The sequence below is a fragment of the Embleya sp. AB8 genome, assembly GCF_049739465.1.
Classification (GTDB): Bacteria; Actinomycetota; Actinomycetes; order Streptomycetales; family Streptomycetaceae; genus Embleya.
Window position 1 is genome coordinate 56219 of record NZ_JBMHHY010000032.1, and the last position, 57671, is coordinate 113889.

General features: G+C 72.4%; 37 protein-coding genes (2 of these 37 running past the window's edge). 18 read left to right on the top strand and 19 right to left on the bottom strand.

Annotation, left to right across the window (positions count from 1 at the left end):
- Positions 1-7260, bottom strand: the 5' portion of a protein-coding gene (locus ABIA38_RS37065) for a hypothetical protein (protein WP_424643367.1). It extends 669 nt beyond the left edge of the window; only the first 7260 of its 7929 coding nucleotides appear in the window; the start codon lies at positions 7258-7260; its stop codon lies beyond the left edge, outside the window.
- 203 nt (positions 7261-7463) lie between these two features.
- Here ABIA38_RS37065 and ABIA38_RS37070 point away from each other — a divergent pair, with 203 nt between their 5' ends.
- Entirely contained in the window at positions 7464-8309 is an 846-nt protein-coding gene (locus ABIA38_RS37070) for a hypothetical protein (RefSeq protein ID WP_424643368.1), read from the top strand.
- Positions 8310-8415: 106 nt separating this feature from the next.
- On the top strand, positions 8416-8715 hold the full coding sequence (locus tag ABIA38_RS37075; protein ID WP_424643369.1) for a hypothetical protein: 300 nt from the start codon (positions 8416-8418) through the stop codon (positions 8713-8715).
- Between the two features lie 82 nt (positions 8716-8797).
- Here the strand turns inward: ABIA38_RS37075 and ABIA38_RS37080 are convergent, their stop codons facing one another.
- The 4 genes from ABIA38_RS37080 to ABIA38_RS37095 form a co-directional block, all read right to left on the bottom strand.
- Positions 8798-13498, bottom strand: coding sequence for an FtsK/SpoIIIE domain-containing protein (locus ABIA38_RS37080; protein WP_424643370.1), 4701 nt, complete (start codon positions 13496-13498; stop codon positions 8798-8800).
- A gap of 132 nt (positions 13499-13630) precedes the next feature.
- Entirely contained in the window at positions 13631-14761 is a 1131-nt protein-coding gene (locus tag ABIA38_RS37085) for a hypothetical protein (RefSeq protein WP_424643371.1), read from the bottom strand.
- Complete coding sequence (locus ABIA38_RS37090; RefSeq protein WP_424643372.1) at positions 14758-15285, bottom strand: sigma-70 family RNA polymerase sigma factor; 528 nt, start codon at positions 15283-15285, stop codon at positions 14758-14760. Before ABIA38_RS37090 ends, ABIA38_RS37085 begins: the two co-directional genes overlap by 4 nt.
- Before the next feature lie 183 nt (positions 15286-15468).
- On the bottom strand, positions 15469-15885 hold the full coding sequence (locus ABIA38_RS37095; RefSeq protein ID WP_424643373.1) for a winged helix-turn-helix transcriptional regulator: 417 nt from the start codon (positions 15883-15885) through the stop codon (positions 15469-15471).
- 126 nt (positions 15886-16011) lie between these two features.
- On the opposite strand from ABIA38_RS37095, the gene ABIA38_RS37100 reads away from it, so the two are divergent.
- Positions 16012-16941 carry a zinc-binding dehydrogenase gene (locus tag ABIA38_RS37100; RefSeq protein ID WP_424643374.1) on the top strand — a complete coding sequence of 310 codons (930 nt, stop codon included), beginning with the start codon at positions 16012-16014 and terminating at the stop codon, positions 16939-16941.
- Positions 16942-17058: 117 nt separating this feature from the next.
- Here the strand turns inward: ABIA38_RS37100 and ABIA38_RS37105 are convergent, their stop codons facing one another.
- Together ABIA38_RS37105 and ABIA38_RS37110 are read right to left on the bottom strand one after the other, a co-directional pair.
- A complete protein-coding gene (locus tag ABIA38_RS37105) occupies positions 17059-17877 on the bottom strand; it encodes a DUF2127 domain-containing protein (RefSeq protein WP_424643375.1) in 819 nt (272 codons plus the stop codon).
- Positions 17878-17979: 102 nt separating this feature from the next.
- Positions 17980-18597: a TetR/AcrR family transcriptional regulator gene (locus tag ABIA38_RS37110; protein ID WP_424643376.1), complete on the bottom strand. Its 618-nt coding sequence runs from the start codon at positions 18595-18597 to the stop codon at positions 17980-17982.
- Positions 18598-18864: 267 nt separating this feature from the next.
- Between ABIA38_RS37110 and ABIA38_RS37115 the strand changes: the two genes are divergently transcribed.
- On the top strand, positions 18865-20043 hold the full coding sequence (locus ABIA38_RS37115; RefSeq protein ID WP_424643377.1) for a thiolase family protein: 1179 nt from the start codon (positions 18865-18867) through the stop codon (positions 20041-20043).
- 58 nt (positions 20044-20101) lie between these two features.
- Positions 20102-20863 carry a 3-hydroxyacyl-CoA dehydrogenase gene (locus ABIA38_RS37120; protein WP_424643378.1) on the top strand — a complete coding sequence of 254 codons (762 nt, stop codon included), beginning with the start codon at positions 20102-20104 and terminating at the stop codon, positions 20861-20863.
- Positions 20864-20957: 94 nt separating this feature from the next.
- Here the strand turns inward: ABIA38_RS37120 and ABIA38_RS37125 are convergent, their stop codons facing one another.
- Together ABIA38_RS37125 and ABIA38_RS37130 are read right to left on the bottom strand one after the other, a co-directional pair.
- Positions 20958-21599: a TetR/AcrR family transcriptional regulator gene (locus tag ABIA38_RS37125; RefSeq protein ID WP_424643379.1), complete on the bottom strand. Its 642-nt coding sequence runs from the start codon at positions 21597-21599 to the stop codon at positions 20958-20960.
- Positions 21600-21719: 120 nt separating this feature from the next.
- Positions 21720-23678: a hypothetical protein gene (locus ABIA38_RS37130; protein WP_424643380.1), complete on the bottom strand. Its 1959-nt coding sequence runs from the start codon at positions 23676-23678 to the stop codon at positions 21720-21722.
- Between the two features lie 465 nt (positions 23679-24143).
- On the opposite strand from ABIA38_RS37130, the gene ABIA38_RS37135 reads away from it, so the two are divergent.
- Positions 24144-24968, top strand: coding sequence for a GntR family transcriptional regulator (locus ABIA38_RS37135; RefSeq protein WP_424643381.1), 825 nt, complete (start codon positions 24144-24146; stop codon positions 24966-24968).
- A gap of 27 nt (positions 24969-24995) precedes the next feature.
- Here ABIA38_RS37135 and ABIA38_RS37140 read toward each other — a convergent pair whose 3' ends face one another.
- Together ABIA38_RS37140 and ABIA38_RS37145 are read right to left on the bottom strand one after the other, a co-directional pair.
- Complete coding sequence (locus tag ABIA38_RS37140) at positions 24996-25727, bottom strand: GntR family transcriptional regulator (protein WP_424643382.1); 732 nt, start codon at positions 25725-25727, stop codon at positions 24996-24998.
- A 70-nt stretch (positions 25728-25797) separates the two neighbouring features.
- The gene (locus ABIA38_RS37145) at positions 25798-27330 is read right to left on the bottom strand and encodes an ArnT family glycosyltransferase (RefSeq protein ID WP_424643383.1); all 1533 of its coding nucleotides are present in this window, start codon (positions 27328-27330) and stop codon (positions 25798-25800) included.
- Between the two features lie 314 nt (positions 27331-27644).
- Between ABIA38_RS37145 and ABIA38_RS37150 the strand changes: the two genes are divergently transcribed.
- The 4 genes from ABIA38_RS37150 (at position 27645) to ABIA38_RS37165 (ending at position 29490) form a co-directional block, all read left to right on the top strand.
- The gene (locus tag ABIA38_RS37150) at positions 27645-28184 is read left to right on the top strand and encodes a TetR/AcrR family transcriptional regulator (protein WP_424643384.1); all 540 of its coding nucleotides are present in this window, start codon (positions 27645-27647) and stop codon (positions 28182-28184) included.
- The gene (locus tag ABIA38_RS37155) at positions 28181-28513 is read left to right on the top strand and encodes a DMT family transporter (RefSeq protein ID WP_424643385.1); all 333 of its coding nucleotides are present in this window, start codon (positions 28181-28183) and stop codon (positions 28511-28513) included. Before ABIA38_RS37150 ends, ABIA38_RS37155 begins: the two co-directional genes overlap by 4 nt.
- Positions 28506-28940, top strand: a complete 435-nt coding sequence (locus ABIA38_RS37160; RefSeq protein ID WP_424643386.1) for a DUF5360 family protein — start codon at positions 28506-28508, stop codon at positions 28938-28940. The genes ABIA38_RS37155 and ABIA38_RS37160 overlap by 8 nt, the downstream gene beginning before the upstream one ends.
- Before the next feature lie 67 nt (positions 28941-29007).
- The gene (locus ABIA38_RS37165) at positions 29008-29490 is read left to right on the top strand and encodes a peroxiredoxin (RefSeq protein WP_424643387.1); all 483 of its coding nucleotides are present in this window, start codon (positions 29008-29010) and stop codon (positions 29488-29490) included.
- Between the two features lie 10 nt (positions 29491-29500).
- Here the strand turns inward: ABIA38_RS37165 and ABIA38_RS37170 are convergent, their stop codons facing one another.
- The gene (locus ABIA38_RS37170) at positions 29501-30430 is read right to left on the bottom strand and encodes a S1 family peptidase (protein ID WP_424643388.1); all 930 of its coding nucleotides are present in this window, start codon (positions 30428-30430) and stop codon (positions 29501-29503) included.
- Between the two features lie 253 nt (positions 30431-30683).
- Between ABIA38_RS37170 and ABIA38_RS37175 the strand changes: the two genes are divergently transcribed.
- Together ABIA38_RS37175 and fes are read left to right on the top strand one after the other, a co-directional pair.
- A complete protein-coding gene (locus ABIA38_RS37175; protein ID WP_424643389.1) occupies positions 30684-31706 on the top strand; it encodes an ABC transporter substrate-binding protein in 1023 nt (340 codons plus the stop codon).
- A 90-nt stretch (positions 31707-31796) separates the two neighbouring features.
- Positions 31797-33014: an enterochelin esterase gene (gene fes / locus ABIA38_RS37180; RefSeq protein ID WP_424643390.1), complete on the top strand. Its 1218-nt coding sequence runs from the start codon at positions 31797-31799 to the stop codon at positions 33012-33014.
- Here fes and ABIA38_RS37185 read toward each other — a convergent pair.
- From ABIA38_RS37185 to ABIA38_RS37195, 3 genes are read right to left on the bottom strand one after another with little or no spacing between them, the layout of a single operon-like run.
- Positions 33000-34490, bottom strand: a complete 1491-nt coding sequence (locus tag ABIA38_RS37185) for a DHA2 family efflux MFS transporter permease subunit (RefSeq protein WP_424643391.1) — start codon at positions 34488-34490, stop codon at positions 33000-33002. The two genes, fes and ABIA38_RS37185, sit on opposite strands and share 15 nt — an antisense overlap.
- Positions 34487-34702, bottom strand: a complete 216-nt coding sequence (locus ABIA38_RS37190) for an MbtH family protein (RefSeq protein ID WP_424643392.1) — start codon at positions 34700-34702, stop codon at positions 34487-34489. The genes ABIA38_RS37185 and ABIA38_RS37190 overlap by 4 nt, the downstream gene beginning before the upstream one ends.
- Complete coding sequence (locus ABIA38_RS37195) at positions 34695-42035, bottom strand: amino acid adenylation domain-containing protein (protein WP_424643393.1); 7341 nt, start codon at positions 42033-42035, stop codon at positions 34695-34697. The genes ABIA38_RS37190 and ABIA38_RS37195 overlap by 8 nt, the downstream gene beginning before the upstream one ends.
- A 146-nt stretch (positions 42036-42181) precedes the next feature.
- Here ABIA38_RS37195 and ABIA38_RS37200 point away from each other — a divergent pair, with 146 nt between their 5' ends.
- Positions 42182-43375 (top strand): M20 family metallopeptidase, encoded by a 1194-nt coding sequence (locus tag ABIA38_RS37200; RefSeq protein WP_424643394.1) that lies wholly within the window; start codon positions 42182-42184, stop codon positions 43373-43375.
- Between the two features lie 559 nt (positions 43376-43934).
- On the opposite strand, the gene ABIA38_RS37205 is transcribed toward ABIA38_RS37200, so the two are convergent.
- The 3 genes from ABIA38_RS37205 to fhuB form a co-directional block, all read right to left on the bottom strand.
- Positions 43935-44381 (bottom strand): PPOX class F420-dependent oxidoreductase, encoded by a 447-nt coding sequence (locus tag ABIA38_RS37205; RefSeq protein ID WP_424643395.1) that lies wholly within the window; start codon positions 44379-44381, stop codon positions 43935-43937.
- A 155-nt stretch (positions 44382-44536) separates the two neighbouring features.
- A complete protein-coding gene (secA2, locus tag ABIA38_RS37210; protein WP_424643396.1) occupies positions 44537-46930 on the bottom strand; it encodes an accessory Sec system translocase SecA2 in 2394 nt (797 codons plus the stop codon).
- A gap of 319 nt (positions 46931-47249) precedes the next feature.
- On the bottom strand, positions 47250-49607 hold the full coding sequence (gene fhuB, locus ABIA38_RS37215) for a Fe(3+)-hydroxamate ABC transporter permease FhuB (protein WP_424643397.1): 2358 nt from the start codon (positions 49605-49607) through the stop codon (positions 47250-47252).
- A gap of 270 nt (positions 49608-49877) precedes the next feature.
- Between fhuB and ABIA38_RS37220 the strand changes: the two genes are divergently transcribed.
- From ABIA38_RS37220 to ABIA38_RS37240, 5 genes are all read left to right on the top strand, one after another.
- Entirely contained in the window at positions 49878-50675 is a 798-nt protein-coding gene (locus tag ABIA38_RS37220; RefSeq protein ID WP_424643398.1) for a 2,3-dihydro-2,3-dihydroxybenzoate dehydrogenase, read from the top strand.
- Positions 50676-50984: 309 nt separating this feature from the next.
- Positions 50985-52241 (top strand): isochorismate synthase, encoded by a 1257-nt coding sequence (locus tag ABIA38_RS37225; protein WP_424643399.1) that lies wholly within the window; start codon positions 50985-50987, stop codon positions 52239-52241.
- Complete coding sequence (locus ABIA38_RS37230; RefSeq protein WP_424643400.1) at positions 52238-53980, top strand: (2,3-dihydroxybenzoyl)adenylate synthase; 1743 nt, start codon at positions 52238-52240, stop codon at positions 53978-53980. Before ABIA38_RS37225 ends, ABIA38_RS37230 begins: the two co-directional genes overlap by 4 nt.
- A gap of 161 nt (positions 53981-54141) precedes the next feature.
- On the top strand, positions 54142-54789 hold the full coding sequence (locus ABIA38_RS37235; protein ID WP_424643401.1) for an isochorismatase family protein: 648 nt from the start codon (positions 54142-54144) through the stop codon (positions 54787-54789).
- Entirely contained in the window at positions 54786-55022 is a 237-nt protein-coding gene (locus tag ABIA38_RS37240) for a phosphopantetheine-binding protein (protein ID WP_424643402.1), read from the top strand. The genes ABIA38_RS37235 and ABIA38_RS37240 overlap by 4 nt, the downstream gene beginning before the upstream one ends.
- A gap of 21 nt (positions 55023-55043) precedes the next feature.
- On the opposite strand, the gene ABIA38_RS37245 is transcribed toward ABIA38_RS37240, so the two are convergent.
- Positions 55044-57671, bottom strand: the 3' portion of a protein-coding gene (locus ABIA38_RS37245; protein ID WP_424643403.1) for a DUF6493 family protein. 72 nt of this gene lie beyond the right edge of the window; the window shows 2628 of its 2700 coding nt (coding positions 73-2700); its start codon lies off the right edge, out of view; the stop codon is at positions 55044-55046.

A 57671-nucleotide genomic window follows, 5' to 3' on the forward strand; every position in this document is an offset into this window, starting at 1 on the left:
GAACTCGATGGCGAACTCCTGGGCGAACTCCACCGCGAGCTTCTTGGCCAGGACCGATGTGCCGTAGCTCTGGTAGGCGGCCTCGGACAGGTGGATCGCGCCGGTGGTCGGGATGCCGGGCAGTCCGGTCAGCGCCGAGCGGAACTGCGTGGCGTCGATCCCGGTCATGCTGCCGGTCCACGGCATCCGCTGTCCCTCGCGGATCCGCCGCACCCAGCCGCGCATCTCGGTCACCTGGCCGCGGAAGTCGTACTCGCTGCCGATCACCCGCCAGCGGCCGAGCGAATCGGTGGTGATCACCGCGCCGCCGTCGGTGCGCCGGGCCACCAGTCGGCCGTCCGCGTCGTACTGCCGCCACTGGCCGCGCCACGCGTCCGTCTCCAGGTAGTGCCCCTCGGGGGTGCGGGCCCGGGTGCGCACCGTGCTGCCGTGGTCGAACTCCTTCCAGGTAAGGGAGTTGGGCCCGGTGGCGTCGGTCCCGTACTCGCGTACCCGGGCGGGTGCCGCGTCGCCGATGTGCGGCGGCGTCTCGCGGACCACCACCGCCTCGCCGGTCGCGGGCACGAACCGGTCGCGGAAGAGCAGGTTCTTCCCGTCCACCGGGTTGGCCTGCCAGGCGCCGGCGCCGTGGTTCTCCCTCGGGTTCCACCAGAGCCGCTCGCGCGTGCCGGCGCCCGGATGCGGCATGATCTGGCCCGCCCGGTCGTACTTCTGCCACGTCCAGGTGTCGGTGCCGGGCACCTTCCAGGAGTCGACGTAGCGGCCGTCGTCGAGCATGCGTCGCTCGCGGACCAGGTCGCCGGCCCGGTCGAAGTCGCGGAAGGAGTCGTCGAACGGCAGCCTGGGGTCGTCGGAGCTGCGGAAGAGCACACGCTTCCCGGACTCCTGGACCTCGCCGGCCGCGTCGACCCGCTCCCACTGCCAGGTCTTCGCGGACGAGGGGCCGGTCGCGATGATCGTCGCCGCCGGATCTTGGCCGGATGTCCAGGTGTCCCGGCGGCCGGTGAGGTAGCCGTGCGCGTCGCGTTCGACCCAGGCGCTGTTCGGGTTGGCGATCAGCTCGCCGTTCGGGCCCGGATGCGCGGGCTGGGGGTGGGCGTACTCACGGACGTTGCCGTTCGGGAAGCCCTCGCGCACCACCTCCCACCGGGTGGTGCCGTCGGCGCCGAGCACCGGGCGCCGGTCCTGCCAGATCGCCCCGCCCGGGCCGTCGGGAGTGTGCGCGCGGTAGCCGATGACATTGCCCTCGCTCCACGGGGTCGACCCCGCCGGGGCGGACGCGTGCGGTGTCACCGAGTCGCCGACCTTGAGCGTCGAACCGCTGTGCAACTTGCTCTGCGCGCGGGCGAAACCGCCGTCGGCCAGGATGTCGACGAAACCGCCGTCGTCGCCGACGAAACGGATGCCGCCGCTGTGCGGGACCAGGTTGCCGTCCGCGTCCAGGACCGACTTCTGCCAGGTGAACACCTGGTAGCGGGTATCCGAGGAGAGGAAGGAGTGCGCGCCGGTGGGTTCGACCCGGTGGTCGCTCAGCCACTTGCGGGCCCACTGCGGGGGACGCTGCTCGGAGATCCGGTTCGTGGTGAACGTCGAACCGTCCGGCCGCACCTCGTGCTTGCCGGTCTCCTTGCCCTGCGGTGACTGCTCGTCCCAGGCCGGCCGCCGGAGACCGGCGTTGTCCAGCGGGTGTTCGAGGTAGTGCCGGGCGTGATCGGTCCGGTGCATCGGCCCCCACTGCTTCTGGACCAACTCCCCGGCCTGCCCACCGGCCGTGGGCCCGTGCCGGTCGGTCCAACCGCCGTCGCGGTGCGGGGTACGCGGACCGCCGGCCAGCTCGTGGCCCGTGTCGTCGTAGCGATGCCAGGTCCACCCGTCGGTGCCCTTGACGCCCAGCGTGTGACCGGCCCGGCCGTCGAACTTCTGTAGCGAGTCCCGGAATTCGCGCACCGGGGTGAAGTGCGCGTCGACGTCCGTCCAGGCGAAGCCGGAGGTGTCGAACCGGCGCGAACCGCTGCCGACCGGGGCACCGTCCACACCCCACTCGACCCACTTGGTGCGGTGGCTGAACGCGCCGAAGCCGCTGAGGTCGGTGCGCCGGAACGCGTCGAGGGTGTGCCCGCCGGGCAGCAGGCGCCGCTCGAAGACGACCACCCTGCCCGGCGTGGCCGACTTGAGTTGCAGCCGCCCGTTGCCGGCGCCGTGTACGTCCGCCGTGCCGTGCTGGAAGCCGTTGCGGGTGAACGCGGTGCCGGGGGAGTCGGGGTGGAACTCCTGCCGCCAGGTCGGCGTCCGGGTGGTGTGGTCGACGACGTACTGATGCGGGGTGCGCCGACCGTCGTCGAGCACGTTGAACCCTTCGCGGGTGAGCGTTCCGTTCGGGCGGTACTCGTGGAACTCGCCGTGGCGCGGGGTGTTCGGGTGTACGACCTCGACCCGGTGGCCGGTGTGCGCACCGTCCGCGGCCAGGATCGGGGTGACCGTGTGGTTGGGGATCGGGGTGCCGTGCACGTCGGTGAGCACGCCGCCCTCCAGGAACCGGGTCCGCGCCGAACCGCCGAGCACGGTGCCGTGTTCGACGGCGCCGGTGCCGGCGTCGTAGCGGACCGAGTGGCCGGAGGCGGGGTCGGTGACCCGGAAGCCGTTTTCGACGGTGGTCAGTTCGCGGTCGGTGACCCGGATGCCGTTGATGTCGGTGAGCGTACGATCGGCGCCGGTGCCGACCACGAAGCGGGCCTCGCCGGGGCCGCCGAGGGCGAGGCCGTGTTCGGCGATCGAGCCGTCGGCGAGGTAGCGGGTGCTGTGGCCGCCGACCGGTTCGGTGACCCGGTAGCCGCCGCCGGCCACGGCGCTCACCTCGACGCCGGCGACGGGGGTGCCGTGTAGGTCGGTGAGGATGTGGCCGGCGTCGCCGCCGACGACGAAGTGCGGCTCGCCCGCGCCGCCGAGCAGCGTGCCGTGTTCGAAGGTGCCGGTGGTGGTGTCGTAGCGGACCGAGTGGCCGGAGGCGGGATCGGTGACCCGGAAGCCGTTTTCGACCGTGGTCAGCGTGTGGTCGCCGACCGGATTGCCGTGCACGTCGGTGAGGTTGCGGTGGGCGCCCTCGCCGACCAGGAAGCGGGCCTCGCCCGGGCCGCCGAGCGCGACGCCGTGTTCGGCCACCCAGCCGGCGGCGGTGTAGCGGGTGCTGTGGCCGGTGATCGGCTCGGTGATCCGGTAGCCGCCGCCGTGCACGACGGTGACCTCGACGCCGGCGACGGGGACGCCGTGTACGTCGGTGACGAGGTGCCCCGTGTCGCCGGCGACGATGAAGCGGGCCTCGCCGAGTTCGTGCAGCGCCAGGCCGCGCTCGACCAGGGCGCCGTTGCCCGCGTAGCGGAGGGAGTGGCCGCCGGCCGGGTCGGTGACCCGGAAGCCGTGGTCGAGGGTGGTGAGGGTGCGGTCGGTGATCGGCTTGCCGTGCACGTCGGTCAGCACCGGGGGGCGGCCGTCGCGGTGCACGACGAAGTGCCCCTCGCCCGGGCCGCCGAGGGCGATGCCGTGTTCCGCGATGGTGCCGTTGCCCCGGTAGCGGGTGGACTCGCCACTGATCGGCTCGGTGACCCGGTAGCCGCCGCCGTTGACCGCGGTGACGTCGACACCGGCGACCGGGGCGCCGTGTGCGTCGGTCAGGGTCGGCACGGTGTCCCGGGTGACCACGAAGTGCGCCTCGCCGGACCCGCCCAGCGCGAGCCCGTGTTCGACCACGGCGCCGTTGCCGGCGTAGCGGATCGAGTGCCCGGTGGCGGGGTCGGTGACCCGGTAGCCGTGGTCGAGGGTGGTGAGGGTGCGGTCGGTGATCGGCTTGCCGTGGGTGTTGGTCAGGAGTGGGGGCCGGACATCGCTGTGTACGACGACTAGCGGTAGGCCGGGTCCGCCGAGGGCGACGCCGTGTTCGGCGATGGCTCCGGTGCCCCGATAGCGGGTGGTCTGGCCGCTGCCCGGTTCGGTGACCCGGTAGCCGCCGCGCACGATGTGCACATCGACCCCGGTGACCGGGTTGCCGTGTACGTCGGTCAGGGTGGGGCCGGTGTCCCGGTCGACGATGAAGTGGGGCTCGCCCGTGCCGCGGAGCGCGATGCCCTGCTCGACGATGTTCCCGTTGCCGTCGTAGCGGATGGAGCGGCCGGTCGCCGGGTCGGTGATCCGGTAGCCGTCGTCGAGCCGGGTGAAGGTGCGGTCGGCGATCGGCGCGGCGTGCGCGTCCAGCAGGGTGTGGGTCGGCGAACCGCTCCCGTGATACTCCGTCAGCACCGTCAGGCCGGCCGACTGGCCGGGCAACGGGACGTAGGACTCCAGGAGTTGGCCGTCCGGACCGAACCCGTGCGTACTGCCGTCGGGGTGGCGCAGGTCGAAACCCTGGTGGCCGCGCGGCTCCACGGTCAGCGTCGGGTGCGGCGTGCCGTCCGCGCGCAACACCACGTGCTGCCGGTGTCCGGTATCGGTCAGCGTGCTGCGGACGGTCAGGCCGTCGAGACCGGTGGTGCCAGGGGCGGCGTGCACGGTGACGTCGGGGATCGGCGCGGTGGTGACGTGCTCGACCAGCGCGACCGGTGCGATCGGGGTGATCGGCGTGCCGGGCAGCCCGTTCGTGCCGTGTGTGCTGCCGCCGATCAGCCTCGGGCGCTCCACCAGGCTCTGCGCCTGGATCTGGGCGATCCCTCGGTCGATCCGGGCCGGATCCACGCCGAGTTGGTCAAGCCGGGTGAGCGCGTTCTCCACCTTGGTCGAGGCGTGGTCCACGGCGAGTCTGGCGTCCCGCTCGAACAGGGACGGCTTGGACGGCCCGCCCGGGCGGATTTCCAGATCGTGCAACACCTGCTGCGCCCGGCCCAGTTCGTTGCGCGCCGAGGCCAGGTCGCGCCACGCCTCGATGCGGCCGGCCCGCAGCGGATCCTCGGCGGTGCCGAACAGTGCGGCGACCCGGTTCGAATCCCGCTGCCACAACTGTTCGATCTGGGTCGGGGTGAGCCGGTTGCCCGGCCCGACCAGCCCCGCACCGGCCGGCGGCGGGGTCGGCGCGACCGCGAGCGGGTTGCCGGCCTGTGTGCCGGGGCGCAACTCGGCGCCGCCACCCGGGCCGTGCGGCGGCGGGACCGGCGGCAGCGCACCGGCGTTGGTCGGCGACTCGGGCAGCCGCAGCGGCGTGCCTCGGCCGTGGTCCAGCAGGTTCAGCGCGTTCCCCGCGTGGTCCGGGACGAGCGCCGTCGGCGCCGGGCCGCCCGCGAGGGCCGCCGGGGTCGGCGCGTGCAGGTTCGACGGCGCGCCGAACTCGGTCGGCCGGAGCGGCACATGCGGGGCGGCGGTCGAGCCGGCGGCGGGCAGGCCGGGCGCGGTGACGCCGTGGTTGGTGAGCCCGGAGGCGGGCAGGCCCGGGCCGGTCAGGCCGTGGTTGGTCAGGCCCGAGGTGGGCAGGGTCGGCGCGGTCAGGCCGTGGTTGGTCGGGGCGGGCCCGGTCAGGTGCCCCAGGCCGGTACCGCCGCCCGGGCCGCCGCCGGTGAGCAGGGACGACGGGGTGTTCGGCCGGTGGGTGACCCCGTTCTGCACCAGGTCGAGCGCGGACAGCGAGGTCAGGCTCGGGGTGTGGGTGACGGACGGCAGCGTGGTGGTGGTCGGCAGTCCGTGCAGCCCGGTCGCCGGTGCGTTGGTGGGCAGGAGTTGGCCGATCGAGCCGGCCCCGGTCAGGTGGTCCGCCCGGCCGGCCAGGGCCGGCGACGGCAGCTTGGCCCAGTCGCCGATCTGCATCAGCTTCATCTCGCGCTGGCCGAGGTCCAACAGCGCGTCCATCCGGCGTACCGCGTCCGGCGCGAAGTGCATCACCTCGCCGAACGAGGTGGGGATGTGCAACCCGGCCGGCGAGGTCACGGTCAGATTGATCGGCGGCGCCAGGTGATCCAGATGTACCCCGCCCGGGCCCGCGCCCGCCCACTCGCCGATGCGGATCCGGGACAGATCGGCCATCGGCATGTCGGTCAGCGCGTTCACGTGCAGCGACGGCGGGTGCGGGATGTGGCTCAGGCCGCGCCCACCCGCGGCCGCCAGCGGTGCGCCGTAGCGGAACCTGCCGAGCACGCCGCGCTCGTAGAAGCCGATCTGCAACGCCCGCTTGAGCCCGAACCGGCTGATCTCGGCCGCGTCCACCGGCAGGATCAGCCGCAGCCACTTGGTGCCGCCGAGTTCGGCCTTGGTGAACTTCCAGGCGCTGCCCGCCCAGCCCTTGACCAGGCCGGGCAGGCCGCGGAACAGCGCGGGCATCGCCTTGAAGCCGTTGACCACCGCGAGGCCGCCCGCGCGCAGCGTGGCACCGGCCCAGGACGGAAACTTGAGCGCGGCGCCGCCCACCCACAGGGCGCCGACCTTGATCCAGTTGCCCGCGAGCCGGGCGAAGTCCTTCATCCCCGGGATGAACGCGAAAGAGCGGAACGCGCCCGCGTTGAACGTGCCCTTGAGGAACTTGAGCGCGTTCTCGCCGAACTTCTTGAGGCCGCCCCAGAGGAACTTCGCGCCGTCCTTGAACAGTTTGAGCAGATTGAGGCCCTTGGTGGTGGGCGCGATCATGCCCAGGCCGGCCAGGAACAGGTCGAGCAGCCCGGCCTTGCCCTGCGCGACGTCCACCGCGGTCTTGACGAACAGGACCAGGTTGATTCCGATCGCGAGGAGCGCGAGCGGGCCGCCCAGGAGCAGCGCGGGCAGGATCAGGATGATCGCCAGCCAGTTGAACGCCTCCCAGAACAGGTCGCAGTTGCTCACCGGCTGCTTGATCCCGGCCGCCGCGGTATTGACCACCTTCGCGGTGGTCTCCGCCTGGGTGCGCTGCGCCGTACCCGCGTTGCGCGCGGTCGAGGCGAATTCGGCGCGGTGCGGATCCTCGGCGGTCAGTCCTCGGCCGTTGGTCAGCGCGGTGTCGGCGATCCGCTGCTGGGTCTCCATCATGTCGACGTAAGTACGCATCGACTTGGCCGAGTTCTCGAACGCGTCCGCGATGCTCTGCACGAACTCGCGCAGCGGGCCGCTGATCTTGTCGCGCAGCGCGTCGGCGGTCTGCCCGACGAAGGCGCCGTGGCCGGTCTTGTCCAGGACCGACCTGAGCGCGTCGTCGATCTCCCGGGCGACGCGCCCCAGGCTGTCCATCGAGTCGACCAGCGCGCGTAGCCGGACGGGGTCACCCGGGGTCGGATCGGTGCTCAGGCCGATCGTGTTCCAGTCGGTGGGGCGATTGCCCATGACCCGTCGTCTCCTCGCCGTTCTCGCCGGACTTCGCCCGGACCACGCTCGGGCGGGGCGGATGGTTCATCGGATCGGGTGGCCTCGAGCGCCGGCCGGGCCGGATTTTGCTCGGCAGGTGTCGATGAACCGCGTGACCGCCCCCGGCGTGGTCACGGCGACGGGTCCGGTGGGCGGGTCCGCGGTGGCCGACGGGAGTGGGCGTGGTCGACTTCGCGCTGGACTACAGCACGCTGAGCGAGGCCAAGAAGGATCTGTACGACCTGGCCGATCGCATCTCGCCGACGCTCAAGTCCAGCGACTTCGCGACCCTCGGCAAGGGCGGCTACACCGACGCCCAGGCGGTGTTCGGCGACCCGACGCTGACCAGTGCGTTCCGCAGCCTGTACCGGCTGTCCGCGGGCCCGATGACCCGCGCCGAGGACCTGCTCAAGAAGCTCGGCGACTGCTTCGGCAAGGTCGGCGACGCCTACTTCAACGCCGACGCGCAGATCACCGAGGGCATGGGCGTGATGGGCGCGACGATGGGCCTGGAGGAGTGGCGCAACAAGGTCAGCGCCTGGAAGTACAAGCAGGAGCACCTCTCCGAATGCGCCACGCCCGGCCCGGACGGCACCTACCCGGAGTTCTGCAAGGCCACCGACCCCGGCGACAAACCGCCCCTCGACCAGGTGATCACCACGCCCAACGGCGGCCGGATCGAGACCCACCTGACCCTGGACGCGAACGGCAATGTGATCAAGGAGGAGACCAAGGTCACCTCCAACGGCCAGACCTACACGTCGGTGACCACCTACGACTCGGACCGGTTGAACTACACCACCGTGTCCACCGCCGCCGACGGCAGCGTGACCACCACCGAGACGCACCTGAACAAGGAGGGCGGCGGCACGCAGAAGGTGGTCGACTCCGAGGGCAAGACACACACCTACACGCGGACCGACGGCAAACACGAGTGGGTGGACACCACGCCCCCACCGCCGGAGAAGCCCGCTCCCCCGGGCGGCGGCGGCGGTGGTGGCGGCGGGCACAACCCGCGCCTCGAGTGAGCCCCACCCCGTTTCACGTTCCGCCGGTTACATCCCGAACCCCCGCAGCACCCGATGTGGTTCCGCCGCACCCCCGCGGCGGGCCCGAGCTTCCCTGGAGGAACCCATGGCCGACATTGCCCTCGACTTCGCCCGGATCGACGAGGTGGCCGGCAAGCTCACCAAGGCGCGGGAGACGATCACGCCGATGATCAAGACCCTGCTCACCGACGTGAACGGCCTCCTGGACAACGGCATGGTCTTCAAGGAGTCGAGCCCGGCCATGCGCGACGCGTACGCGAAGTTCGACACCAGCCTGACCGCGGCCATCGACGGCATCCAGATCTTCTCCGACATGTTCGCCAAGATCCGGGTCCAGATGCACGACATGGACGTCGAGATGGCGAAGAACCTGAAGAAGAACTGACCGCGCCGCAACGCCGTTCGGGCCGCCTCCCCAACCGGGGAGGCGGCCCGAACTCGTGTGCCGCGTACGGTGATTCGGTCCCCTACTGGGCCGGACGCAACACCGTCAACGGGACCTGTACCTGCATCGGCACCCCGCCCGGACCCGCCGTCCAGCCGCGCCCGGGAGCCGGCGGCGCCGCCCGCACCACGCTGGCCGGCAGCCGGATGCCGACCATGTCGCCCTCCTGCATGTTCTTCGGCGCGAGCAGGATCCCGTGCCGACTGCCGCGCCGCGCCGCGCTGAGCCAACTGCCCATCGCCACCTGGAAGGCGTCGTAGGAACCCGCGTACAGCAGCCCCTGGCCGCGGTCCCGACCGGCGATCGCCAGATCCCGCAACACCCGGTCGCACGCGGGCATCCCGAGCAGATCGCCGTCGTCGACCACCACCACCCGCGGCCCGGACAACTCGTCCAAGGTGCGCTCGACCTCCTCGGCCGAGGGGTCCTCGTCGGTCAACAGCCGGGCCTGGGGATGTTGCGCCAGGGCGCGCAGCGGCGATTCGCGCGGGGAGAGTACGACCAGCGATGTGCCGCCGGCGAGCAGCGACACGGCGAGCGAGGCGAGCGTGGTGCTGCGCCCGGTGCCCGAGGGGCCGATCACGCAGAACACCGACCTGGCCGCGAAATCCACCCCGACCGGCTCCGCGCTGTCCCCGCCGATGCCGAGCAATCCCCACATCGGGCGCCGTAGTTCGGCCGGCACCTGCTCGTAGGCCGCGGCGAACTCCACGACGCGTGGCAGGGTCGGGATGCGCACGGGCTGTCGGCCGCGCGTCACCCCGGTATCGCGACGGGCCGCCTCGGCGCCGATCCGGCGCAGCGCCTCGGCCTGTTCCTGCCCGCTGGGATCCGCCGCGAGCAGCGCGATCTGCGTCTCGGTCTGGGACAGTACATGCCACCCGCGCCCGGGCGGGATCACCGCGGGCACCTTGCGCAGCGGCATGCCGACCATCTGGTAGTCGGTCCGGTCGGCTTGGCGCAGCAGCAGCTTGTGGTCGTTGTGCGCGGCCAACCGGCCGCTGAGCAGCGCTCGTTCGGAGGTGGCCACGAGATGGATCCCGGCCGCCGCGCCCTCGCGCAGCAGGCGCATCACGTCGTCCACGAGCCGGCCGCCGTCGTGCTCGTCGAGCAGTCCGACCAGCGCGTCCCAGCCGTCGAGCAGGACGATGATGTGCGCGGGCCGCTCGGCCGCCGGGAGCACCCTGCGCAACTCCACCAGACCGGCCGCGTTGTGCATGCTGCACCGCTCCTGACGTTCGGTCAGCTCGCGGACCAGGCGGCCGAGCAGCCGGCCGAGGCGTTCCGGGTCGTGCCGCGAGACCACCGCGCCACAGTGCGGCAGCGCCTCCAGGGCGGCCAGGCCGCCGCCGCCCGCGTCGATCCCGTACAGGTGTACATCGGCCGAACTCGTGTGCGCCGCCGCGGCACCGGCGATGGTGCGCAACACCTGGGTGCGGCCCGAGCGCGGTGAGCCGATGATGTACAGGTGGCCGAACGTGGCCAGGTCGACCGTGGTCACCCGCTGCTCCTGGAGCTGCGGGACGTCCTCCAGGGCGTAGGGGATCAGCGGTGGGGAGGTCTCGTGCGGGGCCGGGTCGGGCCGGTCGACGGGTGGCAGGTCGTCCAGTCGCACCCGTTCGGCGAGCGCGGGCAGCCATGGGCTGGGTTGGCGGGTGTAGTCCGGGAGCGCCTCGGCCGCCTCGCGCAGCGCGTCGACCAGCGCGTTGAGATCGGTCGGGTTGGGCGCGTCCACGGTGTCCGGGCCGTCCTCGACCACCGGGAGCGACGCGGGTCGGCCCAGGCCGGTCAGGGTCAGTTCGGTGGCCCGCACGGTGCGGGTCGGGCCGGCCTTGACGCCGCCGGGGATGGGGCGTTCGGCGCCGACCCAGGCGGCCTGGAACGGTACGGCGGCGTTCGGACCGGTACGGATCAGCGCGCGGCCCGGGGTGCTCGCCGAGATGTGTACGGCCTCGGCGGTGTCGATGATGTCCTGGCTCTCGCCGCTGTCGGTCACCCGCAGGGCGATCCGCAGGTTGGTGTTGGCCCGGATGTCGCCGGTGACCACGCCGGCCGGGCGCTGGGTGGCCAGCACCAGATGGATCCCGAGCGATCGGCCGCGCTGCGCGATGTTGATCAACCCCGCCACGAAGTCCGGGACTTCGCGGACCAGGGTGGCGAACTCGTCGATCACCAGGATCAGTCGGGGCAGCGGGGCAAGGCTCGGATCGGCGGCCCGCTTGCCCCGGTATTCGGGGTGGTCCTTGGCCCCGACCCCGGCCAACAGGTGTTCGCGGCGCCGCAGTTCCGCGCCGAGCGAGTCGAGCGCCCGGGTGGCGAGGTGTTCGTCCAGGTCGGTGACCATGCCGAGGGTGTGCGGGAGTTCGGCGCACTCGCTGAACGCGCTGCCGCCCTTGTAGTCGACCAGTACGAAGGTCAGCTCGTCCGGGCGGTTGGCCACCGCGAGCGCCGCGACGAAGCTCTGCAGCAGTTCGGACTTGCCGGACCCGGTGGTGCCCGCGATCAGGCCGTGCGGACCGTCGCGGACCAGGTCGATGCGCAGCGGGCCGTCGTACCCGGTGCCCAGGGTGAAGCTGGTCGAGGCCGGGCGGCGGGCCCAACGGGCCAGGAACTGCTCGGCCTTCGGCGGTTCGGCGTCGAGCAGGCCGAGCAGCTTGACGGTCTGCGGCAGGCCGCTGTCGTGTTCGGGGCTGACGTCGCGCAGCGGGGCCAGGGCGCGGGCCACCTGTTCGCACCAGGGCGCGTCCACATGGTCGGCACGTACGTCGGTGACGTCGGGCAGGCCGGTCTGGCGCACCGTCAGATGGCGGCCGGCGGCAAGTACGACGGCGGTGCACTCCTCGGGCAGGAGCCGCTCGCGTTCGTCCAGACATATGCTGAACACCCGGGTGGCCGGGCCGTCGGTGAGCACCTGGATCATCCCGGGCACCTCGCGCAACTGCCGGGCGCCGTCGGCGATCACCAGGATGTCCGGGCCGCTGAACATGGCCTGGCCCATCGACGAGCCCAGGCTGCGCTGCCGGCTCTGGATCTGCGCGACCAGTTCGGAGATGCGGTTGGCGGTGGACTCGGGGTCGGTGCCGAGCAGTGCGACCGGCGCGGCCGAGCGGGACTGCGGGCGCAGATGCGGCAACCAGCGCACCCAGGCCCAGTCGGCCACCCGGTCGGGTCGGGTCAGCACCACGACGCGCAGATCACGCGGGCTGTGCAGGACGGCGGACTGGAGCACCAGCCAGCGGGCCAGGGCCTGGATCGGCTCGGGCGGACCGGCCACGCCGAGCACGCCGTGATCGGCGATCTCGATGCCGATCGGGGTGTCCGGCAGGGTCCAGCGCGCGGTGCGGTGGTGCTCGTCCCGGGCCGGGTCCTCGACCTCCTTGACCGACGGCTGGTCCACCGTGCCGATCCGCAACACCAGGTGGTCCGGGTCGCGCCGGCGGCGTTCCCACAACCGGGCGCCCGGGCCGGTGGCGATCAGCGCGACGGCGGCCGGGTCGGGGCCGACCCGGGCGCGGACGATGCGCTCGCGGCGGACCGCGGTGCGAATGTCGGCGTGCAGGACGCGCAACCGGCGGCGGTACTGGACGCCGTCGAGCATGTGCTTGACCCGATTGCCGCGACGGCCGGAGATCCAGTTCGCGATGGCCATGAACGGGCTCATGATGCAGAAGATCAGATAGAAGTACGACTTGAAGAAGCCGACCATCGCCAGGCCCATCACCAGCGGGGCGATCATCACCAGGAGCGGGAACGGCAACCGGGACGGCTCGACCGGCGGCGAGGGCAGCCGCATCTTCTCCGCGTCCAGATGCGGGGCGATCCGCGGCGGGCGGTTGTAGTCCAGGCCGATGCCGTCCTCGGAGGGAGTGACGTCGGCGTCGGGCTCGACGGGGTGCGACAGGCGGAGCAGCAGGGGGCCCACGACGAGGTCGGCGTCGTGCGGCCACGCGGTGCCGGGGGGTGCGGGAGTGCGCAAAACCGGTTGCTGCGGTGGAGCGTTCTCGGTGCTTCCGGCGTTCCTGGCGTTTCTGGCGTTTCTGGTGATCTTCGCGCTTTCCCGTTCGACCCTGCGGTCCGCCTCGCGCTCGTCCTCGAGAACCCGCTCCTCGTGCTTGCGTGGGAGGGCCGCGGCGGCGGTGATCGCGTCGGTGGGCGGCGGGGCGACCTCACGGCCGTGCACCGTGCCGTCGTCGGGGACGGTGCGGTGCCAGTAGGCCGAGCCGTCGGGGTTGACCGTCACCCACAGGCCGCGGGCCGGTACACCGGACACCGGCAGTCGGATCGCGCAGCCCGGGTCGGCGCCGATCTCGTGACTGCCCGGGCCCAGCGGCCAGACCCGGCCGGTGTACGGGCCGGACACGGCGTGTACCTGGACCAGGGTCTGCGGGTCGAACGGGTGTCGGGGGGCGCGGACCAGATCCGGTTCGGCGGGCGGCGCGCCCAGGCCGAGCACGGTGGCCTCGCGAATCCCGGACACGGTCAGCGGGGCCTGCGGGTCGAGCGGGGTGGCACCGGCGTACAGGGTCTGCCCGGTCGCGGGCGCCTCGCCGTCCAGGAACGCGGTCAACTCGGCGACCGGCGCGGCTTCGGGGCCGGTGCCGGGCGCGACCGGGCGGCGCACGGCGGTCGCGAGGTCGGCCACGGTGCTCCCGGGCGGGAGGTCCACGAGGTGGTCCCGGCGTAGGCCGTCCTCGGCGTCCACGGTGGTGACGGTGAGTCTCACGTTGTCGTGCTCCTGGGGGTGGGGGACGGTGGGGCGCGCCGAGCCGGGGGCCAACCGGGCGGCCCCGGGCGGGAGTTCGGCAAACGCCGGGCGGGCCGTGGGGCGGCTCGTCCGGCGTTGTGGCGTGGTGGGTTACGCGTCGATGGAGATGCCGCTCGGCTTGTCGGTGTCGGCGGGCTCGGTGAGGTCGTCGTGCGGGACCGGGACCGGGACCGGGACCGGGGCCGGCGTCGGTGCTGCCGCGGCGGTGGGCCGGGTCGGGGCCGGGTCGAGGTCCGGGTCCGCGGCGGCCGGGGCCTGCGTCGGCAGTTGCGCGTCCTCGGTGGGCCAGGGCGGGAGTTGCCAGACCGTCGCGGCGACCGCGCGCGGGAGGGGGCGGGCGTCCACGCGCAGCGGCGTGCCGTGCACGAGCAGCGCACCGGTCGGCGACACCGCCAAGAGCCGGGCATGGCCCCGTGGTTGACCGAGCGTCAGCACCGACACGGGGGAGGCGGCCGGGACTTCGGGGGTGTCCGCACAGGCCACGACCTGCGGGTAGCGGCGGGTCGCGGCGGCGGTGCCGGCCCGCGCGAATGCCTCGCCCGCCGGCGGACCGGCATAGCGCGGATGCACGCCCGCCGCGACGGTGACCGCGCCGGCCGGCAACCTGGCGTCGAGTTGGGCGGCCAACGCCTGCACCGTGGCCCGCGCGCCACGCCGCTCGCCGGACACCGCCAGCACTCGCGGACCGGTCAACAGGTCGAGAAATACGACCGCTTCGTGCTTCGTGCCGATCGCCACCAGGAGCGGTGCCGGCCCCGAACCGGGCTCCAGATCGGCCCGGGCGATCCACCACAACCGCGGATCCGCCTCGTCCACGGCCCAGGGCTCGGCCGGGGTGGGCAGATCCGGGCCGCAGCCGACCAACACGCCCACCACGTCCCGCTCGACGAGCACGCCGTACGGCCGCGCGCTCGCCGACACCTGCGCCGCGAGCAGCGCGGCCTGCTCGGCGTCGGTCCAGGTGCTCGGCTCGCGCAAGGCCCGGACCAGCAACCGGCGGCGTCGCCGAAACCGCGCGAACGCCGCCACCGGCTCGGCGAACGCAGCCACCGTCAAGGCCAGTTCACGTCGCAACCGACGACGGACGAACCGCCAACCGCCACGCCGCATCGCGGCCCAGTGCGCCAGGGCGAAGACGAGGATCAGGATCCCCGTATAGCCGAGCAGGGTCATCACATCGTGTCCGGCGACCCGCATGGCGAGGTCCTCGGAGCCGGTCATCCGTTCTCCTCGATCGCGGCCGGCTCGCGCCGGATCGCCGCGATCCCGTGGTAGGTACGGGACTTGACCGTCCCGCGCGGTATTCCCAGGGCGCGCGCGACGTCCGCGCCGCTGCGGTCGAGCAGATGCACCTGGGCGAGTGCCTCGCGGTGCGGCGGGGCGAGCGCGCGCAACGCGCCCACCAGTACACAACGATCCACCACCGTGGCCGCCGGATCGGGCACCGTCGGCAGGCCGACGAACTCGCTCGGATCGATGCCCACCGGCAGTGAGCGGTTGCGCCGTCGGGCGTCCACGGCCAGGTTGCGGGCCACCCGGAACAACCACATCCGGATCGGCCGGCCGTCCCAGTCGAGCCGATCCGCCGCTTCCCAGGCCCGCAACAGGGTTTCCTGGACCACGTCTTCGACGGTGTGCAGATCCGTGCCCAGGATCCCGCTCACGTATCTGCGCAGCGGCGCGCTCTCCGCCATCAGCAGGTCGATCCGCCGTTCGCATTCGGGGGTCTCCCGGCCAGGCGACACGAAACACTGCTCCTCGGAAAGTTGGCCGGTGTCATTTCCACCGGTCAAGATCACGATAAGGAGCCGGAAATACCCGGGGCGGGACGGAATATGAACAGTCGGCGATCATCTGGCGGCCCTGCGGTGTCAGCACCTGTCCCGGGCCGTGGCGACGAAGTGGTGAATCCGCAAAGACGGTTCGGTTCAGCCAGCGGCGGGTTCGCGGCGGGCGTCGTCGTAGCGCTCGCGCGCTCGGTCCACCTCGGGGATGTGCTCCTCGGCCCAGGACTTGATGGCGCGCATCAGCGGCAACAGGCTTTCCCCCAGCGGGGTCAGCGCGTAGTCGACGCGGACCGGGACGGACGGGGTGACCGTGCGGGTGACCAGGCCGTCGCGTTCGAGGGTGCGCAGGGTCTGGGTGAGCATCTTCTGGCTCACCCCGGCGACCCGGCGGGACAGGTCGCTGTAGCGCTGCGGACCGTCGGCCAGCGCGTTGACGAGCAGGCTGACCCATTTGTCGCTCAGGCCGTCGAGCAGCCGGCGGGCCGGGCAGTCGGCCATGTACGCGTCGAACGCGGTGCGGGCCTGGGTACGGCGTTCGGCCGCGGTGCGAGTTGCCATGGCTCTCCTTCGGGTCCGATACACACTCCGGGGTACGTACTTACCAAGAGAGAGTAACTCTTCGTAGGTTGGCGGTCGAGGGGCCGGAGCGCCGGCCTGCGGATACGAAAGTGTGGGAGTGGTGTCATGCGTGCGGTGATCGCCCGAGCGGGGTCGTCGGTGATCGAGGTGGTGACCGCGGCCGACCGCGAGCCGGGGCCGGGGCAACTGCGGATCCGGGTCGCGGCGGCGACGGTGAATCCGGTGGATCTGCTGGTGGCCGGCGGTGGGCCGGTGCGGTTCGGACTGGTGGGCGCCCGCGAGGTGTTCGGCCTGGGGTGGGACGTCGCGGGCGAGGTGGCCGGGGTCGGCGCGGGGGTCGTCGGGTTCGCGGTCGGCGACGCGGTGCTCGGGCTGCGCGACCGGTTGGACGTACGCACCGGTGCGCTGGCCGAGTTCGTGGTCCTGGACGCGGACGCGGTGGCGCCGCGGCCGGCCGGCCTGGACCCGGTCGCGGCGGCGACGATCCCGCTGAACGCGCTGACGGCACGTCAGGGGCTGGACCTGGTGGGGTTGTCGGCGGGGTCGACGCTGGTGGTGACCGGGGCGGCGGGGGCGGTCGGGGCGTACGCGGTCGAACTCGCGGCGGCAGCGGGGGTCCGGGTGGCCGCCGTCGCGGGTGAAGCGGACGAGGCGCTGCTTCGCGACCTGGGCGCGCGGTGGTTCGTACCGCGTGGCGCGGATCTGGCGGACCGGATCCGCGAGGAGATCCCGGGCGGCGCGGATGCCGCCTTCGACACGGCGATGCTCGGCCCCGACGCCCTGGACGCGGTCCGCGGCGGCGGCGACTTCGTGGCGGTCAACGCCGGCGCGGCGCCCCCCGGCCTGCGCGGCATCCGGGTACAACACGTCTGGGTCCGCGCGAACGGCCCCCAACTGGCCGAACTCGCCGAACTGGCCGCAACGGGCGAGCTGACCCTACGAGTCGCCGAAACACACCCGTTGTCCGCCGCCGGCCGGGCCTTCGCCCGAGCGGAGGCGGGCGGACTCCGCGGCCGAGTGGTGCTGGTCCCGTAGGGCGCGTCGGGTTGCTCGTCGGGGCTTGGAGACACGCCCTGGGCCCGCCCCGGATCGGGAAAGGCAACGGGCGCCTCGGCCGACGGTTCGGCGAGGCGCCCGGAGTGGCGTGGGGGGTCAGGGGGTGCGGGCGTGCGGGGGCCGCGGGGCGTGGACCTGCTCCTCCCAGGGCTGGCGTGGGGGGCCGGCGTGGATGGCCTCGTCGATTTCGAGCAGGGATTCGCTGTGGCGTTCGCGCTCGAATGCCTCCGCGCCGCCGCGGACGCCGAACAGGCGCTTGGCGACGATGATGTAGACCACCGCGAGGATGTTCAGGGCGAGCGTGACCACCTTGAACGGGCTCACGTGCTCGCGCATTTCGTAGCCCTCGAGCGGCAGGAACGCCGCGGTGGCGACCACCGTCAGGTATTCCGCCCAGCGCTTGAGCAGCCACAACCCGACCGCCTCGACGATCTCGATGATCGCGTAGGCGACCATCCCGATCGCGACCCAGATCAGCGTCGAGCGCTTGTAGTCGAACGTCTTGCGGATCGAGTCCACGATCGGCGAGTGTTCGAGGTCGTAGTGGAAGTGGTCGGCCGCCGGCTTGAACGCGGACAGGTCGTCCTCGAACAACCGCCGCATCGAGTCCTGCGAGTTGCTGAACCGCCAGACCGCGTATGCGACCAGCAGGATCAGCACGCCGCGCGCGGCCCGCTCGATGGACAGGAAGCGCAGGATCAATACGTCGCGCAACGCGCGACCGCGCATTACCGTCGGTGCGTCGCCGGCCGGGCCGCGGCCCTTGACCTCGCCGAGCACATAGTCGCCGCAGCGGAGGCAGCGCCACGCCTCGCCGACCGGCGTGGTCGCGTGCAGCCGGTCACGCAACGCGGGTTCGTCGGGGGCGTACGTCTCATGTCCGCGCCGAGCGCAGGTCCGTCGATTCCAGTCCACGCCGAGAAGTTACGGCTCGCGGGTGTTGCTACGTCCAGGATTTCACCGGGTTACTACCAAGGATTGGTCATGGAAGCGTGAAATGACGGCGCGCGACCCGCGTCACCGCGCGCCGTTGCCGGCCAGGACGGTGTCCAGAAAAGCCGCCCACTGGCGGATGATCGCCCGCCGGCGGGTCACGTCCTCGGCGAGCAGATCGCTGATGCCCAGCCCGCGGGCCATGTCCAGGGTCGCGGCCATCGCCCCCGGCACCCCGGGCAGGTCGACGTCGGCGTCGAACAGGTCCACCGCCATGTCGTACAGCGCGGCCTTGATCCGGTGATCCACCGGATCGACCTCGGCGCGCAGTGTGTCGTCCTCCACGGCGGCCAACCACAGGCTGAGCGCGGCGCGGTAGAGCTTGCTGTGGAACATCGTCACCAGCGCGTCGACCACCGCCTCGGTGTGCTCGGGGCCGGGCGGGATCCGGGCGCTGTCCAACCGGGTGCGGGCGAACAGTTCCCCGGCCATGTGGTCGATCGCGGCCGTGAACAGGTCCTCGCGGGTGGGGAAATGGTGCTGCACGGCACCTCGGGACACGCCCGCGCGTTCGGCCACCACGGTCACGGTGCCGGCGACCCACCCCACCTCGGCGAGCACTTCGACCGCGGTGTCCAGGAGTTTGAGGCGCGTGGCCCGACTGCGATGCTGGCGCGGTTCGCGTACTGGTGCGCTGGTCACGGGTGTCAGCCTAGCCCGACGAACGCCACGCACCCGCGCCATGTGTGGCGAAGTGCTCCGTCCGGGGACGAACATGCACCCGAGTGCGCGGCGCCGTCGATGCTTGACACCGATGGGCCCGGAGGGTCGAATGTCTTTAGCGAACGTTCAGTAACCTTGCCGGAGCCCTGCCGGTGGGACGGTCCCGGAAGTCGCGGGGCGGGGGCGCGGTGGGCGCGGTGTGCCGGTTCCGCCGGCCTTCGCGGCACTCGAAGGAGACGAAACCCAATGACCACAGCCGTCGTCGTGGACGCCGTACGCACCGCCTCCGGCAAGGGCAAGCCGGGCGGCGCGCTGTCCGCCACCCACCCGGTCGACCTGCTCGCCCACACGCTGCGCGCCCTGGTCGAGCGCAACGGGCTGGATCCGGCCCTGGTCGAGGACGTGATCGCGGGTTGCGTGGGGCAGGCCGGCGACCAGTCGCTCAACATCGCGCGCAACGCGGTACTGGCCGCCGGATTCCCGGAGAGCGTGCCGGCGACGACGGTGGACCGGCAGTGCGGATCCAGCCAGCAGGCCACGCACTTCGCCGCGCAGGGGGTGATCGCCGGCGCGTACGACATCGTGATCTCGGCCGGCGTCGAGTCGATGAGCCGGGTGCCGATGGGCTTCGCGTCGAGGGGCGGGAACCCGTTCGGCGAACTCCTGGGCAAGCGTTACCCCGAGGGGTTGATCCCGCAGGGCTATTCGGCCGAGTTGATCGCGGCCCGGTGGCACCTGGACCGGGAGACGCTCGACCGGTTCTCCGCCCGCTCGCACCGACTCGCCGCGGCGGCCGCGGCGGCGGGCGCCTTCGATCGGGAGATCGTGCCGATCGTGGTGGAGGGCGGCGAACACCGGGTGGACGAGACGGTACGGCCGACCACCTCGGAGGAGGGACTGGCCGGGCTCAAGCCCGCGTTCGTCGACGAGGGCATGGGCGCGCGCTTCCCGGAGATCGACTGGCGGATCACGCCGGGCAACTCGTCGCCGCTCACCGATGGCGCGTCCGCCGCGCTGATCATGAGCGAGGAGCGGGCGAACGCGCTCGGGCTGACCCCGCGGGCCCGGTTCCACGCGTTCGCGGTCACCGGCGACGACCCGCTGCTGATGCTGACCGGGATCATCCCGGCCACCCGCAAGGTGCTCGAGCGGGGCGGGCTGACGATCGACGACATCGACGCGTTCGAGGTCAACGAGGCATTCGCGCCGGTGCCGTTGGCCTGGGCGGCGGAGCTGGGCGCGGACCCGGAGAAGGTGAACCGGCGGGGTGGGGCGATCGCGATCGGGCACCCGTTGGGGGCATCGGGCGGGCGGTTGTTGAGCACGCTGCTCGGCGTGCTGGAGTCCACCGGTGGGCGGTACGGGTTGCAGACGATGTGCGAGGGCGGCGGGATGGCCAATGCGATGATCATCGAACGCCTTTGAGTTCTTTGTGGTTCCTTTCTGGTTCCGACTCGGATCGATTCAGTACGGAGAGATGTAGATGCGCATCGACGGCACCACCGCCCTGGTCACGGGCGGGGCGTCGGGCCTGGGCCTGGCCACCGCCGAACTGCTCGTAGCGAAGGGCGCCTCGGTCGTGCTCTTCGACCTGCCCTCGTCAGCCGGCAAGGAGGTGGCCGAACGGCTGGGCGAGCGGGCCGTGTTCGTGGCCGGTGACGTCACCCGCGAGGACGAGGTCCGGGCGGCGGTGGACGCGGCGGACGCGAACGGGACGCTGGCGATCACGGTGAACTGCGCGGGTGTCGCAAACGCGGCGCGCACGGTGGGGCGCAAGGGCGTCTTTCCGCTGGACGTGTTCACGCGCGTGGTCAACATCAACCTGATCGGCACGTTCAACGTGTTGCGGCTGGCCGCGGAGCGGATGGTCGGGCACGAGCCGGTGGACGGGGAACGCGGCGTGATCGTGAACACCGCCTCCGTGGCGGCGTTCGACGGGCAGATCGGGCAGGCGGCGTACAGCGCGTCCAAGGGCGGGATCGCGGCGATGACGCTGCCGGTCGCGCGGGACCTGGCCGGGATGGCGGTGCGGGTGATGACGATCGCGCCCGGGTTGTTCGAGACGCCGCTGCTGGGGTCGTTGCCGGAGGCCGCGCGTGCCTCGCTGGGAGCGCAGGTTCCTCATCCGAGTCGGTTGGGGCGGCCGGCGGAGTATGCGGCGTTGGTGGCGCACATCGTGGAGAACCAGATGCTCAACGGTGAGGTGATTCGGCTCGACGGCGCGATCAGGATGGCGCCGAAGTAGGCCTCATTCGCCGGCCGGGCTCGGCCTCAAACGCCGGCCGGGCTGTTCGCCTCAAACGCCGGCCGGGCTGAGGTTTGGTTCAGCCGCCGTGGGGTTACCCCTCGGCCGGGTTGTGGCCCACCGTTGCCAGGGAGATTTTTACGTAGCGCATGGCGATTTGTCGCGGGGTCAACGGGCCTGTGGGGCGGTACCAGTTGGCTACCGCCTGGCAGCAGGTCAGGACTGCTCGGCCGGCGTCCACCGGGTATGGGGTGGTGAACTCGCCCAGTTTCACGCCGTCTCGGACGGCATCGTGCATCAGGGCTTCGAGTTCGTCGCGCATGGCCACGTAGCGGGCCCGGTTCTCCGGTTCCAGGCTGCGCATTTCGGTGTCCAGGAAAGCCAGCGGGGCGCGGTTGGCCATGTACAGGACGATGCATTCGACCAGTGCGGCGAAGCGCGCGGTGGGGGTGTCGTCGGCTTCGGCGAGGGCGCCTCGGCAGCGGCCCAGGGCGGCGTTCATCGAGCCGATGAGGAGTTCGACCAGGAGCGCCTGCTTGTTCTGGTAGTGGTAGTAGAGGGCCGGGACGGTTACGCCTACGCGTCGGGCGATGTCGCGGACCGTCGTGCCGTGGTAGCCGTGCTCGTCGAACGCGGCGAGGGACGCGGCCAGGATCGGCGGCAGCAGCAGCGGTTCGTAGTCGCGCCAGTCGGTGTGACCGTCGACGCGCAGATCCGCCGCGAGTGGCTCCGCCATAGGATCCGGCTCCTGATTCCGCGGATGGGTATGTGTCGGCATCCGAATTGTAACGATCGTTCGTTCGGGATCCGACGGCCGCGGCCGACCCGAGCACGGTGGTCGGGTCGGCCGCTGCGCTCAGCCGCCGATCTCCTGGAGGGTCTTGACCAGTTCGGCGAAGCCGATGCCCACCTCGTCGAGTACCCGCAGCAGGGCCGGCGGCGGGTCGCCGATCTGGCGGTTGAGCGGGCCCACCCGGCCCGGGACGCTCGCCAGGTCGCCGCCGCGGAAGCGGGACTCGGGGTCGGCCGGCGGACGTATCTGGTAGCTGCGCCAGTTCCGGGCCGGCCAGTTCAGCAGCGTCAGGTCCGGCGCGTGCCAGGCCATGAACGCCCAGCGGCGCTCGTTCCCGGCCTGGATCAGCACCGGCTCGCCGTACTGGGCGAGGCGGGTCGCGGCCACCGCCGCGATCGGGACCGGGTTGCCGAACGAGCCGGTGATCCGCCAGATCCCGTCCTCGATCCCGGCCACCCAGCCGTGCGCGGCGAACTCCTCGATCGCGTCGGCGTAGGGGCTGTCCTCGGCGAGCGAGGCGACGGCGGTGGGGGTGGGGGAGGGGATCGGGTCGGGGACGTACAGCGGCGGCGGGGGTGGTGTGGGTGCGGGGGCCGCAGTGGGCCTAGGGGCAGGCTTCGGCGTCGTGACCGGCGTGGGTGCCGGGCGGGGTGCGGCGGCGGGCGGTACGGCTGCTGGCGTCGCGGGCGCGGGTGTCGGGGCAGCCGTCGTCCGCCGGTCGCTGCGTCTGGACGCCGCCGCCGGGCTGTACGCGAAGGCCGCCGTCGAGTGCACCACCGTGCCGTCGGCCCGCGTGACGCTTGCTCGGACCGCCGGGCCCTGGCCGGCCGCCGGTGGGAAGGTCGCGTTCGTCGTACCGCTCGGGATCGTGCCCAACTCCCGCCACGAGCCCGGTGATCCGTCGCCCGAGGTGCTCACCGTGACCGGTTCGCGCTCGGGGCCGGCCAGGACCACGTGCAGGCCCGTGCCGTCCGCCCGGGCGCCGAGCAGCACGAGTTCGGCGCCGGCCGCCACACCGCGCAGCGCGTCCAGCCCGGCGGGCGTGGTGGTCCGGCCCTCGGCGAGCAACTGGACCGGGCCGCCGGCCGTGCGGACCGCGAGGTCGAGCGCGCCGCCCGCACTCGCGAAGCCGGCCGGGGTCAGCTCGGCGCCGCCGGTCAGCGCGTACCAGTGTTCGCCGATCCGCCACTGGGCGAACCGGCCGTGTACCAGCCGCTGTTCGGGCAGCACCAGCACCTCGGCCGGGCGACCGCCGAGCACCGAGCGCAGGAGCGCGCTGTCGTAGCCGGCCCAGTTCTCGTGCAGGCCGAGCCGTACCCGTGCCGGGGACAGGTGCGCGATCAGGGCGCGGAGCGTCTCGCCGGTCGGGTCCACGGTCGGTGCGTACAGGTGCAACTCGTCCACCGGACCGGCCGGTACCTGGGCCAGCAGCGGGCGGTCCAGGTTGTCGAGCAGTCGGGCCTCGGGCCCCGGGGTCTCCTCGGCCATGATGTGCCGCTCGGTCAGCAGCCCGGCGATCTCGCGCAGGTACTCGCCGGCCCACGGCGCCATCGCCACCGCCGCCAGGTCCGGCAGCTTGTCCAGCCAGTCCGCGACGTCGGCGAGCAGGGCGTTGGACGTGTCGTCCTCGGTCTCGACCACGGTCCACAGCCGGTCCGCGTCCTCCCACCCGGGCAGCGCGGGGTTGCCGCCGCCGATCGCGATCCGACACGCGTGCTCCCCGAGCAACACGACCAGCTTGGCGCGCAGGCCGTTCGGACACACGGTGGGCGCGTAGAGGTAGTCCCGGCCGGCGCCGCGCACCTCGCTCGGGTCGTGCGCCTCCTGTGCGGCGTCCCCGAGGATCGCCACGCGGGCGGAGAGGTCGCGGGCCAGGGGTACGGCCACCCGCTCCAGGAAGGGCAGGTCGACGGCCGGGGCCAGGAACAGGGCCTCGTGCAGGGCGGCCCCGTCGGTGCGCTCGTGCCATTCGTTCAGGAGCGTGACGGGGGATACGGATCGGGTGTGTTGCGACGCGGTCATATGTCGATGTCCAAGGTCGTTCGTCCCGAGGGGGTGGCGTGCGGGTGCGGCTCGCGGATGCGGTCGGTGGAGCCTTCGACACGGTTCCGATGGTAGGCCCGGTTGCGCGGTGGACGAGGCGGATCGAGGAGCGGACCGGCGTGGGCCCGGGCGTGGGTCGGCGTGCGGGCCGCGCGGGTCATCCGAAACCACCTTCCTCGTCGCGAGGATCATCGCAGGAGCCGGCCCCGGCGCCGGCAAAGGCCCCACGTGGTGGGCCCCATCCGGCGGCGACGGGCCTTCGGCTCGTTGTCGCCGACTCGGCTCTCTGAGATATTAGGCCCACCGGTCGAGCATGGTCCCGCCCAGGTCGGGGTCGATGCGCGGGTCGCGCGTCGGGCCGAGCGGTCGCCGGGCCGACTTGCCGGTCTGCGCCGGTTCCCCGGGCCGAACCGCGCACCATCGGAGCCGGGGCAGAATCCGGACATGACGCCGAGCCCGACAGCGCGCCCGAAGAGCCGGACCGTCCTTGCCCGGGAACTGATCCGAGGGCGCATCCTGCGCCTGGAGATGCCGCCGGGCACGGTCTTCAACGAGGGCGATCTGGCCGCCGCGCTGGACCTGGGCAAGACGCCGGTGCGCGAGGCGCTGAATCTGCTCACCCACGAGAGCCTGGTCGCGGTCGCGCCGCACTCGGGCTACCTGGTCATGCCGGTGACCCTGCGCGACATCCGCGAGGTGGTCGAACTGCGGCTGTCCGTCGAGCCGTTGCCGGCCCGCCTGGCCGCGCTGGGGTGGCGGGGTGCGGCGGACGCGCGCGGGTTGGACGCGGCGGCGGCCGCGTGGTGGCGCGCGGTGGGCGAGCCGGGGGCGGGGGTGCCGCCGGCGGCGATCGTGCGGCTCGGGTGGGGTGCGGTGCTCGCCGAGCGGGCGGGCAATTCGCGGGCGGCCGAGGTGGAGGAGTACGTACTGCGCCACCAACTGCGGCACCTGCGCCTGGCCGCCGCGCTCGGCCGCCCGTGTCGGCCGGTCGCCGACCCCGGGGCGTTGCCGGCCGCGCTGGCGGCGGCCGACCCCGAGGCCGCGGCGACCGCCGTCGAGGCCGACATCCGGGCCCTGGGCGCGGCGCTGTCGGCGGCCCTGACGCCGGCGGCCCGCGCGTACCTGGGCCGGCCGGACACCGCCGGCCGGCCCGCCGATCTCCCGATCGAGAACGAACTGCTGGACCTGGACCTGGGCCGCCTGCACCCCCGGCCGGGCAACGGCCGCCCCGGCGGCGCGGCGCTCGCCCTCGGGGCGATGGGCCGGTGAGCTCGACGTCCCGCCCGGGCCGGGCCGTCAGCCCCCGGCCGGGTGGCCGGTCAGGTTCACGTCCAGGAGGGCCTCGTGGGACAGGAGGATGTCGAGTACCCGGTCGCGGCACCCGGTGAGGCGGGTGTGTGCCGCGTGGCCGGCCGCCTGCGGGTCGTGCGCGGCAAGGGCGTCGAGTAAAGGGGTGTCGTCGCCGGCGATCGTGCGCAGGTGCGGCCCGTCCGGGGCGACGCACAGGCGCAGCAGGCGGTGGTGGGCGTGCAGCGTGCCGCCGAGGGCCCGGCGCAGGTGTCGATTGCCGGCCAGGTCGGCGATGACCAGATGTAGTCGGGTGTACCGGTCCAGCCACGCGTCGGGGCCGGCCACCGGGACCGGGATGCGCACCCACGCGCCCTCGCGGGCCAGCACCGGGCCGACCCGGTCCGCCCGCCGGGCCACCGCCGCCGAGGCATCCCGGGCCAGTACCCGGTGCAGATCGAACAGTTCGCGGGCGGAGCGCAGGGTGACCCGGGAGACGCGGTAGCCGCTGCGCGGGATCACCTCGACGAAGCCGTCCTCGGCGAGCAGCGCGAGTGCCTCGTGTACCGGCGTCTTGCTCATGCCCAACTCCTCGGCCACCGCCTTCTCGGTGAACCGGGCGCCCGGGGTCAGCTCCAGGTGCAACACTCGGCGGCGGATCTCCCGGTACGCCGAACCGGTCATCGATCCCGGCCGCCCCTCGCCGCCGGTGCGGTAGCCGGGTGGACTCGCCTGCGCCATGACTCTCCTCGATGCCGCGTCGCCGTGCCGGGTATCGCGAACGGGCGGGCCCTTGCGGTGCATCCGCCGGTCAGTAGAAGTGCCGCAGGTCCGGCCACAGCCGGGACCACGGCTTCGAGGTGCCCGCGCACAGTTCGACGACCGCGTGCTGTTCCTCGTTGTCCACGCCCTTGCCGTTGTCAACCCGGGTGACCAGGTGACAGTCGACGAAGCCCTGGAAGCGCGCGGTGACTTCGCCCTCGCGGACCACCACGATCGGGCCGTTCGCGCGATCCGGCGGCGGGCCCCAGTCGGCGAAGGACATGTGCCCCGAGTAGGGCTTGGGCAGCCCGCGCGGCCGGCCGTACCGGTCCAGTGCGCCCGCCTCGCCGTAGTTGCCCGCGAACAGCACGGCCCGGGCCCGCTGTTCGGGCGGGATCCGGGCCCAGGCCACCGCCGCCGCGTCGGCCAGTTCCGGCCAGCCGATCTGCTCGCCCTGTTCGGGATTGATGTCGATCACCGCGTTCACCGAGCCGGCCGGCAGCAGCGGCAACGCCAGCAGCGCGCTGATCAGCGTGGCCACCACGAGCGTCGAACCCATTTGCACCCGCCGGGCGGGCCGACTCGCGATCGTCTGCACGATCGGCTCGCAGCCCGCCGCCACCAGCACAAGCAGCAGCGGCAACGCGTAGTACGGCTTGCCGCCGGAGGCGATTACCAGCACGCACAACACCGCGTATCCCGGCACTATCGAGCGCGCCCAGGCCAGCTCGGGCGAGCGCCACAGGCGCCGCCCGCCGGCCACCCAGATGGGTACGAACAGTGGTGACAGGTAGGCGATTTGCAGCGGGACGAACATGATCCGGTTGGTCGTGCCGTCGTCCGTGCTGATCCCGCCGGCGACGGTGAACTGCGGCCAGCCGTGGGTGGCCTGCCACAGCAGCCCGGGCGCGCTCAGCAGTGCCGCGATCGCGACCCCGGCGTAGAGCCGGCCGCCGCGCAGGAGGTCCCGGGGGCCGACCGCGAGCAGGCCGACGAGCAGCGCGACGACGAGATAGCCGACCAGGTACTTGTTGAGCATCGCGCCGCCGACCGCCGCGCCCACCGCGAGCCACCAGCGGTCGTCGCCGGTGCGCAACAGGCGCAGCAGGGCCCACGCGACCAGCAACCAGGCGACGATGTCCAGCGTCGCGGTGGACCACAGGTGGCCCACGCCGAGCACGATCCCGGAGCCGGCCGCGCAGGCCGCCGCGAGCACCTGACCGGCCCGCCCGGTACCGAACTCGCGTGCTATGGCTGCGACGACAAGCACGGTCGCGGCGCACGCGAGGGCGGCGAATATCCGCAAGTCCTGCGGCTGGTCCCCGAACAGCTCACCGGAGGCGCGGGCCAGTAACGGGGTGAGCGGCGGCTGATCGACGTAGCCCCAGGCGAGATGGCGGCCGGCCACCACGAAGTACAACTCGTCGCGATGGAAGCCGTAGCGCGAGGACAGCGCCGCCTGCACGGTGAAGACCGCGATCATGATCAGCGCGATCGGCCCTTTGGCCAGGGGCGGCAGGGCGCGCGGCGGCGGTGCGGGCAGCATCGGTTCGGTCGATGTGCCTTTGTCCACACGGCTCATTACGTCATGGTGCCGGATCGACGGGCGGTACGGGAGAGACTCGCGCGCGATACGGACAACAAGTCGGATTGGCGCATCACGACCCCGTGCGCCGACGCGGCGCACCGCGAGATGTCCGGTTGCCGACACGATGGCCGAAATCGGCCCACCGGATGCTCGGTTGGGCGCCGGTGCTGGATGCGGCCCGGCGGGTGGATCGGGCCGCCGACAGCCGGTTGCGCGGGCGGGTTGTGCTGCTATCGTCGCTCCCGACCGTCCGGACGGTCCGGGCGGATGGGATGGGCTGATCCCGAGCGGGGACAGGGGGCGCGCGGATGCGCGATCGACTACTGGACGCGGTGGAGCGGATTCTGGTGCGCGACGGCGTCGAGGCGGTTCGCCTCGACGCGGTGGCCAAGGAGGCCGGCGTCAGCAAGGGCGGCCTGCTGCACCACTTCCCGAGCAAGCAGGACCTGGTGCGCGGCGTGGTCGAGCGGCTCGCCGACCGCTTCGAGGCGGTGCTGCCCGAACCGGACGCCCCGCCCGGCGCGTTCGCCCTCGCCTGGCTGGACGCGAGCATCCCGCCACAGTCGCCGACCGGGGACCGCAGCGGCATCGACCAGGTCCCGCTCGCGCTGCTCGCCGCGGCCGGCGGCCCGGACGTACTGGGCGCCCTGCGCGAACGCTACGCGCGCTGGCAGCAGCGGCTGGCCGCGGACGGCCTGGACCCGGCGGTCGCCGACCTGGTCCGGATGGCCGTGGACGGCTGGTGGGCGGCCCGGCTGCTCGACCTGGGCGTCCCACACGACACCGCGCACACCACGCTGCGCGCGCTGCTGGTCGAGTTGGTCCGCACCCACGGCGGCGCGACATGATCGCGGCCGTCCTGGTCGGCGGCGCGATCGTCGCCGAGGTCACCGCGACCCTCGCGCTGCGCGCCTCGAACGGGCTGACCAGGATCGCCCCGAGCGTGGCCGTCGCGGTCGGCTACCTGCTCGCCTTCGTGCTGCTCGCCCAAGCCCTCAAGACGCTCGATGTCGGTCCGGTGTACGCGATCTGGTCCGGCCTGGGCACCGTCGGCGCGCTGGTCGGCGGCGCCCTGCTGTACGACGAACCGGTCCGTCCGGCCACCCTGTTCGGCATGACCCTGGTCGTGGTCGGGGTGGCCGTGCTCTACCTGTGCGGAGGAATCACCCATGACTAGCGTGTCCACCCATACGCGCGGCGCCGACCTGATGTGCTTCACCCGGATCTCGATGACCGTCGCCGACGTGGGTTTCCTGGTCTACTGGGCGGTCACGCTGTTCGCGCTGATCCCGGCCGAATACGCATACAAGGACTACGACGATCCGGTGATGAGCGACTGGAACTACTCGTTCGTCCTGCTCGACCTTGCCGCGAGTGTGACCGGACTGGCCGCATTGCGGCTGCGCCGGCGGGCGGGGAACGGCGAGCCGCTGATGTTGATCTCACTCGTGCTGACCGCCACCGCCGGGTTGCAGGCGATCGTGTTCTGGGCGCTGCGCGGCGACTTCGCCGTCGAGTGGTGGCTGCCGAACCTGTTCCTGCTGCTGTTCCCGCTGCCCGCGATCACCCTCCTGGTCCGCCGGATCGGCGAGCCACGGCGGTAACGTCGTCACGTTCCGCCGCACATTCGGCCGTACATTCGCGAACCCGCCTCGCCGAGGAGACCACGACGTGTCCAAGACCCCCGAGATCGGCGCCCCGGCACCGGACTTCACCCTCGAAGCGGTACGGCTGACCGACGGCGAGGCGGTTCGCACACCACTCACCCTGTCGGCGCAGCGCGGCCGACCGGTCGTGCTCGCCTTCTACCCCGGCGACGACACGGCCGTCTGTACCAGGCAACTGTGCTCGTACTCCGCCGGGTTCGAACAGTTCACCGATCTCGACGCGGTGGTCTGGGGGATCAGCCCGCAAGACCTGGACAGCCACGAGAAGTTCGCCCGCAAGCACAACCTGCGGATGCCGCTGCTCGCCGACCCCGACCACAAGGTGGTCGAGTCCTACGGCATCGGCCTGGGCAGCAGCGCGCTGCGTCGATCGATCTTCATCGTCGACGCGGAGGGTGTCCTGCGCTGGAAGCATGTGGCCCTGGTCGGGCTGACCTACCGGGGTGTCGACACGCTTACCGCGCAGCTCGAACTGCTGCGCGGCTGAGCAGCGGGATTCAGAAGTCCAGCGGTTGCACGAACGTCGGGGCGCCGTCGGCCGGGCCGCCGCTGATCAGGCCGACGCCGGTGTGACCGATGTGCACCGGGCCGCCGGAGTCGCCGGCCGCGCCGGACTGGGTGCTTCGGGCCAGGCCGGTGACCGGGCCGTCGCCGTAGTTGACGGTCACGTCGGTGGCGTCGATGATGCCGCACCGGGTGCCGCTGCTGGCACCCGTACCGCAGACCCGGTCGTTCAGGTGGAGGCGACCGAAGGCGGTGATCGTGGTGGTGGCCCGGCCGTCGACGATGTCGGGGGCCAGGGTCAGGCCGTCGGCGGGCGCGATGGTCGCCCAGTCGGCGCCCGGGTAGCGGGCCTGGTCGACGGTGCCGACGAGGGCGCCGGTGCCGTCGTACCAGGTGGACGCGTCGTGCGCGCAATGGCCCGCGGTGCCTACCGTGTTGGGCCGGTAGCCGTTGAAGCCGGCGGTGCAGACGTAGACCATGCCGGTGCGCCCGCTGTACAGCTTGCTGCCGCCGTGGAAGCGGCGCGCTCGCGAGCCGGGCGCGGCGGCGGGTGCCCGGGCCACCCTCGGTTCGATCGCCGTGTCGAGTTCGACGATTTGGACCAGCGCGGGCAACAGGCGGGCGGTGTTCAGGAATGCCGTGGTGATCGGGTCGCCGGCGCCGCGCAGCGTGGCCAGGGTGAGCGTGCAGCGTTCGTGATCGATGTACCAGTATTGGCCGTGCCCGGCCCGGCCGTTCCGGGCGAGCCCATCCAAGCGGCCTTGCAGGGTGCGCAGTTGGTCCAACCGGTCGAGCAGGCAGGCGCCGCCGCCGGAACGGGCGGCGGGCGGGCCGGCGGTGGCCGGGGCGCCGGCCGTGGTCAGTACGAGAACGGCCGCTGCGGCCATCGACAACATCGAACGCGTCACGGTGGTCCGCTTCATACCAGGCACCGTACGGACCGCGACCGGGCGCAGGCTCGTCAACCGCGGCCGGATCACCCGAACGGGCGGCCGGGATCGCCCGGTCGGCAACCTCGGTGGGCCTCGCGGCCTCGGCGAACCCGCCGGCCTCGGCCGACTCGGCGCCGGTGCGGACCACCTTGCGTGAAGTGGGGAAGGTAAGGCTAACCTAAGGCGAAGCCGTGGGGGTCGTGCCGTGCCCGGCCCCCGTCCGTTCTCGTGCCCGGAGCCCCACATGCCCAGTTCTCATCACTCGCTCGCGACCGCCCGGCGGCGCGCGGTTCGGCTGCTCGCCGTGGCGGGGGCGGCCGGCCTGCTGCTCACCGGGTGCGGATCCGACTCCGACTCGAAGTCCGCCGACAAGCCCGCCGCGCCGGGGACCTCGGCGACCGGCGGCGACGCGGGCGGCGGTACGCGCACGATCAAGGACGCGGTCGGCACCGCGATCCAGGTACCGGCCAACCCCAAGCGGGTCGTGGTGCTCACCCAGGAGGACCTGGACGCGGTGCTCGCGCTCGGCGTCAAGCCGGTCGGCATCACCAACGGCCAGGGCCTGGACAAGCCGCCCGCCTACCTCGCCGACAAGGTCAAGGGCATAGAGGTGGTCGGCAACCTGCTCCAGCCGGTGATGGACAAGGTGATCGCGGCCAAGCCGGACCTGATCCTGGCCGGCGACATGCAGGACGAGCAGGTGCTCAAGCAACTGCGCAAGATCACCCCGGCGACGCTGGTCACGATGGCGCCCACCGACGACTGGAAGTTGTCCTTCCGGGGCATCGGCAACGCGGTCAACAAGCTGGACCAGGCCAACAAGGTGATCACCGACTACGAGGCCAAGGCCAAGAAGACCGGCGCGGACCTGACCGTGAACAAGGGTGCGGCGGTGAGCATCGTGCGCTGGAATCCGAACGGGCCGAGCTGGATGGAGAAGCGCCAGTTCGCGAGTGGTGTCGCGCTCGACATGGGGCTGACCCGGCCCAAGTCGCAGGACAAGGACGGCAACGCGCACGCTCCCGCGCTGAGCCTGGAGAAGATCTCCGAGATCGACGGCGACTGGCTGTTCCTGGGCACGCTCACCTCGGACGGGGCGAGCGCGCTGAAGGAGGTCCAGGACAAGCCGGCCTTCAAGGAGTTGACCGCGGTGCAGAAGAAGCACGTGGTCACGGTGGACGGTTCGGTGTGGTCCACGCGCGGCGGGCCGCTGGCCGCCGACGTGGTGCTCGGCGACCTGAACAAGGCACTGTCCGCCACCTCCTGACCCGGCGTCATCGGTGCGGCGGGCCCGGCCTCGGCAGCCGGGTCCGCCGCGCGGCCGACCCGGTTCCCCTTCGCACAGAGAGCGACTGCGATGCACACTCCGATCCTGCACGCGCTGACCGAGGCGGTCGCCGCCGGTCGGCCGGACGCCGGCGCCGAGTTCTGGGCCCGGGTCGAGTCGGTGGGCGCACCGCTGGTCGAGCCGGATCCGGCCGATCCCGGGCAGTGCCTGGTCACCTTCGTCTGGCGGGACGATCCGGCCGCGCCCGCCGCCGATGTGCTCACCCTGCTGCACACGTTCACCGACCGGGATCGGCACGCGGGCGATCTGACGCCGCATCTGATGCGCCGGGTGCCCGGGACGGACGTGTGGGCGATCACCCACCGATTGCCCGTCGAACTGCGCGCGTCGTACCAGTTCTTCGTCGGTACCGGGCCGCGCGAGCAGACGTTGCGCACCGATCGGGTCGGGTGGCTGGGCGTGTTGGACGCGGCGGTGCCCGATCCGTACAACCACGCGCCCACGTTGGCCGCCCGCGACGGGCGCAACCCGGCCTCGGTGCTGGCCCTGCCCGCCGCGCCCGCCCAACCGTGGGTGCGGCGCCGGCCGGGAATACCGCGCGGGGCGCGTGTGGACACCACGGTGGACGGTCGGCGGGTGAGCGTGCTGCTGCCGCCGGGCGGGGGACAACAGCCGTACCGGGTCGCCGTGTTGCTCGACGGCGAGGTGTGGGGGTCGGTGCTCGCGGTCGGCGACACGCTGGACAACCTGCATGCCGAGGGCCGGATACCGCCCACCGTCGCACTGCTCGTGGACACGATGGGCCGGGATCGGCGGATGGCCGACCTCACCTGTAGCGAGCCGTTCGTGGACTGGCTCGCCGATGTGCTGCTGCCCTGGGCCGGCGGCCGGCACGGCGCGAGCGGGGATCCCGCGCATACCGTGATCGCCGGGCAGAGCGCGGGCGGGCTGACCGCCGCGTTCGCCGCCCTGCATCGGCCGGACCGGTTCGGCAACGTGTTGTCCCAGTCGGGCTCGTTCTGGTGGCCCGACCCGGACGAGGGCAACGACGGCCCGGAGTGGCTGACCCGGCGATTCGCCGCCGTCGACGCGCTGCCGATCCGCCTGCACCTCGAGGTCGGTCTGCTGGAATGGATGCTGGTCGCGGAGAATCGGCGGCTGCGCGACGTGCTGCTCGCGCGCGGCTACCCGCTCACCTATACCGAGTTCGCCGGCGGCCACGACTACGCCTGTTGGCGCGGCGGGCTCGCCGGCGGACTCGTCGAGCTGCTCTCAGCCGGGCATTGACGCGCCGGCGGGGCTGGGCAGTTCGGCCTCCGGGCCCGCCTCGTCGTCGAACGGCGGTGCGGCCGGTGCCTCGCGCGGCAGACGCAGCGCGCACAGCGCGCCCAGGGCGACCAGCACGGCGGTGACCCAGATCGCCGCGCGGTACGGCCCGGGTGCGCTCGTGTCGTGCCCGCTCGACCCGCCGCCCGCCTCGATCACCGCGGCGCCCGCGGCGATCCCGAGCGAACCGCCCAGTGTGCGCACGATCGTGAACAGGGCCATGGCGTGGCCCAGTTCGGGCGGCCCGATGTCACCGAACCCGGCGATCTGCACGGTCAACACGGCGGTGCCCAGGATCAGCCCGACACAGAACATCAACACCCGTACCGCCCAGGCGTGTTCGGCCACCCCCGGCAGCGCCAGTGCGGCGAACACCAGCGCGGCCAGAAGCAGCGCGGGTGCGGTCAGCAGCCGTGGGCCGAGCCGGGGCAACAGTCGGTCCACCACCTGCGAGGCGAACATCAGCCCGATCGCCTCCGGGAAGACACCGAGACCCGCGTCCAACGCCGAGGCGCCGAGCGCCGCCTGATACAGCAGCGGGAAGACGAACAACACGCCCATCAGCCCGGCCGAGGTGAGCAGGGCGAGCGCGCCGGCCGCGCCGAAGGTGCGGTCGGCCAGCAGCCGCAACCGCAACAGCGGCTCCGGGACCCGAAGTTGATGCACGATCGCGGCGACAAGGAGGCCGAGCCCGAGTAGTCCGCTGATCGCGATGGGCGGCGAGCTCCAGCCCTGGGACGGCCCGAAGCCGAGTGCGTAGGTGAGCAACCCCAGGGTCGGCGTGGTGAGCAGGAAGCCGGCCCGGTCGAACGGCCCGACCGCGCCCGCCCGATGCTCACGCAGCCCGAACACGCCGAGCAGCACGGCGGCCGTCCCGATCGGCACATTGACCAGGAACAACCAATGCCAGGACAGGTGTTCGGTCAGGAAGCCGCCCAGCGGCGGACCGAGTGCGGGCATCAGCGCGGTCGGCACGATCAGCCACTTGGCCAACCGCATCCGCTCATGTGGGGCGAATGCGGTGAACAGGATGGTCATCCCGACCGGCGTCAACAGTCCGCCCGCCAGGCCCTGGACCACCCGGGCCAGGACCAGCGAGACCAGGTCCCGGGACAGACCGCACGCGGCGGAAGCGACGGTGAAGACGGCGAGTGAGCCCAGGAAGATCCGCTTGGTGCCGAACCGGTCGCTCAGCCGACCCGCCACCGGCAGGGCGGCGACCAGCGCGACCAGGAAGGCGATCTCCACCGTGTTGGCGGCGACCGCCGGTTGGTCGAAGTCGTCCGCGATGGTCAGCAGGGCCGGGTTGACGATCGTCGAGTCCAGGCCGTTCATGCACATCGCGGCGGTGTAGACGAGCACCACGATCAGCGTGGAACCGGCCCGGCCGGCGGTTGCCGGGGGAGCGGCGGCAGGGGCCGATGCCTCCCCGGTCATCGGGCGGCCGGGCTGAGGTCGGTCCAGTGCACGGTGATCCAGTCCAGCGCGTCCGGGCGCGCGCACGGCCCGTGTGCGAGCGACCAGCCGGCCGGTACGGCGGCGAACTCGGGCCACAGGGAGTGTTGCCCGAGACCGTTCACCAGGACCAGGAACGAGCCGTCCGCGTCGTCGAAGGGGTTGGTCGGGCTCTCGCGGTCGCGATTACTCATGGGAGTCGGTCTCCAGCTCGATGAGGCGGTCCACGACCACACGCGCGATCTGCGCGATCGGGCCGGGCAGGGTCATGTCCTTGTGCGAACAGGCCACGTTCGTCGTGTCGATCCGGCCGGACACGTACGGCGCCCAGGTGTCGGGCGTGAGGGTCTCGTCGATGGTGTCCACGGTGGCCCGGAAGAACAGCACATCGCCGCGGAAGACCCGATGGTCGAAGGCGCGGACCAGGTGATTGGTGTTGAGATAGATGTCGTTGAGCGCCTCGACGGCGGTCGGGTCCAGACCGGCCAGCGGACTGCCCTCGCGGCGCAACACCGCGATCACCTCGTCGAGTTCGAGCGGCGCGCCGGCCAGACTCTCCGGCCCGTAGCCGCCCATCGTCAGGAGCGCATCGAGGGCTTCGCCGTGGTCCGGCACGGGCAGTTCGCGAAAACCCTCGGCCGGATAGGCGTCCAGTATCGCCAGCAACTCGACATCCTGGCCCAGCTCCTGGAGTCGGGTGGCCATCGCGTGCGCGATGATCCCGCCGGTGGACCAGCCGAGCAGGCGGTACGGACCGTCCGGCCGCACCTCGCGCAACCGGTCCACATAGTGCGCGGCCAACTCCTCCAGCGTGCCGGGCAGCGGCTCGCCGGCGGTGGCCGGGCCGACGCCCTGCGCCTGGAGGCCGAACAGCGGTACCCCCGTGGGCAGATGCCGGATCAGACCCGCATAGCACCAGGACAGGCCGCCGGCGGGATGTACGCAGAACACCGGCGTCCGCGCGCCCGCCGCCCGCAGCGGGAGCAATACGTCCAGCGCATCGCCGCCGTGGTCGGCCGCGCTCAGCGCGGCGTGCAGACCGGCGGCGGTGGGTGCCTGGAAGATGGTGCCGATCCCGACGTCCACGCCGAGGGCGGCCTTGATCCGGCCGGCCAGGCGGACCGCGAGCAGCGAATGGCCGCCGAGGGCGAAGAAGTCGTCGTCCACGCCGACTCGGGGCACGCCGAGGACATCGGCGATCAGTGCGCACAGTTGTTGCTCGCGCGGCCCGCTCGGCACCCGGCCCGGGGTCGCGGCGGCGGTGGGCTCGGGGCGCGGCAACACCTTGCGGTCCAGCTTGCCGTTCGCGGTCAGCGGCAGCCGGTCGAGCACCACCACGGCCGACGGCACCATGTGCACCGGCAGGGTCTCGGCGGTGTGGGTACGCAGCGCGACCGGGTCGGTGTCGGGGGCGGCCACCGCGTAGCCGACGAGCCGTTGATCGCCGGGGGTGTCCTCGCGCAGCACCACGGCCGCGTCCGCGACCGCCGGATGGGCGGCCAACACCGCCTCGATTTCGCCGAGTTCGACCCGGAAGCCGCGGATCTTGACCTGCTGGTCGGCGCGGCCGAGGTAGTCGAGGGTGCCGTCGGCGCGGCGCCGGGCCAGGTCGCCGGAACGATACATCCGCGATCCCTGTTCGCCGAACCGGGCCGCGTGTGGGTCGGCGACGAACCGCTCGGCGGTCAGCGCGGGTCGACCCAGGTAGCCGCGGGCCAGGCCCTCGCCCGCGACGTACATCTCGCCGATCACCCCCGGCGGGGCCGGTTCGAGCCGGTGGTCCAGCACGTAGACACGCAGATCGGGGATGTTCACCCCGATCGTGCTCGCCGCGCCGGCGGCGGCCGATTCGCGGTCCAGCGCATGATGGGTGACATGCACGGTGGTCTCGGTGATCCCGTACATGTTCACCAGGCGCGGTGCGTCGTCGGCGTGCCGCTCGTACCAGTCGGCCAGCCGCGCCGGTTCCAGCGCCTCGCCGCCGAACACCACGTAGCGCAACGCGAGTTCGCGTCCGGGACGATCCCGGTCGGCGGCCACCAGTTGATGGAACGCGGACGGCGTCTGGTTGAGCACGGTGACCCGTTCCCGGGCGAGCAGGTCGAGGAACTCGGCCGGGTCGCGGCTGACCAGGTGCGGCACCACGACGAGCCGACCGCCGAACAGCAGTGCGCCCCACAACTCCCAGACCGAGAAGTCGAACGCGTAGGAGTGGAACAACGTCCAGACGTCGTCCGGGCCGAAGCCGAACCAGTGGTCCGTGGCGGTGAACAGCCGGGCCACGTTGTGGTGGGTGACCGGCACACCCTTGGGTCGGCCGGTGGACCCGGAGGTGTAGATCACATAGGCCGGATCATTGGCCCGCAGCGGGCGCTTGCGCTGATCCTGGCCCAGGTCCGAACTCGGGTGGGCGTCCGCGTCCTTGCCGTCCACAAAGATCCGCGGCAGGTCGTGTGCGGGCAGTCGGCGGGCCGTCGCCGAGTCGGTGAGCAGCGCGGCGGGTGCCGCGTCGTCGAGCATGTAGGCGAGCCGATCGGCCGGGTAGTCCGGGTCCAGCGGCAGATAGGCGGCGCCGGCCTTGGCGACCGCGAGGAGTGCGACGACCAGTTCGGGGGAGCGCGGCAGGGCGAGTGCGACGATGTCGCCGGGACCGATGTCGCGCGTCACCAGGAGGCGGGCCAGGCGGTTGGCCCGGGCGGAGAGTTCGGCGTAGCTGAGCGAAAGACCCGCGCAACTGACCGCGATCCGCGCGGGATGCGCGCGGGCGGCCCGCTCGTAGCGGGCCACCAGGGTGGTCGAGGGGGTCGCGGTCGCGGTCGGCCCGGCGTTCCATTCCACCAACGCGCGGTGTCGCTCGGCCTCGTCGAGCAGCGGCAGTCGGTCGATCGGGGTGTCCGGGTCGGCCACGGCGGCGGTGAGCAGCGCGGCGAGCCGGCGGGCCAGGCCCAGCGCGCCGGCCCGGTCGAACAGGTCGGTACGGAACTCCAGGAAACCGCCGATGCCCCGGCCCGGTTGCTCGCCCACGTTGAGGGTCAGGTCGAACTTGGCGGTTCCGGACGGCACCGCGACCATCCGGGCGGTCAGCGGGCCGAGTGCGAACTCCGTGTCGGGCAGCGACTGCCACGCGATCAGCACCTGGAACAGCGGGTGTCGGGCGAGCGAGCGTGGCGGGTTCGCCTCCTCCACGACCCGGTCGAACGGGACGTCCGCGTGGTCGTAGGCGGCGAGTGTCGCGGTGCGTACCCGGTCGAGCAGCGTGCGAAAGCTCGGGGAGCCGGACGTGTCGGCGCGCAACACCAGGGTGTTGACGAAGAAGCCGACCAGATCGGCCGTGGCGTCGTCGTCGCGGCCCGCGACGGGTGTGCCCAGCGGGATGTCCGTACCGCACCCGTGCCGGGCGAGCAGCGCGGCGAGTCCGGCCTGCACGGCGGTGAACACGGACGTCCCGCTCGCGCGGGCGAGTTCGGCGAGCCGGGCATGGGCCGTCGCGTCGAGGTGGAACGGCACGGTGTCGCCCGCCGTCGAGGCGACCCGGGGGCGGGGACGGTCGGTGGGGAGGGCGAGTTCGTCCGGCAGGCCGGCGAGGGTGTGCTTCCAGAAGTCGAGTTGGCGGGCGGCCCGGGGCGTGGGTTGCTCCGGCTCGCCCAACAGCCTTTCCTGCCAGGCGACATGGTCGGTGTAGCGGATCGGGAGCGGGGTGAACCGGGGATCGCGCCCGGCGCAGCGCGCGCTGTAGGCGGTGGCCAGGTCGCGGGCGAGCGGGGTGGTGGAGGCACCGTCGCCGGCTATGTGGTGGAGCAGCAGGACCAGCGTGTGGTTGTCCTCGCCGGCGGTGAACAGCGTGCCGCGCAGCGGCGGTTCGACGGCGAGGTCGAAGCGGTGCCGGACGACGTCGGTGAGCGTCGCGTCGGCGGGCGCCGAGTGCAGCTCGGGTCGGGCCTGATCGATCGTCAGGATGTGCTGGTACGGCTCGTCGTCGAGCACCGGGTAGACCGTGCGCAGCGTCTCGTGGCGCTCGACCAGGTCGGTGAGCGCGAGTTCGAGCGCGGTTCGGTCGATCGGGCCGGTCAGGGTCAGGACGAGTGGGATGTTGTAGGTGGGGCTGGGGCCTTCGAGCCGGTACATGAACCACAGGCGGCGCTGGGCGGAGGACAGCGGCAGCCGGTCGGTGGTGCGCGGCATCGGGGTGAGCGCGGGGCGGGGTTCGTGCTGCGGCTCGTGTTGCGGTCGGCCCTGGACCAGTTCGGCCAGAGCCGCCGGGGTCGGGCGGCGGAAGACGTCGGCCAGCCCGATCGGCGCCTCGAAGCTCTCCCGGGCCCGGGCAGCAAGTCGGGCGGCCAGCAGCGAGTGGCCGCCCAGGTCGAAGAAGTCGGCGTCTCGGGAAGGCTGTTCCGGCAGTCCCAGCACGGCCGCGAACAGATCGCACATCATCTCCTCGGGCAACCCACGCGGGCCCTCGTGTAGCCCGGGCGCCCGCGGCGTGGGATCCGGCAGCGCACGGTGGTCGATCTTGTCGTTGGCGGTGCGCGGGAGCGCGGGCAGGACGAGGATCGCGGCCGGGACGAGGTGCTCGGGGAGTTGCCCGGCCAGATGGGCGCGCAACGTTTCGGGACTCGGGGTGCGGCCCTCGACCGGGACGGCGTAGCCGAGCAGCCGTTTGCCGTGGGTGCCGTCGCGGGCGATCACCGCGGCCTGGGCCACCTCGGGGTGTGCGGCCAACACCGCCTGGATCTCCCCGGGTTCGATCCGGAAGCCGCGGATCTTGACCTGCTCGTCGGCCCGCCCGAGCAGTTCGAGCGTGCCGTCGGCGCGGCGGCGGGCCAGGTCGCCGGTGCGGTACATCCGCCCGCCCGGATCCCCGTGGGTGGCGCCGAACGGGTCGGCGACGAAGCGCTCGGCGGTCAGCTCGGGCCGACCCGGGTAGCCCCGGGCCAGGCAGGCGCCGGCCACGTGCAATTCGCCGGTGACGCCGACCGGGGTGGGGCGCAGCGAGGAGTCCAGAACGTAGGCGCGCGAGCCGCGGACCGGGCGGCCGGTACCGTCCGGGCCCCAGAAGTAGGCGTCCACGGTGGTCTCGGTGGGCCCGTACAGATTGAGCGGCCGGCTGCCCGGGGTCGCGGCCAGTCGCTGCCACAGCGCGGCCGGGACGCTTTCGCCGCCGACGACCAGGATCGCCGGGTGGTGCCGATCGGGCGCCAACAGGCCCTCGGCGAGCAGGGCTTCGGCGTAGGTGGGGGTGACGTCCAGGTAGTCGAGGCGGTGTTCGTGCACGTAGCCGACCAGGGCGCTCGAGTCGCGGTAGGTCGCGTCGTCGAGCAGGTGCAGTTCGTGACCGTGGGTCAGCCACAGGATCGGGTCCCAGGACGCGTCGAACGCGAACGACGCGCTGTGCCCGATCCGCAGCCGGTCGCGGCCGGTGCGCTCGACGGCGGGCGTGATGTGGTCGGTGCCGTGGCTCGCGTGCAGATTGGCGAGCGAGGCGTGGGTGACCGCGACGCCCTTGGGCCGCCCGGTCGAGCCGGAGGTGTGGATCACGTAGGCGGCCTGCTCCGGGCGCGGCGCGCGCGGCGCCCGGTCCGGGTGCGTGGCGAGTCGGGCGCGGGTGCTCGGAGCGTCCAGGACCACGGCGCGCAGCCCGTGCGGCGGCAGGCCGGCGAGGGCTTCGGCGGTGCCGATCAGGCAGCCGGGGCGGGTGTCGGTCAGGACGTCGGTGATCCGCCGGGCCGGGTGGCCGAGATCGAGGAACTGGCAGACGCCGCCCGCCTTGAGTACGGCGAGCAGGGCGACGGCGGTGTCCGCGCTGCGGGGCAGCGCGATCGCGACCGGGACTTCGGCGGTGACGCCGACCGCGATCAGTTCGTGGGCGAGCCGGTTGGCGGCGGATTCGACCTCGGCGAAGGTACGGGTGTCGATGCCGGCGCGGACGGCGATGGCGGCGGGGGTGTCGGTGGCCTGTCGGGTGAACAGCTCGGGGAGGGTTTGGCTGATCGGCGGTTCGGTGCGGCCCGCGGTGGCCTGGTGGATCTCGGCCGGGGTGAGCAGGTCGATCCGGGCGATGGGTCGGTCCGGCGCCTCGTGCAGGAGGGTGGCGAGCGCGTCCAGGTAGCGCAGCAGGCCCAGTTCGTGGGCGGCGAGATCGGCCGCGCGGTAGCGGGCGGGATGGGCGTCGAGCTCGATCCGCAGACCGCCGGCGGGGGTTGGGGCCACCCCCACGGCCAGGTCGTCGACCGGACCGGCGGCCAGGTTGTGCACCCGGCCGACCGCTTCGCCGAGGTGTAGCTCGCCCTCGAACGCCTTGATGTTGACCATCGGTCCGTAGAGCGGCTGTTCGCGGCCGGCGGCGCCGAGTTCGCGGAGCAGGTCCTCCTGGCGAAAGCGCTGATGGCGGCGGACCGCGCGCAGTTCGAGGACGACCCGGCGAAGCAACGCCGGCGCGGTGTCCCGGGGTTGGACCGGAATGCGGAGCGGCAGGATGTTGACCGTCATCGCCGGGGTGCGCAGCGCGGTGGGACTGCGCCGGTTGAGCAGCGGCAGGCCGAGCACGATCTCCCGGGCGCCGGTGGCCCGGTGCAGATAGCCGGCCGTGGCGGCGATCAGCAACTCGGCCCAGGTGGCGCGAGCGATCTCGGCGGCCTCGGTGAGGTGGGCGGTGTGCGCCGGGGTGAGTTCGCGGCTGCGGCGGAGGATCGGGGGGCGGGGGGCGGGAGTCGGGGTCGTGGCCGGCGGGTTCGATGCGGCCCGCGTGGCCACCGGGTCCTTCCGGTCCGGCGGTATGCGGGACAAGGTCACGGATCGGGGGCGGTCCGCGAGATGTTCCAGCCAGAATGCCCGATCGGTGTCGTACGCTTCGCTCCCTCGGTAGTCGATCTCCTCCGCGACCAGGTCGCGCAGGGTGCCGAAGGGGTTGGGAGTGGGCCGGTCATGGGCGACGAACGTGGTGTACAACTCGGCGACGCGGCGGCCGATCAGGGTCAGTGCGTACGCATCCACCGCGATGTGATGGACGCGCCGATACCACCAGTGCCGGTCGTCGCCGAGGCGGAACAGCGCGTGGGTGACCAGGGGCCCGGTGGCGAGGTCCACGGGCCGGTCGAGGTCGGCCCGCAGCCAGGCTTCGGCCCGGGCCTCCGGATCGGGGGTCGAGCGCAAGTCGAAGCGGTGGATGGGGTGTTCATGGCTTCGGGGGTCCTCGGCGACCGACTGGCTCGGCGTGCCGTCGGCTCCGGTCGTGACCAGCAGACGCAGCGTCTCGGCCTCGGCGCCGACCTGGCGCAGAGCACGCTCGAACAGGTCGGCGTCGAGTGGGCCACGGATCTCGACGCGGTCGGCGGTGTTGTACTCCGGGTCGTCGGGGGTCAGCGCCTGCGCGTAGTGGATCCCGGCCTGCGCGGCCAGCAGCGGCAGTCGGGCGGGGACGCTGTTCGGGGCTGCGGTTGTGGCTGTGGCCGTGGCCGTGGCCGTTGGTGTGGCCGCGGTTGCTGCTGCGGTGGGGTTCGGGACGGTGATCTCGGCCTGGTGATGAGGCATGGTGTGCAGACTCCCGAGACGCGACGACGGCAGGCGGCACGTACCGATCCCCGGCACATGCAGAAGTTAGGTAAGCCTAAGCTATCTTCCGGGTGGTCGACAGCGCGGCCCCGGAAGCAGGACATTTCGAAGTGGGGTGGCGGAATATGAGCGTGGCCGACCTGGTGGACCGACCGAGCGCGGATGCCGACCGGGCCGGAATCCGTGCTCGGGTACTGGCAAACCGGGACGAACTGCTCGCGCTGAGCCGCCGGATCCACGCCCACCCGGAGTTGGCGTTCGCCGAACACCGGGCCGCGGGATGGTGTGCGGAGCTGTTGCGCGCGCACGGCTACACGGTGACCGCGCCGGCATACGGCCTGGACACGGCGTTCGTCGCGAGCATCGGTTCGGGCCCGGTGACGGTCGCGATCGTGTGCGAGTACGACGCACTGCCGGGGCTCGGCCACGCCTGCGGACACAACCTGATCGCGGCGGCCGGGGTCGGTGCGGCCCTGGCGCTCGGTCCGGTGGCGGATCGGCTCGGGTTGACCGTACGGGTGGTGGGCACCCCGGCCGAGGAGCGTGGTGCGGGCAAGGCGCTGCTCCTGGACGCGGGTGCGTTCGACGGGGTGGACGCGGCGATGATGGTGCATCCGTGTCCGTTCGAGGTGGCCGAGTTCCGGTCCTTCGCGCTCGGCACACTGTCCGTGGAATACCTCGGGACGGCGGCGCACCCGAGCCTGAATCCGCACGAAGGCCGCAGCGCCGCCGACGCTTTGACGGTGGCTCAGGTCGCCCTGGGCTTGCTGGGACGGCAGTTGCCGGTGGACTGGCGGGTGCATGGCATCACCACGGCGGCGGGGACGTCGCCGAACGCGGTCCCGGAGCGGGCCACCGCCGAGTACGAACTGCGCACCACCGACGCGGCCGACCTGGCCGAACTGCGTACGCGCGTCGAGGCCTGTTTCCGGGCCGGCGCGCTGGCGATCGGCTGCGAGGTGCGGCTGAGCCGACCCGAGCCGGACTACCTCGACTTCCGCACCGACCCGACCCTGATCGCCCTGTGGCGGGCCAACGCCCGGGAGTTGGGCCGCCCGACACCGGTCGAGCGACCCCCGTTCGCCTGTACGGACATGGGCAACGTGTCGCACGTGATCCCGACGATCCACCCGGTCCTCGACATCACGGCGGGCGCGAGCGGCCCACATGAGCCGGCCTTCGCCGAGGCGGCGATCTCCCCGGCGGCCGAACAGGCCCTGCTCGACGGCGCGATCGCGATGGCGTGGACGGCGGCGGACTACACGATCCTGCGCGGGGGCACGGGCACGGGCACGGGGCCGGGTGGGGCGGCTTGCTAGCTCCACCGACCGCGGGTTCCAGACGCTCGTTGGCGGGTCCATCTCCCCGGTGGTCCCTCCCTTCGGGGCAGCCGTCGACCGATCGATGGGCGATCGCGTCCATCGCGTCGTCCATCGTGTAGATCACGTAGATCACGTAGATCACGTCGAGAGGCAACGCACGGCTGGGGCACGGAGGTTGCGTGTGCGCGGCGATCGTGCCGCGTGATGAGCGCGGTGCGCGGTGCGTGTGATAAGCGTGGTGCGCCGCGCGCGACCGGGTCGAGATGTACGTATGCGGGACCCGGCGTCCTGGCGACCGGACGCCCGGTGTCACCCGGTGCCCGCCGGTGGGCGGGCGGGTGGCGTGACCGAGACGTCCGTCGCCACGATCGTACTGGAACCGGCCGCCGAGGAAAGGCCTTCGCTGGCCGATCCGACACCCGATCGGCAACTCACCGACCCACCGGCCGGGTTCACGTGTCCTACCGGCAAACCGGCCCCGACGCCACGGCGATCTCGTCGCAAACGCGGTCGTTCGGGGCCGGTTCGGGTGGTGTGGCTGCTCCGGAGGTTTCCGCTACTCGGCGTCCGTCGTGGTCCGCGAACTGGTTGCCTGGTCGTTGTCCTTGAGCGCGCCCCAGCCGTGCCAGCGGTCGATCCGAACCCACGCACTGACCCGACCCCGGTCCCGCAGCGGGTATTCCTTGCCGGTGTAGTGCCGGGCCACCCGGTCGATGTCGACCAGGTCCTTGTCCTCACGGATCTCGTCGACATGGCCGACCAGGCTCAGATGTGTGTACCAGTTCCCCTCATCGAGCACGGTGAGCGAGACCCGAGGATCGTTACGGATGTAGTCGAGCCTTTTCCGCCCCACATCCATGTTGAGCAGTACACGACCGTCGTCCCACAGATACCAGGTCGCCGTGGAAACGGGCTGCCCATCGGGCCGGAGCGTAGTCACGACCGCGGGATTGGCCTGCCCCAACATCACGACCGCCTGTTCGGGCAGCGGTGGCTTCGACACGAATCCTCCTCATCGCCGTCCGGTCACAGTGGTTTCCGCGACGACATCGCCGCACCGGACCACAACAAACCCTACCTCTGCCCCAACCATCCACCTGCCCCCGTCCGGCGACGTCACCCGGCCCGGTGAACGCCGCAGCCGGACTGGGCACTTCGTCAGTTTTCCCCCGTTGTCGCCGAGCGCAGGCGCTTGCCGATTGTGGTGAGGAACGGGTCTCGCAACGACTCGAAAGGTTGGTCGTCGACCATGTACGTCCAGGTCGAGCTGGGGCGGGTGACGTCCGACTGTTCCTTGTCCAGGCCCGACTTGGTGATGTGCGCCGTGTCCAGGTGGGCTGCCGCGGCTTCGTGGGCCGTTGGGAGCAGGGAGGCGAAGGCCCGCTGGGTTTCGGCGTGGAAGGCGTCGATGGGGTTTTGTCGCGCGAGGGCGCGCAAGTGGATGCCTTCTCGGAGGTCGGCGGTGCGGGCCAGGTGGTCGCTCCAGGCTCGGTCCAGGTCGTAGAGGAGGAGTTGGCGCGCGGCCTCGGCCAGGACCGACTCGCCCACCGCGGACTCCAGTTCGGCCCAGCGCTCCGGGCGCAGTTCGGCCAGGATCTCGGCGGCGGCGTCGCCGTGCAGGATGTCGTGGCGGTGGTCGAGGATCTCCTCGCGCTGGTGGTGGAGCTGTTGGTTGTAGCGCCATGTGGTGCGGTGCGTGTCGAGCAGCGCCCCCTCGGCCACCCGCTGCGCCTGTTCGACGTAGCGCCGGACCGCCGCGTCGCGGATTCGGCCGTCGGCCTCCACTCGGGCGGCTCGTGGCGGGGGGTCGATCGCGTAGCGGGTGATCGAATCGTCGTCCAGGCTGGTCAGGAAGACGGATGTGCCCGGGTCGCCCTGCCGACCGGCCCGACCGCGCAACTGGTCGTCGAGCCGCCGGGTGTGGTACCGGCCGACCCCCACCACCAGCAACCCGCCCAGTTCGGCTACCTGTTCGTGATCGGCGCCGTCCCGCCCGCCCAGCCGGATGTCCGTGCCGCGCCCGGCCATCTGGGTGGACACCGTGATCGCCCCGAGCGCCCCCGCCTCGGCGATGATCGCCGCCTCGCGGGTGTCGTCCCGGGCGTTGAGGATCGCGCAGTCCAGGCCCGACTCCCGGATCGCCGCGCCGATTTCCTCCGACTTGGCGACATCCCGAGTGCCCACCAGGATCGGCCGGCCGCTGGCATGCGCCCGCTGCACCAGGTCAAGCAGCGCGGCGTCCCGGGACTGCTCGCTGTCGTAGAGCCGGTCCGGCTCGTCGACCCGCACACACGGCATGTTGGTCGGCAGGTCGCCCGTCTCCAGGCGGTAGAACTCGCGCAGTTGCTCGGACACGATCACCGCGGTCCCGGTCATCCCGGCCACGGTCGGGTAACTCCCGATCAGGTCCTGGACGATCAACTGATCCAGGACCTCCCCGCGTGGCCCGGCGGTCAGGCCCTCCTTGGCCTCCACCGCCGCATGCAGCCCGTCCGGCCAGCGCTGCCGCTGCGCCAACCGACCCCGATTGGCGTCCACGAGCCGGATCCGGCCCTCCCGCACCAGGTAGTCGACATCGCGGCGGAGCAGCGCGCGGGCGTACAGCGCGACGTTGACCTGCGACAGGCGCTCGCCCATGTCGCGCGCGTACAGGTTGTCCACGCCGAACGCGCGCTCCATCTCGCTCACCCCCGCGTCGGTGAGGTGCACGCTCATCCCGTCCGACTCGGCCTCGTAATGCACGCCCTCGACCAGATCCGCGACCAGCCGGGCCGCCTCCGCCTCGTCCGAGCCCGCGGCCACGCCGCCGGCCAGGACCAGCGGGATCCGGGCCTCGTCGATCATGACCGCGTCGGCCTCGTCGACGATCGCCACATCGGGTGCGGGCAGCACCAACTCCGCGACCTCCGTGCGCAGTCGATCGCGCAGCGTATCGAAACCGACCTCGCTCACCGCGACGTGCACGACGTCCTCGGCGTAGGCCGTCTGCCGTTGGGTGCGGGTGGCCTCCTGGGTGACGTAGGCGACCCGTACGCCGAGCAACTCGTAGACGGGCCGCATCCATTCGGCGTCCCGGCGGGCCAGGTAGTCGTTGACGGACAGGACGTGTACCCGTCGGCCCTGGAGCGCGAACCCGGCCGCGGCCAGCGCGCCGACCAGGGTCTTCCCCTCGCCGGTGGCCATCTCCACCACCGTGCCGCGCAACAGGCTGAGCATGCCCAGGAGTTGTACGTCGAAGGCGCGCTCGCCCAGCGCCCGCCGGCCGGCCTCGCGGCCCAGCGCGCACAGTTCGACCAGGGCCTCCTCGTCCCAGGAAGTCCCGTGCGCCGCCGCCGACTTGCCCGTGCCACGGGCCGCGGAGCCCTGGGTGCCGCCGGCTCGGATCCGCAATGCGTCAGCCGCCGCGCGCAGTTCCGCGTCGGAGAGCCGACGCAGCGCCGACTCCCGCTCGCCCGCGCGTCTGACCAGGGGCCGCAGGCCGGTCGGCGCGACCGTTCCGGGTCTGCCCAGGAAGCGACGTACGGACCGGGTGAGAGCACCGGACGAGCTCACTGGGCCTCCAGTTCCGCGGGCGCGCGTGCACCCGTGTCGTCGACAGTCGACATACGATGCGGCGTGCCCTCGCGCATGCCACACCCCGGCCGCCGTACACCGCGCCCTCGGCCCGGACCCGGCCCGACGGCTCGCCCCGGCGAACCCGACACGACAACGAAACGAGATCTTCCCCTGTTCCCCACGCGGGGGACGGGTCGTCACGCGCGGGACGGGTGCCCGCGCGCCGGACGGGCCCGATCTCGGCGTCCGGCACCGGCGGCCCGACCGGGACGGGCCGCCGCGCGCGGGATGGGCCCTCGAACCGGCCGGGCAGGGCCTACACGCGCGCCGCCCCCGACCGCCCGAGCAGCACCCACAGCAGGAACGGCCCGCCGAGCACCGTGCTGACCACGCCGACCGGAATCTCCGCGCCGTCCAGCACGATCCGCCCCAGCATGTCGGCGAGCACGATCAGCATCGCGCCGACCAGCATCGAGCCCAGGATCGGCACCCGCAGCGGCCCGGCCAGTCGCCCGGCGATCACCGGCGCGGCCAGCGCGACGAAGCCCACCGGCCCGCAGATCCCGACCGCGAGACCGGCCAGGCAGACCGCCGCGATCAGGCAGATCAGCCGGATCCGCCCCGGATCCACGCCGAGCGAGGCGGCCGTCGAGTCGTCGAAGCGCAACACGTCCAGCTTGCGACCGAGGGCGAGCGCGAGCGGGACCAGTACGGCGAGTCCGATCAGTACCGGCCAGGCCACGTCGTAGCCGCGCCCGTTCAGGCTGCCCGAGCTCCACACGTACAGCGCGCTCGCCGAATCGAGCGAGCGCCGCGACAACACCACCTGGGTGATCGCGGAGGCCAGTGCGGACAGCGCCAGGCCCACCACCAGGACCCGATACCCGCGCTGCCCCAACCCACCGGCCACGGCGGTGACCACCACGACGGCCACCAGCGCGCCGATCGGCCCGGCCCACCACGCGCCGAACGTGCCACTGGCACTGAACGTGACGGACAGCAGTACGGCCGCCGTCGCACCGTCGTTGACCCCGAGCAACTCCGGCGTGGCCAACCGGTTTCGGGCCAACGTCTGGGTCAGGCAACCGGCGACGCCGAGTGCGGCACCGGCCGCGGCACCGGCGATGATCCGGCCGAGCCGGAACTCCCGTACCAACAACACGTCGAAGTGGTCACCGCGACCGAAGATCGCGTCGAACGTGCGCACCAGGCCCAGTTCGCGCTGCCCGGAGTAGACGGACAGCACGATCGCGCCGAGCAGCGCGGCGGCGAGCAAGGTCGTGGTCAGCAGCGCCCGACCGGGCAGCAGCAGGGACCACCGGCCCCGGCGCAGCACCAGGTGCTCGGGCAGGCTCCGCAACCGAACCGGCAGCCGGGCGGCGAGTCGGGAGGTGAGTCGGAAGGTGAGTCGGGACGTGGGTCGGGCGCCGAGTCGGGACGTGGGTCGGGCGGCCGGCCGGCCGCCGAGCCGGCTTCCGAGCGAGCGCCGCACGCGCCCGCCCCCGCCTCCGCCTCCGCCGACCGGTTGGGCACTGGGCGCATCCGTCAGTCCCAGCGCGCCCAATTTTTTCGACCGGACCACGCCGATCAGCAGCGGTGCGCCGATCAGCGCGACGATCACCGACACCGGCGCCTCGAACGGCCGGGCCACCACGCGGGCTGCGATGTCGGCGGCGGTCAGTACGGCCGCGCCGATCAGCGCGGCGCAGCACAGCTGGGCCGGGATCCGCGGGCCGACCAGGGTGCGGGCGAGGAAGCCGGCGAGCAGGCCGAGGAAGGAGATCGGGCCGACCAGGGCAACCGCGGACGCGGTGAGCAGGGTCACGGACAGCGCGACCAGGGCCCGGGTCAGCGTCGGTCGGTGACCGAGCCCTCGGGCCAGATCGTCGCCGAGGACCAGCGCGGACAACGACCGGGAGACGAGCAGGGCGAGCACGAACCCGCCCGCGAGCACCGGCGCCAGGCTGCCCAGCGAATCGAACCCCTGGATGCCGGCCAGCGAACCGAGCACCCAGAAGCGGAACCGGTCGTACGCCTCGGCCGAGTTGACGATCAGTACGTTGGTGATCCCGCCGAACGTCGCGCTCAGTGCCGCGCCCGCCAGGACCAGGCGCATCGGCGAACCGCCGCCACGCCGACCGGAGATCAGCAGGACGAGCAGCCCGGCCACCGCCGCGCCGGCGAACGCCCAGACCAGGTAGCCGTATCCGGTCTGCACGCCGACCAGGGTGATGCCCAGTACGACGCCGAGCGAGGCGCCCGCATTGACACCGAGCAGGCCGGTCTCGGCGAGCGGGTTGCGGGTGACCGTCTGGAGCAGGCAGCCGGCCGTCCCCAGCGCGGCGCCGGCGAGTAGCGCGGTGAGTGTACGTGGCAGGCGCAACTCCCGGATGACCAGGGTGAGATGGGTGTCGGAGCGGGCACCGTGCCGGTTGAACAGGTAGTCGAACGCGCCGCCGACGCCGACCTCGCCGGCGCCCACCGAGAGGGAGACTCCGGCCAGTACCAACACGGTGGTGACCAGCACGATCGAGGTGATCAGGACGGTGCGCCGGCCGTGCGGATGCCTGGAGAGCGCGTCGGCGCGGTGGTCCGAGCGCGGCTCGGGCGTCGCGTCGGTCGGGCCGTCCGAAAGGCTCGCGGGGTTTCGCGGAATCGGCTGATGCACAGTCATAAGGGGAGGCTAACCTAAGTAGTCGGGGCTCTTCGAGGTGCGCTCCGGTGCTGCTTCGGGTGCGCTCGGGGTGTGTCGGTGAGGTGTGGGTGGGGTGCGGGCGAGGTGTGGGCGGGGCGTGGGTGCGGTGCGCGCGGCGGTGTTCGGCGGGCCGTGCGGTGGTGTTCGGCGGCCCGTGCGGGCGCCGGGCCGACATCGACCATCAGTATGAGGTTAGGTTAGGCTCACCTAAATCCCGATCCGGGGGTTGTGTTCGCCGAGGGGAATTTCGTGCACCCATCAGACCTCGCCGGCCGCGTCGCGGTGGTCACCGGCGCCGCCCAGGGCATCGGCGCCGCCGTGGTCCGCGGGCTCCTCGAGCACGGCGCGACCGTTGCCGCCACCGACCGCGATCCGGTCGCCCTCAAGACCTTCACGAGCCTGCAGAGCCGCACGGCGAACGCCGACACCGGCACGGTGCTCGCCTATCCGCTCGACGTCACCGACGGCCCGGCGGTCACCGCCACGATGTCCGCGATCGAGCGGCACGTGGGCCCGATCGACATCCTGGTCAACGTCGCCGGTGTGCTGCACACCTCGCCGGTGACCGAACTCACCGACCGGGCCTGGGCCGACACCTTCGCGGTGAACAGCACCGGGGTCTTCCACACGAGTCGGGCCGTGGCCGGTCCGATGGCCGAGCGTGGTTCCGGCAACATCGTCACGGTCGGGTCCAACGCGGCGGGCATCCCGCGCACCGGCATGGCGGCGTACGCGGCATCCAAGGCCGCCGCCACAATGTTCACTCTGTGTTTGGGTTTGGAACTGGCGCGTAACGGCGTGCGCTGTAATGTGGTATCGCCCGGCTCCACGAACACCCCTATGCAGCACGCCCTTTGGACCGACGACGACGCGCCGCGACGGGTGCTCGACGGCGACCTGGCGAGCTACCGCACCGGGATTCCGCTGGGTCGCCTCGCCGAGCCCGCCGACATCGCCGAGGCGGTGCTGTTCCTCGTCTCGGACCGGGCCCGACACATCACCATGCACAACATGTACGTCGACGGCGGCGCGACGCTGCACGTCTGACGGATCGCCAACATCCGCGCCGCACCCGGCCGGTAGCCCTCTTCGGCCGGCACCCTCCGCCCGACGCGGCGGACCGACCTCGCCCGCACAGGCCGCACTTCGCCGGACACGTTACGGATCCGGACGCCCCGACCCGGCCGAACGACCGAGACACCCGCGCACGACGGCGCATGACCGCGCGGTGCCACCGAATCGACCGAACTGCCGCACCAGCCCGAGTCGCACGTACTCCGCACCACCCGAACCCGCGCACCACCCCGAGTCGCACGTACTCCGCACCACCCCGCCGGAGAATCAAAGGAGCCTCAGGTGACCACCCCAGAAGCCACCGGCCTCGCCACAGTCGGCGCGGCGACCGCGCTGCTCGACGCCTACCGGCCCGGCAGCGCGCGCTTCTTCGCCTCGCCCACCCGCACCCTGCTCGCCCACGGCGCCCAGGCCGAAGTCCCCGACGACACGCGGCCGTTGACCGAACGGGTGACGCATACCCTGGCCGCCGCGAGTCCGGTCGGCGGGCGGGCCCCGATCGTGCTCGGCGCGGTGCCGTTCGACCAGACCGGACGCGCCGCCCTGGTGGTCCCCGACGCGATCACGTGGGGACCGCCGCTGGCCGCCGACCCGCTGATCGCGCTGGCCGCGCCGGCGCCGCCCGCGACCGCGTGGGACGTTCGGCCCGTACCCGCGCCCGACGTGTACCGCGCGGGCGTCGCCGAGGCGGTCCGCCGAATACGCGCCGGGGCACTGGACAAGGTGGTCCTCGCCCGCACCCTGGAACTGCGCTCGGCCGACCCGTCGAACCTGCCGCTGCTGCTGCAACGCCTGGCCCGGCGCGACCCGCGCGGCTATACCTTCGCGGTCCCGGGAACAGCCCCTGGCCGCACACTGATCGGCGCCAGCCCCGAACTTCTGGTCTCCCGCACCGCCGGCCGCGTGGTGGCCAACCCGCTGGCCGGATCGGCCAGGCGCAGCGCGGATCTGGCCGAGGACGTACGCCGCGCGATGGCCCTGCTCGAATCCGAGAAGGACCTGCACGAACACGCCGTCGTGGTGGCCGCGGTACGCGCCGCGCTCGCTCCGCACTGCGCCACGCTGGACGTCCCCGATCGGCCCACCCTGGTCTGCACGGCCGCGATGTGGCACCTGTCCACCACCGTGACCGGCACCGTACACGCGGAAAACCCGGCCTCCGCCCTGGAGTTGGCCTGTGCACTGCATCCGACCCCGGCCGTCTGCGGCACCCCGGCCGGCACCGCGCGGCAAACCATCGCCGATCTCGAACCGTTCGACCGCGGCCTGTACACCGGCATGGTCGGCTGGGGCGACGCGGACGGCGACGGCGAATGGGTGGTGACCATCCGGTGCGCCGAGGCGGATGCGGACACGCTGCGCCTGTACGCGGGCGCCGGGATCGTGGCAGCCTCCTCGCCGGAGGCGGAAACCGCCGAGACGGAAGCCAAGTTCCGTACCTTTCTGCACGCGGTGACGGATGATCAGGCTGCGCCGACCGGGCCGATCCCGGCGGCGGCTGCTGCTGCCGCCGAGCAGAGCGTGGCGGGTCGGCGATGAGCGCGCGGTTCTCCGGGCCCGGGGTCGAGGCCGTGTCGCCCGCGGCGGCCTCCTCGGCGTCGCCCGCGTCGGCGGCGTCCTCTGCGTCCTCTGCGTCCCCCGCCTCGCCCCTCTGGCCCACCTGGCCCGCCGAGTTCGCCGAGCGCTACCGGGCCGCCGGGTGGTGGCGCGGCGAGACGTTCGGTGGCATGTTGCGCGAGCGAGCCGCCGCGCATCCCGAGCGGATCGCGATCGTGGACGGCGAGCGCCGCTGGACCTACCGCGAACTCGACGAGCGGGCCGACCGGTTGGCCGCCGGTCTGCTCGCGCGCGGGATCGCCAAGGGTGACCGCGTGGTGCTGCAACTGCCCAACGTGGCCGAGTTCTTCGCGATCGTCTTCGCACTGTTCCGGATCGGCGCCCTGCCGGTGTTCGCGCTGCCCGCGCACCGGGAGACCGAGATCGGCTACTTCTGCGCGTTCACCAAGGCCGTCGCCTACGTGATCCCGGACGTGTCCGAGGGCTTCGACCACCGGGTGCTCGCGAGCAAGGTACGGGCCGAAGTTCCGTCGCTGGCCCACATCCTGGTGGTCGGCGACCCCGGCGAACATACCGCGTTGGCGGACCTCGAACGCGACCCGGTCGAGATCACCGATCCGCCCGGTCCGGACGAACTCGCCTTCCTGCAACTGTCCGGGGGCAGTACCGGTGTGCCGAAGCTGATCCCGCGCACCCACGACGACTACATCTACTCGCTGCGCGGCTCCAATGAGATCTGCGCGGTGGACGCGGACAGCGTGTACCTGTGTGCGCTGCCCGCCGCGCACAACTTCCCGCTCAGCTCGCCCGGCACGCTGGGCGCGCTCTACGCCGGGGCCCGCGTCGTACTGTGCCCGCGACCCACACCCGACGTCGCCTTCGCGCTGATCGAGCGCGAGCGGGTGACGATCACCGGGGTGGTCCCGCCGCTTGCGCTGGCCTGGACCGAGGCGGCACAGCGCGGCGACTTCGACCCGAGCAGGCTGAGCAGCCTGCGCGTACTGCTGGTCGGCGGCGCCAAGTTCAGCGAGGAGGCCGCCCGGCGGATCACCCCGACGCTGGGCTGCACGTTGCAGCAGGTGTTCGGGATGGCCGAGGGCCTGGTCAACTACACGCGCCTGGACGACCCGGACGAGATCGTCGTCACCTCGCAGGGCCGGCCGATCTCGCCGGACGACGAGATCCGGATCGTCGACGACGCCGACGTGGACCTGCCCGACGGAGAGACCGGACACCTGCTCACCCGTGGCCCGTACACGATCCGCGGCTACTGGAACGCCCCCGAACACAACGCGAGTTCGTTCACGGCCGACGGCTTCTACCGCACCGGCGACGTGGTCCGCAGGCTGCCGACCGGCCACCTGGTGGTCGAGGGCCGGGCCAAGGACCAGATCAACCGGGGTGGGGAGAAGGTGGCCGCCGAGGAGGTGGAGAACCACCTGCTGGCCCACCCGTCGGTGCACGACGCGGCGGTGGTCGCGGTACCGGACGCCTACCTGGGCGAACGCACATGCGCGTACGTGATCCTGCGCGCGGGCGCCGAGCCGCTCAAGCCGGTCGCGATCCGACGCTTCGTCCGGGAGCGCGGCCTGGCCGGGTACAAGGTGCCCGATCATGTCGAGTTCGTCGAGACGTTCCCGTACACAGGCGTCGGCAAGGTCAGCAAGAAGGACCTGCGCGCGGCGATCGCGGCGGGGCTGGCGGAACACGCGGGCCGCTGAGCGGGGTCACCGATCAGACCTACCTTTACGTTCCTCCCTGATCCGTCCCTCATCCGTCCCTGATCCGTCCCTGATCCGTCCCTGATCCGTCCCTGATCCGTCCCTGATCCGTCCCTCATCCCTTCCTCTTCCCTATCCCTCCATCTCCCTGAAAGGCCGTCATGGCGCTGCCGAGGATCGCTCCCTACCCGATGCCGGACGCATCGGACCTGCCGACGAACCGGGTGGACTGGAGTGTCGACCCGGCGCGGGCCGTGTTGCTCGTGCACGACCTCCAGAACTACTTCCTCTCGGCGTTCCAACCGCTCACCTCGCCGGTGACCGAACTGCTCGCAAACGTCGCCTACTTGAAGGCCGAGTGCGATCGGCTCGGCGTACCGGTGGTCTACTCCGCGCAGCCCGGTGGCCAGACCGCCGAACAGCGTGGCCTGCAACAGGACTTCTGGGGCCCGGGCCTCCCGGACGACCCGCACGCGGCGGCCATCGCGCCGGCCGTGGCGCCGGGTCCGGCCGACACGGTGCTGACGAAGTGGAAGTACAGCGCCTTCGTCCGCACCGAACTGCGCGAGTGGATGCGCGAACACGGGCGCGACCAACTGGTGATCGTCGGGGTGTACGCGCACATCGGCGTGATGACCACCGCGTGCGACGCGTGGATGCAGGACATCCAGGCCTTCGTGGTGGGCGACGCGGTGGCCGACTTCACCTCCGACAACCACCGGATGGCACTGGACTGGGCCGCCGCGAACTGCGCGGTGGTCACCGACACGAAGTCCCTCTTCACGGGAAAGCAGGCGGTCCGGTCATGACCTCGACGCTGACCCTCGACCTGATTCGCGCCGACGTCGCCGAGATCCTCGGCGAGGATCCGACGGAGATCCCCGCCGACGAGAACCTGGTCGACTACGGGCTCGACTCGGTCCGGGTGATGGCCCTGATCGAACGCTGGTCCCGCGAACACGGCGTGACGGTCGACTTCGCGGACCTGGCGGAGCGGCCGACGTTGGAGGGATGGGCGGAACTCGTCGCGTCGCGGGGGTAGTTCATGACCGTTGCCGCATGATCAGTCCCCGGTGGTGAGGGCCGCGAGCAGGCGGCGGGCCTCCGTTTTGCTGCGGGAACTGCCTGGGGTGGCTGCTTCTTGGAGGCCGGGGATGTGGTCCTTGGCGTTGGTTTTGCCGGCTACGTGGACCGCCAGTTCGAGGAGGTCGGCGTGCCGGGTGGGGGGTTGGGGAGCCGCGAGGGTGTGGGGGAGGGCGGCGCGTAGGAGGGACCAGATCTGCGGCGCGGCGCCCGCGTCGGCTAGGTCGCGCAGGTGCTGGACGATGCGCGTCAGGGTCAACTCGTCCTGGGCTGCCAGGTGGCCCAGGGTGTCGCCGAGCAGGGTGCCGTCCAGTTGGTCGCGGGCGGCCAGGATGGACAGGGCGTCGGCGGCGTGGGTGCGGTCGGTATGGTCTCGGGCGTTCAGGCCGTGGGCCAGGGCGAGGGTGAGGCCCGCGCCGATCGGGCCGTCTGCGCCGGCGAGCATGGGCAGCAGACGGCCGTCACCTCGGCCGGCCAGGGTGCGGTGGGCGAACTGGGGGACCAGGTGGGCGGCGATCAGGTCTCGGTCCGCGGGCAGGAACGAGGGTAGGCAGGGGGCCCAGTACGTCGTGGGATGACCGCGATAGCCGTCCGGGAGCCACTGTTCCGGCGTGGTCAGCCCGAGGCGGCTGCCGGTGGGCACGATCGCGAGGGTGGCCGTCACCGGTTGGCGGAGACGGTAGCCGTGGCGGCCCCGGTCGGTGGTCCGGCGTACGAGCCGGCCCGGGTCGGCGGCCGGGGTGTGGCCGGTGGCCAGGCGGTGGGCCGCGCGGATGGCGGATGGGGTGCCCAACGAGGCTGCCTGCTCGGCGAGTTCCGGTTCCGGTGGGATCGGGAGTCGGCGCAGGGCGTGTTCCAGGTCGAACGGCCAGGGGTCGCGGCCTTGGGCTGCCGCTCGGGCAAGTCGGGCGACGAGTACGGATGGGTCGATCAGGCCGTTGGTGTGGGTGGGTTCGGAAAGCAGTTCCGGGCCGGGGGCGTAGGCCAGGCCGATAGCGATCGCGCGTAGGCGGCGGGGGTAGATCTCGTGTAGCGGGGCCGACTTCGGGCGTTTGACGAGCGCTCGCCAGTGGTGGTCGCCTGGGGTCGGATCGGCGCCGGGGTAGGAGGCGCCGAGGGCGCCTCGGGCCGGGGCGGACGCCGCCGCGACGACGAGCATCAACTCGTTGTGGTAGTAGTCGAACTGCCGGTAGGGATCGTCGCCGGGGTGCCAGGCGGGGAATTCGGTGGGCAGGAACGGGTCTCGCGCGAAGATCGGCGCCAGGGCGCTACGCAGCTCGGTCCGGTCGGCAGTGCCGAATGTGACGAGGGCCGCGAGTATGCGCTCGACCGCGACCGGGTCGAGTTCGGCGGCGAATCGGCGGCGCAGTAGGGCGATTTCGGCGGCCAACTCGGCGACATCCACGATGGGCGGTGGCATCGGTTCGGGGGCGAAGGAGGCGAACGGGGTTAAAGGGGTGAAGGGGGTGAACTCGGGTGGCGGCGGGGGTTCCGGGCTGGGCACTCCGACTCCGGCATTGCCGCCGAGGCGGCTCCGCTGGTCGGCGGGCAAATCCCGGGCAGCGGTGGCGAGTTGGGCGCGGCTGCGGTGATCCGCGTAGCCGAGCCAGTGCAGCGCTGATGACACCGCGCGGCGCTGGAGGTCGGCCGCCTGTTGACCGAATGCGAGCGCGAGGATCGGCAGGACCGCCGGGGCGCACGCGGCGGGATCGCGGGCGATCACCGTGTCCAACCAGGTCAGCGCGCCGCGTACGAGCTTCTTCTCGGTCCGGGTGAAGACGGCACCGGCGGCGTCGAGGACCACCGGGAACGGGAGTCGGCCGGCGCGATCGGCGCGGATCAGGGCGGTCAGCGCGACGCCGGCGACCGGGCCCGGGGCCATCGTCAGCATGACCACCAATTCCCGCGCGTGTAGCGCTGTTTCGTCCGGGGTCGGTTCGAGCGCGGTGAACACCCGCAGATATCCGGTGAGTTCGCCCGGTCGGCCAGGTCGGCCGAGCCGGCCGACGCAGGCGGTCAGCACATCCGCCCGGTCGACCTGCCCCTCGGCGATCAACAGCGGGAAGGTGTCCGGCCAGGACGACCACCGGCCGAAGACCGCGCCGACGCCGTCCACTTCGAACAGGCGCAGGAGCAGCGCGGCGCCCTGCTCGTGGTTCCGGCGTAGCCGGAGGCCGGCCGGTGAAGTGCCGCCGGGCTGCGGCGCGCGTAGCCAGGCCAGTACGTACCCGTTGCTGAGCGGCGGGGGAGTGCCGGTGGCCACGGCGAGGGCCTCGACCAGCAGGTATCGATCGTGCGCCCCCGGCCGCCGGGTCGGCAGTCGCTCGGCCAACCGCGCCATCAGGGTCGGCAGCCAGTTCGGCGCCCGGTCGCGCAACGCGGCCATGACCAATGCGACGGCGTAGTCATCGGTGTATACGTTCGGTGTCCAGGTGGAGCCCATCCGATTTCGCCCCAACCACGCGGCGAGCGGCGTGGCCCCTGGGAGCAGCGCCGCGCCCGCGACGGCCAACGCGGTCATCCGGGGCCGGACGCCGTTCGCCCGCTCGGCCCGCTCGTAGGCGACGAGCGGCCCGGCGAGCGCCTTCCGCTCGGCGGCGTCAAGCCC

What these genes read in the sequence shown, in the direction of transcription:
- ABIA38_RS37075 (WP_424643369.1), top strand. Translation starts at nt 8,416, where the DNA reads ATGGCCGACATTGCCCTCGACTTCGCCCGGATCGACGAGGTGGCCGGC.
- ABIA38_RS37085 (WP_424643371.1), bottom strand. Translation starts at nt 14,761, where the DNA reads ATGACCGGCTCCGAGGACCTCGCCATGCGGGTCGCCGGACACGATGTG.
- ABIA38_RS37095 (WP_424643373.1), bottom strand. Translation starts at nt 15,885, where the DNA reads ATGGCAACTCGCACCGCGGCCGAACGCCGTACCCAGGCCCGCACCGCG.
- ABIA38_RS37100 (WP_424643374.1), top strand. Translation starts at nt 16,012, where the DNA reads ATGCGTGCGGTGATCGCCCGAGCGGGGTCGTCGGTGATCGAGGTGGTG.
- ABIA38_RS37115 (WP_424643377.1), top strand. Translation starts at nt 18,865, where the DNA reads ATGACCACAGCCGTCGTCGTGGACGCCGTACGCACCGCCTCCGGCAAG.
- ABIA38_RS37120 (WP_424643378.1), top strand. Translation starts at nt 20,102, where the DNA reads ATGCGCATCGACGGCACCACCGCCCTGGTCACGGGCGGGGCGTCGGGC.
- ABIA38_RS37125 (WP_424643379.1), bottom strand. Translation starts at nt 21,599, where the DNA reads ATGGCGGAGCCACTCGCGGCGGATCTGCGCGTCGACGGTCACACCGAC.
- ABIA38_RS37130 (WP_424643380.1), bottom strand. Translation starts at nt 23,678, where the DNA reads ATGACCGCGTCGCAACACACCCGATCCGTATCCCCCGTCACGCTCCTG.
- ABIA38_RS37135 (WP_424643381.1), top strand. Translation starts at nt 24,144, where the DNA reads ATGACGCCGAGCCCGACAGCGCGCCCGAAGAGCCGGACCGTCCTTGCC.
- ABIA38_RS37140 (WP_424643382.1), bottom strand. Translation starts at nt 25,727, where the DNA reads ATGGCGCAGGCGAGTCCACCCGGCTACCGCACCGGCGGCGAGGGGCGG.
- ABIA38_RS37145 (WP_424643383.1), bottom strand. Translation starts at nt 27,330, where the DNA reads ATGAGCCGTGTGGACAAAGGCACATCGACCGAACCGATGCTGCCCGCA.
- ABIA38_RS37150 (WP_424643384.1), top strand. Translation starts at nt 27,645, where the DNA reads ATGCGCGATCGACTACTGGACGCGGTGGAGCGGATTCTGGTGCGCGAC.
- ABIA38_RS37155 (WP_424643385.1), top strand. Translation starts at nt 28,181, where the DNA reads ATGATCGCGGCCGTCCTGGTCGGCGGCGCGATCGTCGCCGAGGTCACC.
- ABIA38_RS37160 (WP_424643386.1), top strand. Translation starts at nt 28,506, where the DNA reads ATGACTAGCGTGTCCACCCATACGCGCGGCGCCGACCTGATGTGCTTC.
- ABIA38_RS37170 (WP_424643388.1), bottom strand. Translation starts at nt 30,430, where the DNA reads ATGAAGCGGACCACCGTGACGCGTTCGATGTTGTCGATGGCCGCAGCG.
- ABIA38_RS37175 (WP_424643389.1), top strand. Translation starts at nt 30,684, where the DNA reads ATGCCCAGTTCTCATCACTCGCTCGCGACCGCCCGGCGGCGCGCGGTT.
- fes (WP_424643390.1), top strand. Translation starts at nt 31,797, where the DNA reads ATGCACACTCCGATCCTGCACGCGCTGACCGAGGCGGTCGCCGCCGGT.
- ABIA38_RS37185 (WP_424643391.1), bottom strand. Translation starts at nt 34,490, where the DNA reads ATGACCGGGGAGGCATCGGCCCCTGCCGCCGCTCCCCCGGCAACCGCC.
- ABIA38_RS37190 (WP_424643392.1), bottom strand. Translation starts at nt 34,702, where the DNA reads ATGAGTAATCGCGACCGCGAGAGCCCGACCAACCCCTTCGACGACGCG.
- ABIA38_RS37195 (WP_424643393.1), bottom strand. Translation starts at nt 42,035, where the DNA reads ATGCCTCATCACCAGGCCGAGATCACCGTCCCGAACCCCACCGCAGCA.
- ABIA38_RS37200 (WP_424643394.1), top strand. Translation starts at nt 42,182, where the DNA reads ATGAGCGTGGCCGACCTGGTGGACCGACCGAGCGCGGATGCCGACCGG.
- fhuB (WP_424643397.1), bottom strand. Translation starts at nt 49,607, where the DNA reads ATGACTGTGCATCAGCCGATTCCGCGAAACCCCGCGAGCCTTTCGGAC.
- ABIA38_RS37230 (WP_424643400.1), top strand. Translation starts at nt 52,238, where the DNA reads ATGAGCGCGCGGTTCTCCGGGCCCGGGGTCGAGGCCGTGTCGCCCGCG.
- ABIA38_RS37235 (WP_424643401.1), top strand. Translation starts at nt 54,142, where the DNA reads ATGGCGCTGCCGAGGATCGCTCCCTACCCGATGCCGGACGCATCGGAC.
- ABIA38_RS37240 (WP_424643402.1), top strand. Translation starts at nt 54,786, where the DNA reads ATGACCTCGACGCTGACCCTCGACCTGATTCGCGCCGACGTCGCCGAG.